This window comes from Microvirga sp. HBU67558, from assembly GCF_018069605.1.
GTDB lineage: Bacteria > Pseudomonadota > Alphaproteobacteria > Rhizobiales > Beijerinckiaceae > Microvirga > Microvirga terrae.
Window position 1 is genome coordinate 1 of the sequence record NZ_JAGPUP010000512.1, and the last position, 41,950, is coordinate 41,950.

Consider the following 41,950-nt stretch of genomic DNA (forward strand, 5'->3'; position numbering starts at 1 on the left):
TGCGTCAGGGCCGAGACGTTCATCTCGAAGCGCTTGGTGAGCTGGTCGAGCAGCTCGGCCCGGCGGGTTTTCGCATCTGCTTCAAGGGCCGTTGCCTCATCGGCAAGCTTCTTCGCGATGAGCGCGTCCTTGAACACCTGCACGGACCCGGCCATGACGCCGATCTCGTCCCGGCGGGACGTTCCCTCGATCGTCACCGAAAGGTCGCCGTCGGCGAGCGCACCCATATTCGCCACCAGCTTCTGAATCGGCCTGGAAATGCTGCGACCAAGGCCAAAAGCAATCAGCACGAGAAAAGCCGCCGCACCGGCCACGAGCGCCAGAAACAGGTTGCGATACGATGCGGCGGCGGCCGCGAGATCATCGATATAGACGCCGCTGCCGATCACCCAGCCCCATTTGTCGAAGTTGGCTGCATAGGTGAGCTTCGGGAGAGGCTCGGGCTGATTCGGTTTGGGAAAGAGATAGGCCACGAAGCCGCCGCCGGCCCGGCCGGCTTGCCCGATCTCCTTGAAGAAGGAAATGCCATTCGCATCCTTTACGGCTGAGTTGTCCTTGCCTTCCACCGCCTTATTGAAGGGATGCATCAGCATGACCGTCTGGTAGTCCTGGATGAAGAAGTATTCCGAGCCCCCATAGCGCAGGATGCGCAGCGTCTCGGAGGCGCGCCTCTTTGCGTCATCCTCTGACATCTCGCCTCGCTTCGCGCGGGCGTCAAAATCCGCCACAATGCTGACGGCGGATTCCACAAGATGTTTGAGCTCGGTCTTCTTCTGTTCGGTCAGAATGCTGGAGATCGTGGCGGAGCCAAAGATTGCGAGCGCAACCAGAGCGAGGATCCCGGCCGCGATGCCGGCATAGAACCGGCCGGTGACGCCGGTGAGAAAACGCGCAAATTTGTTTCGGATGGTAGAATTCTTGTCAGACATTTTTCTTTGTGAACCTGCCCGCATCACCACGGGGGGCGCGTGCCCCCACGACACGCTCTACCAGGCGCGCCAAGTCTGTGAGAGTTGTCGAGGCCGTCAATAAGTGGAAACACCTAGCGATTTCTGCCGACTTGTTATCCGTTCTTTAACTCGGCCGGCAGCGCCTCTTCGGGCAGCGGAATCTTTGCCTTCGATGGAAAGAAAAAGCCGCGGATCTCGTGGATCCGCGGCGGATTATACTTTCGACGATGTTGGAGTGCCGTCCCCCTATCGGCCCCAGCGCAGCACGACCGGATCGACACGGCGGGCGACCTCGATCAGACCCTTGCGGGTCTCCGGATGCAGGGACTGCAGTGGATGACGGACCGCGTCCGATCGGATGACGCCGCCCTCCTTCATGAGCACCTTGGCGGCCAGCAATCCGCACTGCCGGTTTTCGTAATTGATCAGCGGAAGCCAGCGTTCATAAGCAACCGCAGCCTCCTCCTTGTCGCCCGCCATATAGGGATCGATGATCTTGCGGATGCCGTCCGGATAGGCGCCGCCGGTCATCGCGCCCGTGGCGCCGGCATCGAGGTCGGCCATGAGGGTAATGGCTTCCTCGCCGTCCCAGGGACCTTCGATGGCGTCTCCTCCAAGAGCGATGAGATCCCGCAGCTTGGACGCGGTGCCGGGCACCTCGATCTTGAAATAGGAGACGTTGGCGATCTCCTTGGCCATGCGGGCAAGGAAGGGCGCTGACAGGGAAGTCCCAGCCATGGGCGCATCCTGAATCATGATCGGAATGCTGATGGCATCCGAGACCCTGCGGAAGAACTCGTAGATTCCAGCTTCCGACACCCTCAGGGTCGCACCGAAGAAGGGCGGCATGATCATCACCATGGCGGCGCCCGCGGCTTCTGCCCGCTTGCAGCGCTCGACGCAGATGTCGGTCGAGAAATGGCTGGTGGTGACGATGACCGGAACGCGGCCGGCGACATGGTCGAGCACCGTCGTCATCACGGTCTCGCGTTCGCTGTCGGTCAGAACGAACTGCTCGGAAAAGTTCGCCAGGATGCAGAGGCCGTCGGAGCCCGCGTCGATCATGAAGTCGATGGCACGTTTCTGGCCTTCGAGATCGAGCCTGCCGTCGTCATCGAAAATGGTGGGGGCCACCGGGAATACGCCGCGGTACGGGCGCGTGGAGGTCTTGCCGGTCGAGGACATGTTTTCTCCCTTCACTATCATCGGCGTCGTGTTCAATGGTTGTCGCGGGGAACGGGTGATCCTGTCCGTCCGACGAGAAAGTCCAGATCGACTCCTTTGTCGGCCTGCAGGACGTGGTCGATGTAGAGTTTGGCCCACCCGCGATCCGCATGCGGCGCCGGCGGAGCCCAGGCGGCGCGTCGACGCTCCAGCTCCTCGGCCTCGACGTGAAGATGCAGGCTGCGGGCGGTGACATCAAGCGTGATCAGGTCGCCGTTCTGCACCAGCGCCAGCGGACCGCCGGCGGCCGCCTCTGGTGCCACGTGCAGCACCACCGTGCCGTAGGCGGTGCCCGACATGCGCGCGTCCGAGATCCGGATCATGTCGCGGACGCCCTTCTTGAGCAGCTTCTGCGGCAACGGCATGTTGCCGACCTCGGCCATGCCCGGGTAGCCCTTCGGTCCGCAGTTCTTGAGCACCATGATGCAGGTCTCGTCGATGTCGAGATCCTCATCGTCGATGCGGTGATGCAGATCCTCAATGGTTTCGAATACGACGGCACGGCCCGTGTGCTGCATGAGTTCAGGCGAAGCCGCCGACGGTTTGATGACTGCGCCGTTCGGCGCAAGATTGCCCTTCAGGATGGCGATGCCGGCCTCCGGCTTGAATGGCTCCTCGAAGGTGGTGATCACCTCGCGGTTCCAGCACGGCGCGTCCTTCACATTCTCCCAGAGCGACTTGCCGTTAACGGTGAGCGTATCCTTGTGCAGAAGGCCGCGCTCGCCCAAGGTGCGCAGCACTACCGGCAGGCCGCCTGCATAGTAGAAGTCCTCCATGAGGAAGCGCCCTGACGGCATGAGATCGACGAGGCAGTGGATCTCGCGGCCGAGCCTGTCGAAATCGTCGAGGGTCAGGTCGATCCCAACCCGTCCCGCGATGGCGAGCAGGTGTACGACCGCGTTGGTCGAGCCGCCGATGGCCGCGAGCGTGCGGATCGCGTTCTCGAAGGCCTGCCTGGTCATTACCTTCGACAGCACGAGATCCTCGTTCACCATCTCGACGATGCGCCGCCCGGCCATGCGGGCGAGATGGTTGCGCCGGGCGTCGGCGGCCGGGATTGCGGCGTTCTCCGGCAGGCCGACTCCGAGAGCCTCGACCATGGAGGCCATGGTGGAGCCGGTGCCCATGGTCATGCAGTGGCCGGCCGAGCGGTTCATTCCACCTTCCGCCTCGTGGAATTCCTGCAGGGTCACCTCGCCCGCGCGCAATTGCTCGCTCATGGAGATGATGTTGGTACCCGAGCCGATATACTTGCCTCGATAGACGCCGCGCAGCTGGGGCCCGCCCGACACGCCGATCGTGGGCAGATCCGCCGAGGCGGCGCCCATCAGCAGGGCAGGGGTGGTCTTGTCGCAGCCCATGAGGAGAACCACGCCATCAAGCGGATGGGCGCGGATCGCCTCCTCCACGTCCATAGCCGCCAGATTGCGGAACAGCATGGCGGTCGGGCGCATGGTCACCTCGCCGAGCGAGGAGACGGGGAATTCGAGCGGGAAACCGCCAGCATCCAGCACGCCGTACTTCACGTGCTCGGCGATGGTGCGGAAATGCGCGTTGCAGGGCGTCAGCTCCGACCAGGTGTTACAGATTCCTATGACGGGCCGGCCCTCGAACTGGTCCTGCGGGAAGCCGCTGTTCTTCAGGAACGAGCGGTAATAGAATCCCATCTTGTCCTGACGTCCGAACCAGGCTTGGCTGCGCAGAGAGCGTTTCTTGTCTTCGGTCATTGTCCCGGTGCCTTCGCAACTGTGTAGCGCCCCGCCGAGCGGGGCTCAAAAGAACGCGACTTTGGTTGAATAGGCGCTCAATCTGATTCATATAATAGTACTAATGGTCAGCTGATAAGGCTGCTAAAGTCGAAGAGCAACGACAAATTTTAGGGAGAAAGCTCATGAAGGCCCGTCATCTTCTGACGACAATCGGCATGGCTGCGCTGATGCTGTCCTCAGGCGCCGCCTATGCCCAGAATAAAATGACCATCGGATTCTCGCAGGTTGGATCGGAATCCGGCTGGCGGGCCGCCGAGACGAAGGTCTCGAAGATCGAAGCCGAGAAGCGCGGCGTCGACCTGAAGATCTCCGACGCGCAGCAGAAGCAGGAGAATCAAATCCGCGCCGTTCGCTCGTTCATTGCGCAGGGCGTCGATGCCATCTTCATCGCTCCCGTCGTGTCGACGGGCTGGGACGCGGTTCTCAAGGAAGCCAAGGACGCCAAGATCCCGGTCGTCCTGCTTGATCGCTCGATCGACACGAAGGACGAGTCCCTCTACCTGACCGCCGTGACCTCCGACACCGTCTATGAGGGCAAGGTGGCCGGCGAGTGGCTGGCGAAGGAAACCGGCGGCAAGTGCAACGTGGTCGAGCTGCAGGGCACGGTGGGCTCGAGCCCGGCGATCAACCGCAAGAAGGGTTTCGATCAGGTCGTCGCCGCCAATCCCGGCATGAAGATCGTCCGCACCCAGTCCGGCGACTTTACCCGGACCAAGGGCAAGGAAGTGATGGAGAGCTTCATCAAGGCGGAGGGCGGCGGCAAGAACATCTGCGCCGTCTATGCGCATAACGACGATATGGCGATCGGCGCGATCCAGGCGATCAAGGAAGCCGGCCTGAAGCCCGGCAAGGACATCAAGATCGTCTCTATCGACGGCGTTCCGGACATCTTCAAGGCGATGTCCGATGGCGAAGCCAACGTCACGGTCGAATTGACGCCGAACATGGCCGGCCCTGCGCTCGACGCGCTCATGGCCTTCAAGAAGGACGGCACGGCGCCCAAAAAGTGGATCCAGACCGAGTCGAAGGTCTTCACGCCCGAGACGGCCAAGGCCGAATACGACAAGCGCAAGGATCTGTACTGAGATCCTAAGTGACGGGCAGCAGGCGAGCGCTCGCCTGCTGCCTGGCCCGTAGGCGGTGAGGACGGGATTCCACCATTGACAGAACAGTCTCATCTTCTCGAGATCCGAGGTCTCACGAAGGGCTTCCCGGGCGTTCAGGCGCTCGACCATGTGGATTTTACGCTGCAAGCCGGGGAGATCCACGGCCTTCTGGGTGAAAACGGCGCCGGCAAGTCGACCCTGATCAAGGTGCTGACTGGAGTCTTCAAGCGCGATGCCGGCACCATCCGGCTTGACGGCCAGGAGATCGAGGCGCGCGATCCCGCGGACGCGCTCTCGCTCGGCATCGGGACCGTCTATCAGGAGGTCAATCTTCTTCCGAACCTGTCGGTCGCGGAGAACCTCTTCATCGGCCGGCAGCCTCACCGATTCGGCCTCGTGCGCACGGGCGAGATGCGCCGTCGCTCAGAAGAGCTTCTGGCAGGCTATGGCCTCGACATCGATGTCGCCAATCCTTTGGGAACCTATTCGGTGGCGGTTCAGCAGATCGTTGCGATCGCCCGCGCGGTCGATCTCTCGGCCAAGGTGCTGATCCTCGACGAGCCGACGGCGAGCCTCGATACGCATGAGGTTGAAACCCTTTTCAAGATTTTGCGGGACCTCAAGAGCCGCGGCATCGGCATCGTGTTCGTCACGCACTTCCTCGATCAGGTCTACGCGGTCTGCGACCGGATCACTGTGCTTCGGAACGGTCGTCTCGTGGGTTCTCGTCCCATCGCCGCGCTGCCTCGCATCGAGCTCGTCTCGATGATGCTCGGCCGAGAGCTGGCCGCCGAGGCACTCCATCGCAACCAGCGCAGGGAGGTGACGGGAGAGCCGCTCGTGGCGTTCAAGGATTACGGCAAGCGCCGTCTCATGGAGCCTTTCGATCTGGCGGTTCGGCCCGGCGAAGTGGTGGGCCTTGCGGGCCTGCTCGGCTCCGGCCGGACGGAAACGGCCAAGCTGGTTTTCGGCATCGAGCGCGCCGACAGCGGTCAGGCCTTCGTCGGCGGCAAGCCTGTGCGCATCGCCACGCCGCGTGACGCCGCCCGGCTGCGGTTCGGCTTCACTCCAGAGGATCGAAAGACCGAGGGCATCGTGGCGGAACTGTCCGTTCGCGAGAATATCATCCTGGCGCTGCAGGCGCAGCGCGGCTGGCTGCGTCTGATCCCGAGACGCCGGCAGGAGGAGATCGCCGACCGCTTCATCAAGCTCCTCGACATCCGGACTCCGGATGCGGAGAAGCCCATCGGGCTTCTGTCGGGCGGCAATCAGCAGAAGGCGCTGCTCGCCCGATGGCTCGCCACCGAGCCGCGCTTCCTCATTCTCGACGAGCCGACCCGCGGCATCGATGTGGGCGCACATGCGGAGATCATCCGCCTGATCGAGCGCCTGTGCGAGGATGGGCTCGCCCTTCTCGTCATCTCGTCGGAACTGGAGGAGATCGCCTCCTACAGCGACCGGGTCGTCGTCCTGCGCGACCGGAGGCATGTGCGCGAACTCACCGGATCCGACGTCAGCGCCAATACCATCATGACAACCATCGCGGGCCATTGAATGAGCGGCATGATTCAGGCCAGTGCTCCTCGCACATTTCCCAAGGGACTTCCGCAGGTTGCGGCACTCCTCATCGTCTTTCTCGTCAACTGGCTCGTCTTCCGCGACTTCTTTGCTCTGCGCCTGCAGGACGGTCGGCTCTTCGGCAGCCTCGTCGACGTTCTGAACCGCGGCGCGCCGGTGGCCATTCTGGCCCTTGGCATGACCCTCGTCATCGCGACGCGAGGGATCGATCTCTCCGTCGGAGCCGTCATGGCCATCGCGGGTGCGACGGCCGCAACCTTGACCGCGCAGGGCTACCCGCTGCCCGTCGCTCTTGCTTCTGCCGCCGGAATCGGACTGGCTTGTGGCCTCTGGAACGGCTTCCTCGTTGCGGTGCTCGAAATTCAGCCCTTCGTCGCGACGCTGATCCTGATGGTGGCCGGGCGCGGTTTCGCGCAGCTGATCACGGAGGGGCAGATCATCACCTTCGTGAGCGAGGGCTTCGCGGCCATCGGTGGCGGCTCCTTCCTGATGCTGCCGATGCCTGTCGTGATCGCCATCGTGATGCTGATCATCACGCATGTGATGGTCCGCTATACGGCCCTCGGCCTCTTCATCGAGTCCATCGGCGCCAATGTCCGCTCGAGCGCCTATGCCGGGATCGGCACCAAGGTCGTGACCATCGCGGTGTACATGTGGTGCGGCCTATGCGCGGCCATTGCTGGGCTGATCGTGACGGCGGACATCCGCGGGGCGGATGCCAACAATGCCGGGCTCTGGCTCGAGCTCGACGCCATCCTGGCCGTGGTGATCGGCGGCACGTCCCTGTTCGGCGGGCGCTTCAGCCTCGGACTCTCCGTTATCGGCGCCCTGATCATCCAGGCCATGAACACGGGAATCCTGCTCAGCGGCTACCCGCCCGAATACAACCTTATCGTGAAAGCCATCGTGGTGCTCGCCGTGCTTCTCGCCCAGTCGCCGGTCCTGTCGGCCGTCCGTTCCGTTTGGAAGGCCAGGACATGATCAGGCGTCATCTTCCCGTCCTCGTCACACTCGCCGTGTTCATCGTCGGCTACCTGATCTGCCTCGCGCAGTTTCCGAGCTTCGCCTCGACCCGGGTGATCGGTAATCTTCTGACGGACAATGCCTTCCTGGGTATCGTGGCGGTCGGCATGACCTTCGTGATCCTGTCCGGCGGCATCGACCTCTCGGTCGGTTCGGTCATTGCCTTCACGGGCGTGTTCCTCGCCGTCACCATCGAGAAATACGGCCTCAATCCCTACTTGGCCTTCGTGCTCATTCTCGGGATCTCGGCTCTGTTCGGGGCCGGCATGGGGTTCCTGATCCATACCTTCCAGATTCCGGCCTTCATCGTCACGCTCGCCGGCATGTTCCTGGCGCGCGGCCTGTGCTTCGTCCTGACGACGGATTCGATCCCGATCAACGCGCCCGCTTATGGTCAGATCACGGATATCGCCTTCGGACTTCCGGGCGGGGGGAGGCTCACCTTCATCGCCATGATCATGCTGGTCACGTTCGGGACAGGCATCGTTCTGGCGCATTACACGCGCTTCGGCGCCAATGTCTACGCGCTCGGCGGCAACAGGACCTCCGCCCAGCTGATGGGTATACCCGTCGGAAGGACGACCATCCGCATCTACATGCTGTCGAGCTTCCTCGCGGCCTTGGCCGGGATCGTGTTTTCCTTTTATACCTCGGCCGGCTACTCCCTGGCGGCGACCGGGGTCGAACTCGACACGATCGCGGCGGTCGTCATCGGCGGTACCCTGCTCACGGGAGGCCACGGGACGATTATCGGCACACTCGTGGGCGTGCTGATCCAGGGATTGATCCAGACCTACATCACGTTCGAGGGGACCTTGAGTTCGTGGTGGACCAAGATCGCCATCGGGGCTCTGCTGTTCGCATTCATCGTGCTGCAGCGGGGGCTGTCGGCGGCGTCGCTTCGAACACGGTAGAGCAAAAGGAGACGGGTGTTGCTGAACGATGTCCAGAGGCCTTCGAGAGCGCGATCAGCCCATGATCTCGTTGCCCATGGGATCGGCCAGAACATCATGCAGGGCCGTTTCCCTGTCGGCAGCACCCTGCCGGGGGACGCGGAGCTGATGGAGCTCTACGGCGTCTCGCGAACGGCCCTTCGGGAGGCGATGAAGACCTTGGCGGCGAAAGGCTTGATCGAGTCGAAGACCAAGGTCGGCACGAAGGTTCTCGATCGCAACAACTGGAATATGTTCGATGCCGACATCATCGAATGGCATCTCGAGATGGGGGTCGATGCCCGCTTCCTCGGGTGGCTCTTCGAGATCCGGCAGATGCTCGAGCCCCTCGCCTGCGCCACCGCCGCCGTGCGGCGCACGCCCGAACAGCTCAAGGAGATGCATCGGGCCCTCCAGGCCATGTACCAGTGCGAGAGCAGCCGGCAGGGCTTCACCAAGGCGGACCTCGCCTTCCATCAGGCCATTCTGGAGGCTTCGGGAAATCCCTTCCTGCAGTCGATCGGATCGGTCATCGGCGCGGCGCTCGCGACCTCGTTCACGATCAGCTCCCCGGTATCCAGCGACGACCGCTTCCGGGAAGTGATGCGGCAGCATCAAGCCGTATACGATGGCATCGAACAAGCCGATCCCGCGGCGGCGAGCGAGGCGATGTCCGACCTGATCCTGCAGGCGGCGCAGAGGGTCCAGATCAAACATGAGGAAAGCTCGCTGGCGAATGTCCAGGTCCATGCTTTCTCCGGAGTGGAGTAAACCTCCCGGTGGGATCACTGCTCCAGACCAACAGAGGCTTGGGTCGGTTCCTTGCTGCGCTGATTAGTATTATAGTATGATTTATGGCTTGGCGGGAGAGGACTAACACTCCGCCGGCAAAGTGGAGGGGGAGGGCTGTTCCAAGGGATGGCTCTGACTTTATCATAGGTGAAACGGGCGGCCTGGATGCCTCACGTACGGGAGGCCGACAGGGAGCCCGGAACGAAGAATGCTGAATATGCGCCGGGCGAGAGAATGTCGTTCCGGGCATGGACGAGAGGGAGAACGACCTTGAAGACATTCACGACCACATTGGCGGCCGTGGCTCTTGGAGCCTTTGGACTGCTTGGCGCCGCTCAGGCGCAGGATAAGGGTACGGTCGGCGTGGCCATGCCGACGAAGTCGTCCGCGCGCTGGATCGACGACGGCAACAACATGGTCAAGGTGCTCAAAGAGAAGGGCTACAACGTCGACCTGCAATACGCCGAGGACGATATCCCGAACCAGCTCTCGCAGATCGAGAACATGATTACCAAGGGGGCCAAGGTTCTTGTGATCGCGGCGATCGATGGCACGACCCTCTCCGATGCGCTGCAGCAGGCTGCCGATAAGGGCATCAAGGTCATCGCCTATGACCGCCTGATCCGCAACTCGAAGAACGTCGACTACTACGCCACCTTCGACAACTTCCAGGTCGGCGTGCTCCAGGGCGGCTATATCGAGAAGGCCCTCGGCCTGAAAGAGGGCAAAGGCCCGTTCAACATCGAGCTGTTCGGCGGCTCGCCGGACGACAACAACGCCTACTTCTTCTATAACGGCGCCATGTCCGTTCTCGAGCCTTACATCAAGAGCGGCAAGCTCAAGGTGGTCAGCGGCCAGACCGGCATGGACAAGGTCTCGACCCTGCGCTGGGACGGCGCTGTCGCCCAGGCCCGCATGGATAACCTTCTGTCCGCCTTCTACACCGACAAGCGCGTCGATGCGGTTCTCTCTCCCTATGACGGTCTGAGCATCGGCATCATCTCCTCGCTCAAGGGTGTGGGCTACGGCACGCCGAAGCAGCCGATGCCGGTCATTACCGGGCAGGATGCCGAGGTGCCCTCGATCAAGTCGATCCTCGCCAAGGAGCAGACCTCGACGGTGTTCAAGGACACCCGCGAACTGGCTAAGGTCACTGTCAACATGGTCGATGCCGTGCTCTCCGGAAAGCAGCCGGAAGTCAACGACACCAAGACCTATGAGAACGGCGTGAAGGTGGTTCCGTCATACCTGCTGAAGCCGGTCAGCGTCGATGCCTCGAACTGGAAGGAAGTCCTGGTCGGCAGCGGCTACTACAAGGAAGACCAGTTCAAATAATTGGTGCGATGAAGAATGGACCCTGCGCGCTCGCGCAGGGTCCTTGCTCGTTTCTGGAAGGCTTTTTGCCTGAGGTCATGCAATGAATGCGATCCTTGAGATGCGGGGGATCACCAAGACGTTCCCGGGCGTGAAGGCGCTCGACAACGTCAACATCTCGGTCAAGGCCGGCGAGATTCATGCCCTGGTGGGCGAGAACGGCGCCGGAAAATCCACGCTGATGAAGGTCCTGAGCGGGGTCTATCCGCACGGCTCCTATTCCGGCGAGATCCGCTACGAGGGCGAGGAGCGACGTTTCTCGGGCATCGCCGACAGCGAGAAGCTCGGCATCATCATCATCCACCAGGAACTTGCCTTGGTGCCCCTCCTGTCGATCGCGGAGAACATCTTCCTCGGCAACGAGCAGGCCAAGTACGGGGTGATCGATTGGTCGATTGCATTTGCAAGAACCAAAGAGCTGCTGAAGCTCGTCGGCCTCAACGAATCTCCCGACGAACTGATCACCAACCTCGGTGTGGGCAAGCAGCAGCTGGTGGAAATTGCCAAGGCGCTTTCCAAGAAGGTGAAGCTCCTCATCCTGGACGAGCCGACCGCCAGTCTGAACGAGAAGGACAGCGATGCGCTCCTGACCCTGCTGCTCCGGTTCAAGGAGCAGGGCATCTCGTCGATCCTGATCTCGCACAAGCTCAACGAGATCTCGAAGGTCGCCGATTCCATCACGGTCCTGCGCGACGGCGGCACGGTCGAGACGCTCGACTGCCGGGCGGAGGAGGTGAGCGAGGACCGGATCATCCGGGGCATGGTGGGCCGCACCATGGAAGATCGCTACCCGACACGCGAGCCAAAGATCGGCGAACCGATCTTCCAGGTTGAAAACTGGTCGGCCTATCATCCGCTCCACAGCCACGTGCAGGTGGTCAAGAACGTCAACTTGACCATCCGGCGCGGGGAGATCGTCGGCATCGCCGGGCTGATGGGGGCAGGACGAACCGAGTTCGCCATGAGCCTGTTCGGCCGCAGCTACGGCCAGAACATCTCTGGCCGAGTGACCCTGCACGGCAAGGAGATCGACGTCGGCACCGTCGAGAAGGCCGTTTCCAACGGCATCGCCTATGCGACCGAGGACAGGAAGACCTATGGCCTGGTTCTGGCCGAGGACATCCGCAAGAACGTGACGCTCGCCAATCTCGAGGGCGTCTCAAAAAATCTCGTCATCGACGATATTCAGGAACTGGCGGTCGCCAACGACTACCGGGGCAAGATGCGGATCCGGTGCTCCAACGTCTTCCAGGAGACGGTGAACCTCTCCGGCGGTAACCAGCAGAAGGTGGTCCTGAGCAAGTGGCTCTTCTCGGATCCGGAAATTCTGATCCTGGACGAGCCGACCCGCGGCATCGACGTCGGGGCGAAGTACGAAATCTACACGATCATCAACCGACTGGCCGATGCCGGCAAGGGTGTACTCATGATATCCTCGGAAATGCCGGAACTGCTCGGCATGTGCGACCGGATCTATGTCATGAACGAAGGCTCCCTGATTGCCGAGCTCGACATCGCCGAGGCATCCCAGGAAAAGATCATGCACGCTATCGTTAAGTCGGGGAGACGCTGAGATGGACACGAGAACCGCTGACGAGCTTCACGTTCCCCAGCAGAAAACGTCGTGGATGGAGTTCGTCAAAACCCATTTCCGCGACTACGGCATGCTGCTGTCGCTTCTGGTCATCATGCTGTTCTTCCAGGTGGTGACCGACGGAACCCTGCTGCGACCGCTCAACCTCACCAACCTGGTGCTCCAGAACAGTTACATCGTCATCATGGCGTTGGGGATGCTCCTGGTCATCGTGGCCGGGCACATCGACCTCTCGGTCGGCTCTATCGTGGGCTTCGTCGGGGGCCTTGCCGCCATGATGATGGTGCGCTGGGGCTTCGATCCCGTGACGACCACCATCGCCTGCCTGATCGTGGGTGGGCTCATCGGTGCCGCTCAAGGCTACTGGGTCGCGTATTTCAAGGTCCCGTCCTTCATCGTCACGCTTGCCGGCATGCTGGTGTTCAAGGGCCTGACCCTGGCGCTCCTTGGCGGCATGTCGGTCGGCCCATTCCCGGTGGTGTTCCAACGCCTGAGCTCCGGCTTCATTCCGGACGTCTTTGGTGGCGAGGGCTTCAACTACACGGCGCTGTTTCTGGGTGCCGCCAGCGTGGCTGCGATCATCTATTTCAGCTTCCGCAGCCGGGCCAATCAGCTCAAGCATGCAGTCGAGACGGCACCCTTCGGGCTGTTCCTGTTCAAGAACGGCCTTCTGGCCGTTCTGGTGGTTGCGTTCTGCTACCTGATGGCGACCTATCGCGGCCTGCCGAACGTGCTTGTCATCATGGCGGTGCTGATCGCCCTTTACGCTTTCGTGACCAACCGTACCACGATCGGCCGGCGCATCTATGCGCTCGGAGGCAACGAGAAGGCGGCCAAGCTGTCGGGCATCAAGACGGAGCGCCTGACCTTCCTGACCTTTGTCAACATGGGTGTGCTGGCGGGACTCGCCGGCCTGATCTTCGCCGCCCGCCTCAACACCGCGACCCCGAAGGCCGGCCTCGGGTTCGAGCTCGACGTGATCGCGGCCGTGTTCATCGGCGGCGCCTCGGCGACAGGTGGCGTCGGCAAGGTGACGGGTGCGGTTATAGGCGCCTTCGTCATGGGCGTGATGAACAACGGCATGTCGATCCTCGGCATCGGCATCGACTATCAGCAGGTGATCAAAGGCCTCGTGCTGCTCGCGGCCGTCTCGCTCGACGTCTACAACCGGAAGAAGTAGGCGCGCTTCCACTGACACGACTCAGCAGAACGGCGAGCCTCGGCTCGCCGTTTCGATTTGGGATGAGGCTGAAAGCGTTAAGCTTAGCGGGCCTCCGCCGTCATGCCGGCGGCTTCAGGAACGGGACTTTTGGTCAAGGTCATCCTGTCATTGCGCCGGTCGCAGGACACTGTGACGAAGCCGTCCGAGGCATTGATGCGAACGGTCACGATGTCGCTCGTGCTCACCAGCTTGACCGGCTCCTCGTCAACATCCTGCGCGGCCTCGTTGATGATCGAAAGGCACTCGCCGAAAGGCATGGATGCAACGCGGGTATCGGCCGACTGAGCGGCAGACCCGACCGCCAGGGCACCCAGGGTGCCGAGCGTGATTGCAAACGAAGTGGAGCGCATTGACCGATTCTCCCAACACTCGGAGATCACCACGCCCGAGAGTTTTCCGCTGTGTCCTATCGCACAGGGAAGGAACGTGCCTCGTCATAGGCCGTTCCTCGGTATCAATGTCGCAGGGGGAGGGTGGCCGCCGGCAACAGGCATCGCATGGCCAGGGTTAGAGAAGGGTGAAGAACCTCAACCACTCGACTCCTTCCGTTGTGCGGACATCCGACGTCCTCTCTCCTCGGCGTCCTCGAGAGCTTCAGCCAGCAGGCGACGGCTCTGCAGCAGGGCTTCTGCATCGTGTGCCACTCGGCTCAACGAGCCTAGGATCTTTTCGGCCTCCCTCTCATGACGGGTCTCGGGCATGACAATCTCCAGTAAGCTGTGCTGATCCAACCGCCTGACCGTTCCCAGGTTCCTGCACGCCATACCGACCTTGAGAGGAGCCATATTTCTGACGTAATAGCGTATAATTTAAATCGTATTGCACAGCTGCTTCGGGGACTATGTTCCTGGTGTGGAATCGACTAGTGCTTGATCCCTCCTATTGCGCGTTCAGACATGATTCATCCCAAGATTGTCAGGGATGGTCCCATGCCGACTGGCGGACCAGACCCTTTGAAGGATGCTCTCGCTCTCCAGGCCCGGGTGAAAGGCCTGCAAGCCCTGCTCGAGTTGCAGCGTTGGCAGATCGAGGTGCTCAACAACAGACTTCATCCCACCGAACCGGGTGCCATCGCGGCGCGGCGTCTGCTCGCCATCAAGCGCAGCGAAACCGGACGGGATCAGTTCAGGGTACCAAAAAGCGTGAACGATCCTTGATGCTTCGAACAAATGAAAAGGCCCGATGGCGACATCGGGCCTTTCGCTTTTCGAGGGCAGGGCCTGATCAGTTGAACTTGTAATTCATGCCGGCGCGGAGCACGCCGAACTCGGCATCGCGGTTCACGTTGACCCGACCGCCGAGATTGTAGTTGTCCTTCGTGTCGAGATCGACATAGAGGCCTTCGACCTTGGCGGTGAAATTTTTGGTGATGGCATATTCCACCCCGCCGCCGAGGGTCCAGCCCCAGTTGATCTCGTCGCCGCTGTGATAGCCGAGCAGCGGGTCATAGCCCCGGTTGCCGCCGATATCGCCATAGGCGAAGCCGCCCGTGCCATAGACGAGGGCCCGGTCGAAGGCGACACCAGCGCGCGCGCGGATCGTGCCGAAGAAGCCATCCGAATCGCCGGGATAATAGGTCGTGCCGTAGGACGCGCCCTTGTTGCCGACGGCGGCGTATTGCAGGTCCGTTTCAGCGCCGGCCACGAACATGCCGAACTGATAGTTGTAGCCAGCCTGAGCACCACCGACGAAGCCGCCGCTCCGGCGCCCCTTGATGGTGCCGAAAGCCGGATCGTAGAAGCGGCTGTCGCCCGCGTTCCAGCCGTAGCCGGCATTCAGACCGGCGTAGAAGCCCGTCCAGGTGAAGACAGGAAGAGCATTGTAGGCGGGAGCAGGAGAATAACGGCCCGGCAGGTCAGCCGCGTGCGCCGGCGAAGCCGCAATGACAAGAGCCGCCGTGGCAGCGAGCAGTCCAAGAGCAGAGGTACGCATTACTGTATTCCGTGCTTTGCAACCAAGATCAGATAGGCATTTATTGCCCGTCCCGGGTGTAATAAAGGATAGCGAGAGAATGTTGCAATATCGGAAGCGGGAACCATTCGAAATATGATTGACGATTGATGAACGTTTACTGTTCATCAACCATTTCAGCCGCGCCCGACTTGAGGTCTTGCGCCTGTTGTGCGCAGATCCCAGCGTGAAGTTTGGCCGCGAGGCCTCCAAGTAAGAGACAAAACTTGGCCTCGCCTTTTTCGGGGCGAGGCCTTTTTGCATTGGGCGTGCGTCTCAGGAGTCACGAAGGTTCAAGGCCTTTGCGCGGCGGGCGACAACATCCACATCTGCACTCATCGGCAGGACGGTCGGATCGAGATCCTCGATAAGAAACCACTTTGCCTCAAGAGCATCGTCGCCGGCGATCGGCTCGCCTGAAATCCAACGGCATTGCACGGCGGTCAGAATATAGTGCTGCTGAACCTGCCCGCCTGAACCCCGCGTGATGACATCGAGCGTGGTGATGACATCCTGGGCTTCCGCATGAACGGCGGTTTCCTCCAGAAGCTCCCGCATCGTCGCTTCCTCGACCGTTTCGCCGAACTCGATCTTGCCGCCGGGAAAGCCCCATAGACCGGCATCGGGCGGGTTGGTGCGCCGCACGAGCAGAGTGTAGCCGTCCCGGATCACGACGGCAATGACGGCAGGAATCGGGGATGTGAACATGAAAAAGGCCCGGCCATGAACGGCCGAGCCTTAATACAATGCAGCGCCGATGTGGAGTGTGGTCAGCGACCCGAGCGGTGCAGTGCCGATTGCAAAGGCTCGAGGCTCTTGGTGAACCAGAGAGCCGTGGTCTCGGCGATATCTTTCCACTGCGAGGAAGCCGCCTCAAAGACCTGACGAGCCGCTTGGCTCTGGGCGTTGAAGGCCTCAGGAAGTGGGGACGGTTTGATGGCCGAGCGCCACAGGTCGAGCGCAGCATGGCGCTGCGTGATCATGGCGTCGATGATCTTGTCGTTCACCTCGAGGGCGCCCTTGGCCGATGCCGCCGCCGCTTCGCTCATGGCTTGGCGGAGGGCATCACCCTGCTTCCTGGCGGATGAGAAGAAGGTTCCGGCCTCAATGGGAGCTGTGGCAGTCGCAGAAAGGGGAACGGGCGTCGCCTCGGTGACGGCCTCGACCGTGTCGGCGGTCGGGATGGCAGCCATCTCGACCAGATCGCCGGCTTTCTGCATGCTCTTGGCTGTACTCTTGGCTTTGGGCTTCTTCACTTCCGCCATCGTGACGTCCTCGCAAGGTCTAAAGGAGCAGGGTGCTTACTTCTTGGATCCGGGCTGCTTCATGGCCGATTGAGCCAGAGAGCCGAACTCCTTCATCTGGGTCTGCATCGCCTCGAACTGGGTCCGGACGAACTCGGCCTGGATCTGCATGGCTTCCTGCATGTCCTTCGCGCGCACCATCCGCTGAGCGAGGTCGAAGGCAGCCGAGAGGTTCTGCTCGGTATAGGCGAAGGTCTTGCGCGCAGCATCCTTTGCGCTGGCCTGAACGGTGTTGGCTGAGCCTTCGAAAGTGTCGGCAGTCTTTTGAGCGGCGCTCATGAAGCCGTCGATGGCCTTGCGGGCCTGCTCGACGCTCTTCTCGGCGAAGTCGCGCATCTCCGGGGGAACTTCATAATTTTGGGTCGGGTTCGTGGCCATAGGATACTCCTGCTCGTTGAGGGATTTGTGCAGTGCAATATCACATTGTGCGCTGCAAAATCAACTCCCTTTTGCGTCGCCCTTATTAAGGTTACCTGAAAGTAAAAGGATTCAAGTGTCGGTGCTTTGCATGCTTGGCCGCTGATATTAGGCTAAAAGCTCTGCCAGAGGTGGATCGAAGGCAGTTCACAGCAAGGACCGTTAATGACGGGCGGACCCAACCCATTCGAGGCGCTGATGGCGCGGCTTGCCGCGGAGCCGGACTTGCGCCTTCTGGCCGAGCCTGACGCGGGCGTGCTTGTCTGGGACCAGACTGGCGACAGGCTGCTTTGGGCGTCTCCAGCGGCCCGGGGGGTGCAGGACGCATTCACCGACGGGACGGGGCAGGTGGTCCCGGGGTTCCGGGCTCATGACCGCATCAAGGCCCTGGCAGGTGGCCGCGCACCGCGGCAGGGAGTTCGCCAGGAGCGGCTCCGCCTTGATCCGAACCGCCCTTGGCTCCCAGTCGCGGCCCTCTGCCGTCTGGAGTCGCTGGAGAATGGCGAAAACGTCTTGGTGACAGTTTTCTCCGGCGGCGTGCCGAAGCCCTCGTCCCGTCCTCGCACAGTCCAGCCGGTCGAGGAAACGGCTCCCGAGCCCGTTGTGCCAACCGACGTCGAGAGCGCCTCTCCGCCCATCAAGCGAACCGGTCCGGTTCGCTTCATCTGGCACGCGGATGCACAGACCCGTTTCACCGATGTGTCGCCTGATCTTGCCCGGGCTGTGGGACCGATCGCTGGCAACATCCTCGGTCTGACATGGGAGGAGGTGGCCCAGACGGTCGTTGAGGATCCTGACGGGGCCGTGGCGGCCCTTTTCTCGCGCCGCGAAACCTGGAGCGGGCACACGGTTCTTTGGAGCGTCGACAATTCACGGCTGCAGGTGCCCGTCGACTGGGCCGGCATGCCGGTCTTCGGCTTGGGCCGGGAACTCGTCGGCTTCCGCGGCTTCGGGCTCCTGCGCATGGAGGATGTTCGCGAGCGCGAGGCACAGGATGAACCCTCGATTGTCCCGGCCGATCTGATTGCACAAAGCCTCGTCAACGACGAGACGCTGCCGTTCCGTCCCCCTGAGGAGATGCCGGATGAGGAGCCTTCCGCCGAACCCGAGCAGCCCGGAGAGGAAAGTTGGTTTTCGAGTCTTCGCCATCGAGTGACCGAGGCTCTGTCCACTCCCAGGCCGTCTGATCCGGAGCCGCGCGAGCAGAGCCGTCCTGCCGAAAAGACTGGTCAGACATCGGGACTTTCCACTGCGGAGCGCAACGCCTTTCGTGAGATCGCCCGCGCGCTGGGGGCGCGGCTGGAGCACAACGGGCCAGCCCAGGATGATAGGGTCCCTGAAGAGCCGGTGGGTGCTCCCGAGCCCGGTCCGTCCTCACTGGAGCCGCCGACTGCTTCAGATAAGGGTGACCGGGTGCTCGACCGCCTGCCCATCGGTGTGCTGGTCCATCGCGGCGAGACCGTCTTGTTCGGCAATCGCTTTCTTCTCGACCTGACCGGCTACGACGACATCGAACAGATCCGCTCGGACGGGGGGATCGTCCACCTGTTTCGCGGCTCCCCCGCTCTCGGCGGTGCAGGCGACGGTGACTCTACTCTCGCGCTCACCACAAGGGCCGGCGAGACGATCGCCGTTGCCGTGCGCTCCGCGTCTGCCGAGTGGGGGGGCGAGCCGGCCGATCTGATGGTCGTCCGGATTGCGGCCGGCGGCGACGCTCCGGCGTCTGTCCAGGACAGCCGGATCCATGAATTGGAGGCGATCCTCGATACGGCAACCGACGGCGTTATTGTGCTCAACGAAACGGGACGCATCCTCTCCCTCAACCGCTCGGCCGAGGCGCTCTTCGGCTATGACGAGCAGGCGGTGGCGGGCGATGCGATCACCGTTCTCCTGGCCCCGGAGAGCCATATGGTCGCTCTCGACTACCTGGAGAGCCTGCGTACCCCCGGTGTCCGGAGCCTGCTCAATGATGGGCGTGAGGTGCTCGGCCGGGAGCGTCAGGGCGGGTCGATTCCGCTCTTCATGACGATGGGCCGTCTCGGCGACGGGCCGGATCGCCGCTTCTGCGCGGTTCTTCGCGACATCACGGTTTTCAAGCGGGCGGAGGGCGAGTTGATCGGCGCCAAGCACGCGGCCGAGGAGGCGAGCGCTCAGAAATCCGATCTCCTGGCCAAGATCAGCCATGAAATCCGCACGCCGCTGAACGCCATCCTGGGCTTCGCCGAGGTCATGCTCGAAGAGCGGTTCGGCGCCATCGGCAATGAACGCTACAAGGAGTATCTCAAAGACGTTCATGCCTCCGGGTCCCATGTGATCAGCCTCGTGAACGATCTTTTGGATCTTGCGAAGATCGAGGCTGGCCGTCTGGAGCTGTCCTTCACGGGGGTGAGCCTCAACGAACTGGTCTCGTCCTGCGTGACCCTGCTTCAGCCCCAGGCTGCGCGCGACCGCATCGTCATGCGCATGAGCTTCGCGCCGAAGCTGCCGCCGGTGGTGGCCGATGAGCGGTCCATGCGCCAGATCGTCCTCAATCTCGTCTCCAATGCCATCAAGTTCACCGATGCGGGCGGGCAGGTCATCGTTTCCACGGCGATCACGGATCAGGGCGAGGTGGCTTTCCGCGTGCGCGATACCGGGATCGGAATGACGCCCGAGGAGGTCGAAGCGGCGCTCGAGCCGTTCCGCCAGCTCGCCACCTCGCGCAAGCGCGGCGGCACGGGCCTCGGATTGCCGCTGACCAAGGCGCTCGTCGAAGCGAACCGGGGCGCGCTGCAGATCGCGAGCAAGCCAAGCGAGGGAACCCTCGTCGAGGTGATCTTTCCTCCGACACGCGTCCTGGCTGAATAGTGCCTGGCTTCGCGCTCCGCCGCGCCGCTCTGGCGGACGTGCCGACAATCGCCGACCTGAACCGTCGCGTCCGCCAGACCTGCCTGCCTTACCTGCCGGATCTTCACACTCCAGATGAGGATCTCGCCTTCTTTCGGGGGACGGTTTTTCCGACATCCGAGGTCTGGCTGGCCGAGGCGGGCACCCAGCCTATCGGGTTTGCCGCTGCGCGGCAGGATTGGCTGGAACACCTTTACGTCGATCCGGCATGGCACGGAAGGGGCGTCGGATCGGCTCTCCTGTCCTCCGTCAGGGACAATCGTGCCGAGCTGAACCTCTGGACGTTTCAGGAGAACGCGCAGGCACGCCGCTTCTATGAACACCACGGGTTCGATTTGGTCACGGTAACCGATGGTTCGGGCAACGAGGAGCATTGTCCGGATGCCCATTACCGGTGGGCTCGCCCCGAAATCCGGCACGGTTCGTAACCGGATCTTTCCGCGTCATGCTTCCCATCCTCGGCGAATTGCGATCGATCAACGATGCCGATGCATATTGCAGATATGAGCGGCCGCGATACGTACTGGGTTCGGATGCTCCACGAGACGAAGGATCGCCATGTCTACCTATCGCCTCGATCGGCTGTTTTCCCCCCGTTCCATCGCGGTGGTCGGCGCGAGCCCTCGTCCCGGTTCTCTCGGCCTGATCTTCGTGCGCAATCTGATCGCAGGAGGCTTCGACGGAGAGCTTTTTCCCGTCAATCCGCATCATATCGAGGTCGAGGGCAGGCCCTGCTTCGCATCCGTGGAACAGCTTCCGGAGATCCCCGACCTCGTCGTGGTGGCGGTGCCGCCCGAGCGGGTGCTCGGCGTGATTGAGGAGGCTGGTCGAGCGGGCGTGAGCGCCGCCATCGTGGCGACCGCCGGGATGGGATACGGCGCAGGTTCCCTGGGCGATCAGGTCCGGCTCGCGGCGCGTGCTCACGGGCTGCGCATCGTCGGCCCCAACTGCATCGGCGTACTGGCACCGCGCGCCAGGATGAACGCCAGCTTCGCCGCTCATAATGTCAGGCCCGGGGACCTGGCTCTCGTGTCCCAGTCCGGTGCGCTCGCCGCCGGTCTCGTCGAATGGGCCGCCCAGCGGCAGGTGGGGTTCTCGGCCATCGTGTCCCTGGGCGACAAGGTCGATGTCGATTTCAGCGATTGCCTGGACTTCTTCTCCGCCGACAGCGGCACCCGGGCGATCCTCCTCTACATCGAGTCCATCGACAACGCGCAGAAATTCATGTCGGCGGCCCGGGCCGCCGCGCGCGTCAAGCCGGTGGTGGTCATCAAGGCCGGGCGGCACGCTCAGGGAGCCCGGGCTGCCGCGACCCATACCGGGGCCCTGGCCGGGTCCGACGCCGTCTATGACGCGGCCTTCCGACGGGCCGGCCTGCTTCGGGTACTCGACCTCGACCAGCTCTTCGCCGCAGCCGAGACCCTGGGACGGCAGAAGCCGTTTTCTGGAAGCCGTTTGGCAGTTCTTACCAATGGAGGTGGGATCGGGGTTCTCGCCGTCGACCGTTTGGTCGATCTCGGCGGAACGCTCGCGCCCCTGTCGGAGAAAACCCGTAATTCCCTCGACGCCATCCTGCCGCCGACCTGGTCCCACGCCAATCCCATCGACATCGTCGGCGATGCGGACCCGGCCCGGTACGCGGGGGCCCTCGAGGCCCTGCTGGCCGATTCCGAGAACGATGCGGTTCTGATCCTCAACGTGCCCACGGCCATCGCGGGGGCCTCCGACGTCGCCGCAGCCGTTGTCGACGTGGTCCGGCGGGACCGCTCCCGGGGCTACCGGCAGAAGCCGGTCTTCGCCGCCTGGATCGGCGAGGATCCGGACTCGGCCCGCCTCTTCGAGGAGGCGCGGATCCCGAATTTCGCCACTGAGGCCGACGCGGTCCGCGGCTTCATGCAGCTCGTGCGCTACCGGGAGGCGCAGGAGGAGCTGATGGAGACGCCGGACAACCTCCCGCATGACTTCGAGCCGGACACGGAGGCCGCGCGAGCCGTCGTCGCGCATGTGCTGGCGCAGGGCCGGCGCTGGCTCGACCCGCTCGAGGTCAATGCCCTGCTGCGGGCCTACGACATTCCGACGGTGCCGGTCACCCTCGCGACCACGCCGGACGAAGCCGGGGAGGCGGCCCGGCCGATCATCGCCGAGGGAGGCACGGTGGCCGTCAAGGTTCTCTCGCCGGACATCATGCACAAGTCCGACATCGGCGGCGTGAAGCTGGACCTGACCACCGAGGAGGGGGTCAGGAAGGCCGCCGCCGAGATCTTCGAGCGCGCGGCCCGCCTGAAGCCGCAGGCTCATGTGACGGGCGTCACCGTTCAGCCCATGGTGCGGCGGGCCAAGGCCCGCGAGCTCATCGTGGGTCTCGCGGACGATCCCTCCTTCGGCCCCGTCGTGCTGTTCGGGCGCGGCGGCACGGCGGTCGAGGTCATCAACGACAAGGCGCTGGCCCTGCCGCCCCTCGACCTGAAACTCGCGGGCGACCTGATCGCCCGCACCCGGGTGTCCCGGCGCCTGAAGGCCTACCGGGATGTCCCGGCGGCCGACGAGGGAGCGATCGCCCTCACGCTGGTGAAGCTGGCGCAGATGGCCGCCGACATCCCGGAGATCCGCGAGCTCGACATCAACCCCCTGCTGGCCGACCAGACCGGCGTGATCGCGGTCGATGCCCGCGTGGCGGTCGCGCCCGAAACCCGGAAGGGGAGCGGCCATCCGCGGTTCGCGGTCAGGCCGTACCCGAAGGAATGGGAGCGCACGATCAAGCTGCGCAATGGACGGACGGCGTTCGTGCGGCCCGTCCGGCCGGAGGACGAGGCGGAGTTCCGGCGCTTTTTCGAGCAGATCACGCCCGAGGACCTGCGCCTTCGGTTCTTCGCGCCGGTGCGCGACTTCAGCCACACCTTCCTGGCCCGTCTGACGCAGCTCGACTATGCCCGCGCCATCGCTTTCGTGGCCTTCGACGAGGCGACGGGCGAGATGATGGGCGCGGTCCGCCTCCATGCGGATGCCAACCATGAAACCGGCGAATACGGCATCCTGCTCCGCTCGGACCTCAAGGGGCTCGGCCTGGGCTGGGAGTTGATGCGCCTGATGATCGAATGGGCCAAGGTGGACGGCCTGCACGAGATCGAAGGCCAGGTCCTGCGCGAGAATTCCACCATGCTCGACATGTGCCGCAGCCTCGGCTTCTCGGTCCGGGTCGATCCGGATGATCCGGAACTGCGCCTGGTCACCCTGCCGATCGCGTCGATCCACGAGCCGGAAAAGCTCGCGCAGCAGCAGCCGCCGCCGGGGTGAAACGAAGACGGCCCGCCGGGAGGGCGGGCCGTGTCCTGCATCGGAATGATGGCGAATGCTTAATCGTGGTCGTCCTGGAGCCCGCCGATATGCTTCTGGGCGTAGAGCTCGATGCCGACCTGCTCGACGAGGTTGATCTGGGTCTCGAGGAAGTCGATATGGCCTTCCTCGTCGGCCATCAGCTCCTCGAAGAGGTTCTTGGACACCCGGTCGCCGATGCTGTCGCAATAGGCCGCCGCCTCGCCGTAGAGGTTGCGCGCGTCGTATTCCGCCGCCAGGTCGGATTCGAGGATTTCCTGGATGTTCTGGCCGATGCGCAGGGGATCGAGCACCTGCAGGTTGGCGAAGCCCTCAAGGAAGATGATGCGCTCGATGAAGCGGTCGGCGTGGTGCATCTCCTCGATGGATTCCTTGCGCCAGGTCTTCGCAAGTTCCTTGTATCCCCAATCGTCCAGGAGCCGGTAGTGCAGCCAGTACTGGTTGACCGCCGTCAGCTCGCTGCGCAGGCCGCGATTGAGATACTCGATTACCTTGGGATCACCCTTCATCCTACCCTCTCGTTCACTGGCGCATCGTGCGGAAAAGTGGATCCGGTTTTCAGCTCGAACGATGCGCCCATCCAGAAAAAGCATCGGATGGATCCCAAAAGTGCGGTCCACGTTTGGGTCCGATACTCAAGGCGCCGGATGCGCCGGAACAGTCTTTAGAGGATTTGTGAACTAGGGTGGAAGTTGTTTTCTTCAAAGGGTGGGTTCGGCGGCGGCTTTTTCCAAAGCGGTCGGGCAGCAGCCGCGGTTGCAGGCCGCGATGGGCTCGACTCCCGCATCGATCAGCGCCTGGTCCATGATCGCGCGGATCGTCCGCGCGCAGCGCCCGCAATTGGGGCTGCAGCCGAGACAGCGATAGACCTGCGCCGGGGTGCGGGGACATTCCGGTCCCGGCTTGAGGCACGCTTTGACATCACCGTCGGAGAGGATGTTGCAGGAGCAGACGATCATTTGTTGTTCTAGTTTAGAATGACTAAAAACTACGTGTGATATCAAAGACTTAATGGAAAAATCGGCGGGGCGCCAGCACTATTCCCTGTGCCCAGATGTCACGGTTGAGCCCGGGCGCGTCAGCCCAGGCGCTTGAACAGCCCGGGATAGTCCAGGACGAAGCCGTCCCCGTCCACGGGGAGATCGGCGGTAAAGCCGTTCTCCAGGCTCTCGAACCGGTAGAGGGAGCCCGCATCGATCGCCGTGTAGCGCTGGTCGGCTGGAGAGACGGTCAGATCGGGCACGCCGATGTAGCAGAGGCGGATGTCCATGCTCTCGCCGGTTTCCAGGTCGAGGCGCCGGATCGGGAGCGTGTTGGTCAGAGGCGTCGCCTGGATGTCGACATCGATGCAGCCCTGCAGGTCCGGCCGGTCCTTGCCGTTCTCGCGCCAGTGCCCGCGGCCGTCGCTCTCCAGATGCAGCACGTGCCCCGAGGTGGTCCTCACGTGGACCTCCTTCGTGTGCCACAGCGCATCCAGCCTGACCCGATAGGAGAGGCCGAACTCGTCCTCGCCCTCCCGGCCGACGACGACGCCCGAGATGGCGAGCCCGCCATCGGCCGGACGCACGTCCACATGCTCCAATCCTGCCTCGCAGCCGTCCCAGGCCGACCAGCGGAGGGCGCGGAAGATCAGGGTCGGGATGGACATGGGGGGCTCCGGGGCGCAGCTCTTGTGCCGGTCGATTATGGCTCAGCCAGGCGGCTTGTCGAATCGCCCGCCCCGTCATGGCCGGCCTCGTGCCGGCCATCCCGATCGGAAAGGCGCGGCGCCACACAGAAGCGGGATCACCGGCACAAGGCCGGTGATCACATGCAGGAGCGGCTTGTGCCTGAAATCGGGGCAACGGTCCGGCGCGAGGCCCTCAGTCCCGCACCACCACCACATGCAGGCGCCGCGGGCCGTGGGCGCCGAGCAGCAGGGTCTGCTCGATGTCGCCGGACCGGGACGGGCCGGTGATCCAGTTCACCGTGCGCGGCATCGTGCCCTTGCCGTAGGCGAAGCGGACCCGATTCCAGACGGATTCGTAATCGCCCGCGATGTCCTTGGCCGACACCACGATGATGTGGTTGTCGGGCAGGAAGTTGAGGGTGGACGGGTTCTCGTGCCCCGACACCATGGCGAGGGTGCCGGATTCGGCCACGCCCCCGAAGGCGTGGCTCACCGCGTTGAGGTCGCGGCCCTCGCTCGGCCCATGGGCGATCTCGAGGGCGGTCTCGGACCAGGGCATCGCCTGCAGGCGCGGATCGTCGCCCATGCGCAGGGTCGCAGGCAGGTTGTGGTTGCGCAGGAAGAGCGCGATGGATTGCGGCACCTCCGCCGGGGAGGCGACCTCTGTCACCGTGGCGAGCGCCGTTTCGACCATGGTCTTGAAGAGCGCGATGCGCTCCTCGCCGGACACCTGCCCGCGCTGGGGGATCACGCCCTTGGGGGCGCGTTCCAGGCGGTCGGCCACGATCTGCCGCCGGATGGTCTCGCTGCCCTTGACGCCGAGGGAGCGGCGAATGTTGGCGAAAATGTCGTCGCGGGCGCTCATGCGCGGGCCCCCTTGCGCTCGCGCTTCCAGCGCTGCTGGAAGGTCTCGCCCTGCGGGGCCGGGAAGTCGCGGTACTTGGTCCAGCCCTTGGCCATGGGCAGCCATGCGAAGCGGCCGCGCTGGCGTCCGGCGAGGGCGAGCGCCCCCATGGCGGCGCGGGTCGCCAGCCGGTAGAGGGCGGGGCGCCTGGCGAAGAAGCCCCAGAGCTGGAGGCCGGACCGGACGGTGGCGGGGGTCAGGTGCCGTTCGAATTCCCGTTCGCGCCAGTGGCGCATGAGTTTCGGCAGCGGGATCCTGACCGGGCACACGCTCTCGCAGCGCCCACAGAACGTGGACGCGTTGGGCAGGTGGCCGGCCTTGTCGACGCCGATCAGCGAGGGCGTGAGCACCGCCCCCATGGGGCCGGGATAGACCCAGCCATAGGCGTGCCCGCCGACCGCGTGATAGACCGGGCAATGATTCATGCAGGCGCCGCACCGGATGCAGCGCAGCATCTCCTCGAAGCTCGTGCCGAGCATGGAGGAGCGGCCGTTGTCGAGGATGACGACGTGGTAGTTCTCCGGCCCGTCCGCATCGGGGCTGCGGCGGGGGCCGGTGGAGAAGGTGGTGTAGACCGACATCTCCTGGCCCGTGGCCGAACGGGCGAGCACGCGCAGGAGCTGGCTGACGTCCTCGAGCGTCGGGACGAGCTTCTCGATGGACGCGAGCACGATATGGGTCTTCGGCAGGATCTGGGTCAGATCGCCGTTGCCCTCGTTGGTCACGATGATCGAGGTGCCGGTCTCCGCCACCAGGAAGTTGGCGCCCGTGATGCCGACGTCCGCCGCCAGGAACCGCTCGCGCAGGACGGCCCGGGCCTCGGTGAGAAGCTGCACCGGCTCGGAAAGGTCGCGCTTGGCGTCGAGATGGGTGTGGACGCGCCGGAAATCCTCCTCGACCTGGGTGGCGTTGAGGTGAACGGCCGGCGCGATGATGTGGCTCGGCAGCTCGCCGCGCAGCTGGATGATGTATTCGCCGAGATCGGTCTCGACCGGCCGGATGCCGTTCGCCTCCAGGTGATGGTTGATCCCGATCTCCTCCGAGATCATGGACTTGCCCTTCGTGACCGTCTTGGCCCCCGCGTCGCGGCAGATGCCGAGAATGATGTCGCGGGCCTCGTCGGCGTTGCGGGCGAAATGCACGTGCCCGCCCGACGCTCTCACCTTCTCCTCATAGGCCTCGAGGTAGAGGTCGAGATGCTCGAGCGTGTGGTTCTTGATGTCGCGCGCCGCATCCCGCAGCGCCTCGAATTCCGGCAGCTTGGCGGCCGCCATCTGGCGCTTGTCGATGAAGCCCTGCTTCACGTTGCCGAGCGCCTTCTGGAGCTGATCGTCGTTCAGCGCCCGCGCGGCATTCTGCTTGAACTGGGGGGAGGTGGAATGAACGGTCATGATCGACTTTTACTTGACGGCAGGGGCTTTGGCGACACCGATCGGCGGTTCGTCGGTCATGCCGGCCAGAACCTCCGCCACATGACGCACTTGAATCGGACGGCCGTCGCGGGTGAGTTTTCCCGCCATGTTCATGAGGCAGCCGAGATCGCCGGCGAGCAGGGTGGGGGCATGGGCCTCCTCGACGTTCCTGGCCTTGGCGTCGACGATGGCGCCCGAGATGTCGCTGTACTTGACGGCGAACGTGCCGCCGAAGCCGCAGCAGACGTCGCTGTCCTTCATCTCGACGAGGCTCAGGCCCTCCACGCTCCCGAGAAGCCGGCGCGGCTGGGTCTTCACGCCGAGCTCCCTGAGGCCCGAGCAGGAATCGTGATAGGTGACGGCGCCGTCGAACGTCGCATCGACCCTGGTGACGCCGAGCACGTCGACCAGGAAGCTCGTCAGCTCGTAGGTCCTGGCGGCGAGCGCATCGGCCTTGGCGCGCCAGTTCGGGTCCTCCTCGAAGAGTTCCGGGTAGTGGACCTTGATCGTGCCCGCGCAGGAGCCCGAGGGCGCCACCACGTAATCGTAGCCGTGGAAGGCTTCGATCACCTGCATGGCGAGGTCGCGCGTGGTGCCGCGGTCGCCCGAATTGTAGGCCGGCTGCCCGCAGCAGGTCTGGACGGGAACGTCGACGATGCAGCCGGCATCTTCCAGAAGCTTGACGGCGGCAAAGCCCACGGAGGGGCGCATCAGATCGACGAGGCAGGTGACGAAGAGGCCGACGCGGGTCTGTCTCGGGGCCATGTTCACGGTTCTAGGATCTCGCGTTGTTTTTGAGATCGTACCATGAACGTAAATCAGGCTGGGTCAAGAGGACCGCCGGCAGACCTGTCATGAAGCACGGGAGCGGCCGGACCCATAAGGCCCGGCCGCTTCGCAAGGACCGTCTCTCAGGCGATCAGCAGGAAGTCGGACGCGTGAAGCTCCACACGTCCGGCGACGGATGCAAACTGCACCGCCTTGGCCGTGCCGCTGCCATCCACGTCGTAGAAGAGCGCACCGGCAGCCTGATCGTAGAGAATGTGCTGGCCGGCACTCGTCGCCTTCGTGCCGAGGGCGAATTCGCTTTCGCTCAGGGTGTTGCCCGCGCCGTCGCCCAAGGCCGCGAAGGCGCCGAGGTTCAACTCGAAACGATCGCCCTGGTCGAGGCCTTCTCCGACGTCGGGAACGAAGTTGAAGTCCGATACGACGTCGACGCTGCCGTCGAGCTGCGTGAACCGGAAGGCGTCCGCACCGAAGCCGCCCACGAGCTCGTCGGTGCCCGCACCGCCGATGACGGTGTCCTGGCCGAATCCGCCGCTGACCTTGTCGACCCCGGCCCCGCCCTCCAGGACGTCGTCGCCGCTGTCGCCGTTGAGCTTGTCGCCGCCTGCGCCGCCATAGGCATGATCGTTGCCGCTGCCGCCGTGGAGCAGGTTGCCGGCATCGCCGCCGCGAAGCTCGTCGTTTCCTTCATCGCCGTAGAGACGGTCGAAGCCGTCGCCGGACGTGACGATCACGTCGTCGCCGGCTTTGCCGGACACCGTATCGCTCCCGCCCAGGGCGTCGATCACATCGTCGGACGACGTTCCGTCCAGGGTCTCGCCCGCGTTGGTCCCGAGGATGGTGTTCGGGGGAGGCGCAGGGTTCTGCTCGAGAACCGGCAGGCGGGACAGCAGATCGGATCCGAACGGAAGGCCCGAGATCCTGGACAGATCGGGCCGATCGAGCTCGGCCATTCGGTCATGGATGCTGGCAAGAAGACTCACCATGAATCTCTCTCCTATGATCGTGATGCGGTGCCTCGCGGCACCCGACATAGGGGGCTAATTTTCGATTCATTATATAGTTTCAATGATGATCGACGACGCTGTGGCGCGTCGCTGCGAAACATCCAGCGTAACCGGGCAGAAAACCCGGCTCACGCTGGCCTTTTTATGCTGAAACGGAGCTGTTCGATACCTGCATTGCATTCAGCGCAATGCGAGCTTGGCCGCAATAGTCACTGGGCTTTCTTGCCCGAGGCGTCGAATTGCTTGAGGTAAGCGACGAGGTCGTTGACCCTCTGCTCGTCCTTCAGGCCGGCATAGATCATCTTGGTGCCCGGGATCTTGGCTTTCGGGTCCTTGATGTACTCGCGGAACGTGGCTTCGTCCCAGGTGATGCCGGAGTTCTTGTTGGCCGCGGAGTAGTTGTAGCCCTCGACCGATCCCGAGTGGCGGCCGAAGAGGCCGTTCAGCACCGGGCCCACGGCGTTTTTCGCATTCTCGCCCACCTGGTGGCAGGCCCGGCACTGGGCGAAGACCTTCTCGCCGGCAGCCGCATCCTGGGCCTGGGCGGACCCGAGCCCGGCGAGAAGCAGGGCGGCGGAAAGAACGAAGGAACGCATCAAAAACTCCTTTGCTGGACCCCTGTCCCATCCTAGAGCATCGGACCCGAAAGTGGACACCACTTTTGGGATCCATCCGATGCTGAATTTTTTGAGCGACGCATCGTTCTTTGCGGAAAACCGGGTCCACTTTTCCCCACGATGCGTTAGAGACATTCTAGATTATGTGAAAACGCCGTCGGGAAAAGCCGCCTTGTTGTAAAGGTAGCCATTCCTGGGACGCACCGGTGATTCCTCGGGAGGATGCCATGACCATTGCATTTCCACAGCCGGACAAAGCGGTTCTGGCGCGACGGAAGGAGATCGTCGACGGTCTGGGACGCCTTGTCGCGTCGGAGGCGCTGATCGTGTCCGAGGACGAGCGCCGCGCCTTCGAGACCGACGGCCTGACCGCCTATCGCCGGATGCCCCTCGCGGTAGTGCTGCCCTCGACCACGGAGGAGGTCTCGGCGATCCTGCGCTTCTGCCACGAGAACCGCGTCAAGGTGGTGCCGCGCGGGGCGGGAACCTCGTTGTGCGGCGGCGCGATCCCGCAGGAGGACGCCATCGTGCTCGGCGTCGCCAAGATGAACCGGGTGCTCAACGTCGATTTCGAGGCACGCACGGCGCGCGTCCAGTCGGGCATTACCAATCTCGGCATCAGCCAGGCGGTGTCGCACGAGGGCTTCTTCTACGCGCCCGACCCGTCGAGCCAGCTCGCCTGCACGATCGCCGGCAACATCGCGATGAACTCGGGCGGGGCCCATTGCCTGAAATACGGCGTGACCACCAACAACCTGCTCGGCGTCACCCTGGTGATGCTCGACGGCACGGTGGTGGAGATCGGCGGCGAGCATCTCGACGCTGCGGGCTACGACCTCCTCGGCCTGATCTGCGGATCGGAGGGGCAGCTCGGCGTCGTCACCGAGGCCGTGGTGCGGATCCTGCGCGCGGCGGAAGGAGCGCGGCCGGCGCTCTTCGGATTCTCGTCGGTAGAGGATGCGGGCGCCTGCGTGGCGGCGATCATCGGGGCCGGCATCATCCCGGTGGCGCTCGAATACATGGACAAGCCCGCGATCCAGATCTGCGAGGCCTTCGCCCATGCGGGCTATCCACTCGACGTGGAGGCCATGCTGATCTGCGAGGTGGAGGGCTCGGACCAGGAGATCGACGACATGCTCCGCCGCATCGTGGCGATCGCCGAGCCGTTCCGGCCGAAGACCATGAAGGTCTCGCAATCGGAGGCCGAGAGCGCGGCGATCTGGAAGGGCCGCAAATCCGCCTTCGGGGCCACGGGGCGCGTCGCCGATTACATCTGCATGGACGGCACCATCCCGACCGGCCAGCTGCCCTACGTGCTCAACCGGATCGACGAGATCGTGAAGTCCTACGGGCTCGGCGTCGCCAACGTGTTCCATGCGGGCGACGGCAACCTGCATCCGCTCGTCATGTTCAACACCAACGTGCCGGGCGAGATGGAGAAGGCCGAAAAGGCCGGCGAAGACATCCTCCGGCTCTGCGTCGAGGTCGGCGGCTGCCTCACGGGCGAGCATGGCGTCGGGATCGAGAAGCGCGACTTGATGACCTGCCAGTTCAACGCCACGGATCTCGAGCAGCAGATGCGCGTGCGCGGCGTGTTCGACCCCGGCTGGCTCCTCAACCCGGCGAAGGTGTTCCCCCTCGAAGGAAGGTTCGCCGCGTGATCGTCGATCCCCCTCGCCATACCCCCCGCGACGAGCAGGACGCGTCGATCATCATCCGCGAGGCCGCCGACAAGGGCACGCTCCTCAACGTCGGAGGCAACGGCACCAAGGCTTCGATGGGACGGCCGAACCAGACCGACGCGTCGCTCTCGTCGTCGGGCCTGACCGGGATCACGCTCTACGAGCCGGCCGAACTCGTGATCTCCGCGCGCAGCGGCACGCCGGTGCTCGAGGTCATGCGGGTGCTGGCCGCGAAGGGGCAGGAACTGCCCTTCGAGCCCATGGATTACCGCTCACTGCTCGGCATCAAGGGTGAGCCGACCATCGGGGCGGTGGCGGCCATGAACATCTCCGGCCCGCGCCGCATCATGGCGGGCGCCGCCCGCGACAGCCTGATCGGCGTGCGCTTCGTCAACGGGCGCGGCGAGGTGGTGAAATCCGGTGGACGCGTGATGAAGAACGTCACCGGGCTCGACCTCGTGAAGCTGATGGGCGGCTCCTGGGGCACGCTGGGCTTCCTGACCGAGGTGACGTTCAAGGTGCTGCCCAAGCAGGAGCGCATGGCGACCCTCGTGATCCGCGGCCTCGACGACCGGCAGGCCATCGAGGCCCTGTCCATGGCGCTCGGCTCGCCCTTCGACGTGACCGGCGCCGCCCATGTTCCAGACCGCGACCGCCGGGGCGGCAACACGCTGATCCGGCTCGAAGGCTTCAGGATCTCGGTCGATTACCGGATGAACGAGCTCAAGCGCCTGCTGAGGCGCTTCCGCTTCATGGACATCCTCGAAGGGGTCGGGGCCGAGGCCCTCTGGCAGTCGGTGCGCGACGTGACGCTCCTGACCGATCAGGGCAACCGGGCCGTCTGGCGCGTCTCCACGGTGCCGACCAAGGGGCCCGACCTGGTCGCGCAGGTGGCGCAGTCCCTCGACGCGCAATGGTTCTACGACTGGGGCGGGGGGCTCGTCTGGATCTCGACACCTGTCGACGGCGATGCGGGCGCTTCCGTCCTGCGCGAGGCGACCGGAGCGTTCGGCGGCCATGCCACCCTGGTGCGCGCCCCGGCCGAGATCCGCTCCGCCGTCGACGTGTTCGAACCGCAATCGGACGCCCTGATGACGCTCTCGCGCGGCGTCAAGGCGTCCTTCGATCCCGCCGGAATCCTCAATCCCGGCCGGATGTACGCGGGGATCTGAGATGGCCGGCACGGCATCATTCGCGGAGGCACGGCCGTCGAACAGCGGGCGGACGGCGCTCGTCGCGGGCCTCGCCCTCGGGCTCATCGCATGCACGGCCGCGATCCTCCTGCTGATGGGCCGCACGCCGATCTGCACCTGCGGGACGATCGAGCTTTGGCACGGCACCGTGAAGGATTCGGGCAACTCGCAACATCTGACCGACTGGTACACGCCCTCCCACGTCATCCACGGCTTCCTGTTCTATGCGGGAGCCTGGGCGATCGGGCTTCTGCGCGGAAAGGCGCTGCCCTTCGGCGTCGCGCTTCTTTGTGCCATCGGGCTCGAAGCCGCGTGGGAAATCGCCGAGAACACCGACGCGGTCATCGAGCGCTATCGTGCGACCACCATCGCGCTCGACTATTACGGCGACAGCGTCGTCAACTCGGTGTCGGACATCCTCGCCATGGTGGCCGGCTTCGTCTTGGCGCGGATCTGGCCGGTCTGGCTGACGGCGCTCGTCGCCGCAATCATGGAAGCTTTCGTCGGGTTCTGGATCCGCGACAACCTCATTTTGAACGTCATCATGCTGATCCATCCCATGGATGCCATCAACCGCTGGCAAGGGGCGATGTGAGACAAAACCATGCAGACCAATTTCACGCCCGATCAGCTCAGAGATCCCGCCATGGCCAGTTCGGAGAAGATCCTCCGGACCTGCGTCCATTGCGGCTTCTGCACGGCGACCTGCCCGACCTATCTCCTGCTCGGCGACGAGCTCGATTCCCCGCGCGGGCGCATCTACCTGATGAAGGACATGCTGGAGAGCGGCAAGCCCGCGTCTCCGGAAGTGGTCAAGCACATCGACCGCTGCCTCTCGTGCCTGTCCTGCATGACCACCTGTCCGTCCGGCGTGCATTACATGCATCTGGTCGACCATGCCCGCGCCTATATCGAGGCGACCTATACGCGTCCCTGGCATGACCGGCTCCTGCGCTGGGTGTTGGCCAGCGTGCTGCCTTATCCGGGCCGCTTCCGGTTCGCGCTCGGCGCCGCGGTGCTGGCCAAGCCCCTGAAGGGCGTGATCGGCGGGCTGCCGCTCCTCGGCAACCGCCTGCAGGCGATGATCGAACTGGCGCCCGCAAAAGCGCCCGCCCGCTCGCCCTTCGAGCAGCCCGGCACCTTCAAGGCCCATGGCGAGCGCCGGGGCCGGGTGGCGATTCTGTCCGGGTGCGCCCAGCCGGTGCTCAAGCCCGGCTTCAACGAGGCCGCCGTCCGCCTCCTCAACCGCCATGGCGTCGACGTGGTCCAGCCCAAGGGGGAGGGGTGCTGCGGCGCCCTCGTCCACCACATGGGCCGCGACGAGGAGGCCCATGGCTTCGCCAAGCGCAACATCGACGCCTGGATCGCCGAGATGGACGGGGAGGGGCTCGACGCCATCATCATCACGGCGTCCGGCTGCGGCACGACGATCAAGGATTACGGCTTCATGTTCCGGGAGGACCCGGACTATGCCGAGAAGGCCGCCCGCGTCTCGGCCATCGCCAAGGACGTCACCGAATACGTCACGTCCCTCAAGCTCGTGGAGCCGGTCCGCGAGACCGACCTGGTGGTGGCCTATCACTCCGCCTGCTCCATGCAGCACGGGCAGGCGATCCGCACCGAACCGAAGACCCTGCTGAAGCAGGCGGGCTTCACCGTGAAGGACGTGCCGGAAGGGCATATCTGCTGCGGGTCTGCCGGCACGTACAACCTGCTGCAGCCCGAGATCGCCGCCCAGCTCAGGGCCCGCAAGGTCGCCAATATCGAGCGCACCAAGCCCGATCTCATCGCGACCGGCAACATCGGCTGCATGACGCAGATCGGGAAGGGAACCGGGATCCCCATCGTCCACACGGTCGAGCTTCTCGACTGGGCGACCGGCGGGCCCATGCCGGAAGCCCTGGAGGCGGCCGGCTTCCAGAAGCGCATCTCGGGATCGTTGACCATCGCGGCCGAGTGAGGCTGCTACATTCTTACGCAACGAAATTTCATTTCCAAACCGCTCCCATCTGGGCTAAAGGTCGGGAAAGGGTGAATTTCAGAGGCGTAAGGGCCGGCATATGTCTTCGGGTTGGACGTCGTTCAGGAACCGTTTTGGCAGGAAGCAGGATGAGGCTTTGGCCGGCTCCCTGCATGAGGAGGGCGAGAGCGCCCAGGTAGTCGCGGCCGCCGCTGCACCTGTCGAGGCGCCCGCCCACAAGGGCGAGACGATCGTGGTACGTCCCAACGGGGCGCTCGATTCCGTCGGCCAGAAGAACGAGCTGATTCGCGTCCGCTTCGCCAACATGATCGACCGGCTGGAGGAGATCCGCAGCCTGAAGGAGGATTTCGCCCTTCTCAGCGAGCCCGTGAACGACCTCATCCGCAGCTACCCGCAGCTCCAGTCGCGGCTTCTCGAAACCGAGGCGGTGCTCAGGCAGGAAAGCGACATGACCGTGGCCCTGCGCCGGGAGCTCGGCGACATCAACGGCCTCCATGCCCGGACGGTGGACGATCTGACCGCCGCGGTCTCGCAGCTGCGCAAGGCGGAGTCCCGGGTTCGCGAGCAGGATTCCTTCATCGAGGACCTGCGCCTCAACGTGAAGGACAAGGAGGCGATCGTCGGCGACCTGGAGAACCAGCTCGCCATCGAAACGGAGCGCGCCCGCAACATCACCGAGGAGAACCAGGCTCTGCGCCTCGAAGCCCAGGAGGCCGACCAGACGGTGGCCCGGGCCGAAAGGGAGCTCATCGAGACCCGAGAGCGCAACGGCCTGCTCGATCATGAGGTGAAACGCCTGCAGAAGGTGGCCGAGGAGCAGAATTATCGCCTCTCCAGCCTGACCAACCGCTACGGCGAACTGGAGACCCAGCTCGAGGCGACGCGCCAGCGCGCCTCCGAGCTCGAGACCAAGCTCATGGCCGAGCAGGTGCTGCGCCAGCGCCTCGAGACCCAGATCGATTCCGAGCGCTCGGCCCATCAGACCGATCTTTCGGCGCTCGACATGAAGATCGAGGGCCTCAACTCGCGTCTGGCCGCGACCGACAAGATCCTGGCCCATACCCGCGACCAGCTGCGCGACAAGAACGAGGCCCTGCGCGGCGTCGAGCGCAACCTGAAAGAGACGACCATCGAGAAGAACACCCTCGACCGCCGCCTCGAGGCGACCCAGCAGGAGGTCGAGCGCCAGGTCGCCATGGTCAACGAACTCCAGCGCTCGCGCATCGAGCTGCAGGAGCGCGTCGAGATGCTCAACAAGGCCATCGCGGCCAAGGACTTCCAGATCGAGAGCTCCGACAACAAGCTGGCGAGCCTCACCGAGCGCATCGATCAGCTCACCAAGCGCTTCGATCAGGAGCGCGGGACCCTGGAGGCGGCCAACCGCCGCCTCACCGAGGAGCTGCAGAACGAGAAGGCCGAGCGCTCCCTGGTCCAGGGCGCCCTCGAAATCGCCCGCGAGAGCCGCACCAAGATCCAGAAGAAATACGTGGCCCTGCGCAAGAAGACCCGCCTCGACACGCCGGAAGAGGATCCGACGCTGTTCGACGAGGACGAGACCGAAACCAATGTCCGGCCCCTGAAATCGCCGGACGCGGAATAGATCGTTCACCTCCACGGCCCCGCAGAGATGCGGGGCTTTTTCTTCGGTGGATGGCGTTTGCGCCGCTCAAACCGTCATCACCGGCCCTGTGCCGGCGATCCCGATGGATCGAGGCGCAGCGCTCCTCAGTGTCGGAATGACCGGGACAAGCCCGGCCATGACGCGGAGAGGGCACCACGACAAGGAAGGTTCAGGCCGGGACCGAGATCGGCTCGCGCACCGCGCCGGACACATGGCGCCCATCGCTCCGCCGGCCTTGGCGAACGAGCCCCGGCGCGCCACTTTGGGCCGATCGTCCAATCGCATCCGTCTCGGAAACAAGAACGAAGGATCCAAGCAATGGCCCAGCACCCTGCAATCGCCCCCGGCCGCGTCGCGGTCGTCACCGGAGCCGCGAGCGGCATCGGGCTTGCCGCCGCCAGGCGGTTCGCGGAGCTCGGCATGAAGGTCTGCCTGGCGGATCTCGAAGGCGAGGCGCTCCGGCGCGCCGCCGAGGAGGTGGCCGGGGTCGCCGGCAGCCCGGACCACGTGCTGGCGGTCGCGACCGATGTCAGCCGGCTGGAGGAGGTCGAGAGACTGAAGGAAAGCGTTCATTCCGCCTTCGGCGAGGTGGCGCTTCTGATGAACAATGCCGGGACCGAGGCCGGCGGCGAGATGTTCGGCGATCCGCAGCGCTGGCGCGCCATCCTCGAGACCAATCTCTGGGGCGTCATCAACGGCGTTCAGGTCTTCGCCCCCGCCATGATCGACCAGAACACCCCGGCCGCCATCATCAATACGGGATCGAAGCAGGGCATCACTACGCCGCCCGGCAACACCGCCTACAACATCTCCAAGGCCGGCGTGAAGGTTTTCACCGAGGCGCTCGCCCACGACCTGCGCACCCGGCCTGGCTGCCAGGTCACGGCGCATCTGCTCATTCCGGGCTTCGTCTATACGGGCTTCACCCGGGCCAGGGGCATCAGCGAGAAGCCGGCCGGCGCCTGGGCGCCGGAGCAGGTCGTCGACTTCCTGCTGCCGGCCCTTGAGCGGAAGGACTTCTACGTGCTCTGCCCGGACAACGAGACCACGCGCGAGATGGACGAGAAGCGCATCCGCTGGGCCGCCGAGGACCTCATCGAGAACCGTCCGCCGCTGTCGCGCTGGCACCCCGACTACAAGGAGGCCTTCGCCAAGGTGATGGAAGGCTGACCACACTTGGGTTCCTCGACCGTGCCCTTCGAGCCGGCAGCCTTTCGGGAGCAGATCGGGACGATCCTGAACGCGCACGCCGGGGCGTTCGGCGTGCCGCAGGAACGGCATGCGCTTCTGCGCCGTCAGATCGCCGATGGGGACGCCCTCCACGCGCGGGGGACGTGGCCCGGGCATGTCACCACATCGGCGTTCATCCTCGATCCGGCGGGGCGGCGGATCCTGCTGATCCATCACCGCTCCCTCGGGCGCTGGCTCCAGCCCGGCGGCCATTACGAGCCGCCGGACGAGCCGGCGATGTCGGCTCTTCGCGAGGCCGTGGAGGAAACCGGAATGGGCGGCCTCGTGATCGACCCGTGGCATGCGCGGACGGGCCTGCCCATCGACATCGACAGCCACCGCATCCCGGCCCGTCCCGAGCGGAACGAACCCAAGCATTGGCATCACGACATCCGCTATGTGGTGAGGGCAAAGGAGCGCGACGCCGTCCGTCCCGATCTGCGGGAGGTGCATGGTGCGGCTTGGCGCGACGTCGCGGACCTGGAGACGATCGCCCCGCAGGCCCTGCGGAATATGCGCCTGCTCGGACTGGCCCACCCCTGACAAAGGCCGGGGCCATGCTTACATCCTCCACCAGCACGCCCTGAAGGAGCCATGCCATGAATGATCAGGAACGCCAGGTCATCAGCGACATCTTTCGACGCCTCGAGCAGGTAGCGGACCAGCCTCGCGATCCGGAGGCCGAGCGCTTCATCGCCGAGAAGCTGCGCCAGCAGCCCTATGCGCCCTACGCCCTGGCCCAGGCCGTCTTCGTCCAGGAGCAGGCTTTGGGCAATCTCCAGGCCGAGAACGAGCAGTTGCGGGCCGAGCTCGACCGGGCGAGCCGCCAGCCTCAGCAAGGTGGCTTCCTGTCCAGCATCTTCGGCGGCGGCGCGTCGCGTCCGCCGGGACCGGCCTACAACACCCCGCCGGCCCGCCAGGCCTCGCCCTGGGGCCAGCCCCAGCAATTCCCGCAGCAGCCTTACGGGGCTCCCCAAGGCGGCATGGCGGGCGGTGCGTCCGGCCCCTGGGGCGGCGGCATGCAGCGCGGCGGCGGCTTTCTTGGAACCGCCCTCACGACGGCGGCGGGCGTCGCCGGCGGCATGATGATCGCCAACGCCCTGACCCACGCCTTCAGCGGCGACAACAATCCGCTGAACGACGCGTCCTCCCTGGCCGGCCTGGGCGGGGCCGATCAGGCGGCGGACAATGCCAATCTCGGCGGCATCACGGACTCGCTCTACAACGAGCCCCAGGGCGACCAGGGCGGCCAGGACGATTTCTCCGACTTCGGCGGCGATGGCGGCGACGAAGGGGATTGGACCTGAGATCCCGCTGTCGGCCGCGTCAGATGCGCCCGCCCTCCGGCGGGCGTTTTCGTGTCAGTGGCCGGCGGTTTTCGAGAAGACGTTGATGATCAGCACGCCTGTCAGGATGAGTGCCATGCCGGCGAGGGCGGGCAGGTCGAGCGGTTGCCGGTAGATCAGCCATCCCGCGAGGGCGATCAGCACGATGCCGACGCCGGACCAGATCGCATAGGCGATCCCGATCGGAATCGTGCGCATGGTCAGGGACAGGCAGTAGAAGGCGAGCCCGTAGCCGACGACCACGATGACCGATGGCCAGACGCGCGTGAAGCCCTCCGATGCCTTGAGGGCCGATGTCGCGACGACCTCGCTGACGATGGCCGCAAAGAGATAGGCGTAGTTCATGGCATCCCCCGTTGACCCGGTCATGCCGCCTTACAACGGACCGCGGGCGATTCCCAAAAGCCGATGGCCGGGACGAGCCCGGCCATCGCATAAGGCATGGAATGCCGCGTGCGGGGCGGTCAGATCACGATCACGGTCGTTCCGACCTTCACGCGGTTGTAGAGATCGACCACGTCGTCGTTGAGCATGCGGATGCAGCCGGACGAGACGGCCTGGCCGATGGTGTGCGGCTCGTTGGTGCCGTGGATCCGGTAGAGCGACGAGCCCAGGTACAGGGCGCGGGCGCCGAGCGGGTTGTCCGGTCCGCCTTCCATGAAGCGCGGAAGATCGGGGCGGCGGCGCAGCATCTCGGCCGGCGGGCGCCAGGACGGCCATTCGCGCTTCATGGACACGGTCTTGCGCCCGCTCCACTCAAAGCCTTCACGGCCGACGCCGATTCCGTAGCGGAGGGCGCGGCCGCCTTCCTGCACCAAATAGAGGAACTTGTTGTTGGTATCGACGATGATCGTGCCCGGGCGCTCGGCGCCGCGATACGACACGAGCTGGCGCTGGAATTCCGGCGCGATCGCGTAGTCGATGCTGTTGTCGTAGCCCGTGCCGTTGCCGTAGTCCTGCGGCAGGGACCCGACGACGCTGCCGGTGGTGCGCACGTCGTAAGGATAGCTCGCGACCCGTTCGGCCTGATAGGCCCGTGCGGCCGGGCGCGCCGCGCGGGGATAGCTCTCGGCATAGCCATCCTCCGTGTGGGCATAGGGATAGTCGTAGCCCGGGGAGACATAGGTGTTGCCGTAGAAATTGCCGCTCCGGTAGGCGGGCTGCGCGGAGGCAGCAGCCGGGAGGAGGGCGGCCAGAAGCAGTGCAGAGCAAGAGGTCCAAGCGCGCATCGAAGTATCCTGTCTAGCTGTTTTGCAGAATAAACCGGAAGCGCGGCTTTTGTTTCCGCCAAGCTGTCTGAATTTAAGCTGAGGCCGGAGGATCGCTTTCCTGTCGATGCTTTGAAAAGAGGGGTGAAGGCGCGCGGAAAGTGCTGTAAGAGCCGTGCTTCTCGAGGGCGCTCATTCCGGACGCCGTCTCCACATCGTCGTGACATCATGATATTCGGTCCCGCCCTGCGGGCGGCCGCGGGCATCGCGGTTCTGTCCATCATGGATGCGGTCATCAAGGGGATGTCCGCCCATTACCCGACCTTCCAGGTCGCCTTCCTGCGCTTCATGTGCGGCAGCCTCGTGGTCGCCGGGGTCGTGGCGGTTCTGAAGCCGGGCTGGCCCAACGGCGAGACCGTCGCGGCCAACGCGATCCGCTCCGTGATTGCGGTCGTCACGGCCTTGAGCTTCTTCTATGCCCTGGGACAGCTGCCGCTCGCCGAGACCCTCGTCCTGTCTTTCCTGTCGCCGATGTTCATCGCCCTGTTCGGCATGCTGATGCTGCGCGAGAGGGTCGACAGCCGGATCGTGGGAGCGATCGCCATCGGGTTCCTGGGGACCCTCGTGGTGGTCTTCGGCCAGACCGGGGAGACCGGGGCGGCCCGGTCCTGGACGGGCGTGGCGGCGGCCCTCGTCTCGGCCATCACCTATGCCCTGAGCCTGGTGCTGCTGCGCCAGCGCGCCCAAAGGGACAAGTTCCTGCACATCGTCATCTTCCAGAATATCGGGCCGTTCATCCTGGTGGCGCCGTTCGGTCTCTGGGCCTGGCAGCCCCTGAACACCGCGCATCTGCCCTGGTTCCTGCTCATGGGCGTGCTCGGCGTGATCGGCCACGTGCTGATGGCGACCGCCTATGCCAAGGCTGAGGCGGCCAGGCTCGCCCCGCTCGAATACACGGCCCTGATCTGGGCCGTGCTGATCGGCTACGGGGTTTTCAGCGAAATCCCCACCTGGGCGACCCTGGGCGGCGGCATCCTCATCGTGGCGGCCGCGATGCTGACCTCCCGGCGCTGAGGCAGCCGGCGTCCGGTCGGTCATGAAAGCATCACATCAGGCCTTTAGGAGGAGCCAAGGGTCATTTTCTGCCATGGTCCCTCGGGCAGGTCTCTTGACTCCCTCCGCCCATATGACTATCTCGCCGCCAGCGTTGGCACTCCTCCAAGGACAGTGCTAACAGCGAAGAGACCAAGGTGCGGCCAGAGGGGCCGTGCCCATCGTCAAAGGGGAAGTTCCATGAAGTTCCGTCCGCTGCACGACCGCGTCGTCGTCCGCCGCATCGAAGCCGAGGAAAAGACGGCCGGCGGCATCATCATCCCGGACACCGCCAAGGAAAAGCCGCAAGAGGGCGAAGTCATCGCCGTCGGCCCCGGCGCCCGTGACGAGAGCGGCAAGGTTGCTGCCCTCGACGTGAAGGCCGGCGACCGCGTCCTGTTCGGCAAGTGGTCCGGCACCGAAGTGCGCATCGACGGTCAGGACCTCCTGATCATGAAGGAATCCGACATCATGGGCATCGTCGGCTAATCGGCCGCCATCGCCCCGATCGCAAGAATTTTCCAATTTAACTGGAGGCAAAGCCCATGGCTGCCAAAGACGTTAAGTTCTCCTCCGACGCTCGCGACAAGATGCTCCGTGGCGTCGACATCCTCGCCGATGCGGTAAAGGTCACGCTGGGCCCCAAGGGCCGCAACGTGGTGATCGAGAAGTCCTTCGGGGCCCCGCGCATCACCAAGGACGGCGTCACCGTCGCCAAGGAGATCGAGCTCTCCGACAAGTTCGAGAA

41 protein-coding genes are annotated in these 41,950 nt (G+C 64.3%); 23 read left to right on the top strand and 18 right to left on the bottom strand.

From position 1 onward, the window contains the following. The 3 genes from KBI52_RS13760 to KBI52_RS13770 form a co-directional block, all read right to left on the bottom strand. A partial coding sequence (locus tag KBI52_RS13760; protein WP_210808169.1) for a cache domain-containing protein occupies nucleotides 1-929 on the bottom strand: 929 nt, incomplete at its 3' end. Nucleotides 930-1,196: 267 nt separating this feature from the next. Next, complete coding sequence (locus KBI52_RS13765; RefSeq protein WP_173946474.1) at nucleotides 1,197-2,135, bottom strand: dihydrodipicolinate synthase family protein; 939 nt, start codon at nucleotides 2,133-2,135, stop codon at nucleotides 1,197-1,199. A 32-nt stretch (nucleotides 2,136-2,167) separates the two neighbouring features. After that, on the bottom strand, nucleotides 2,168-3,901 hold the full coding sequence (locus tag KBI52_RS13770) for an IlvD/Edd family dehydratase (RefSeq protein WP_173946473.1): 1,734 nt from the start codon (nucleotides 3,899-3,901) through the stop codon (nucleotides 2,168-2,170). 164 nt (nucleotides 3,902-4,065) lie between these two features. Here KBI52_RS13770 and ytfQ point away from each other — a divergent pair, with 164 nt between their 5' ends. The 8 genes from ytfQ (at nucleotide 4,066) to mmsB (ending at nucleotide 13,522) form a co-directional block, all read left to right on the top strand. After that, the gene (gene ytfQ / locus KBI52_RS13775; RefSeq protein ID WP_173946472.1) at nucleotides 4,066-5,028 is read left to right on the top strand and encodes a galactofuranose ABC transporter, galactofuranose-binding protein YtfQ; all 963 of its coding nucleotides are present in this window, start codon (nucleotides 4,066-4,068) and stop codon (nucleotides 5,026-5,028) included. Nucleotides 5,029-5,094: 66 nt separating this feature from the next. Continuing rightward, nucleotides 5,095-6,603 carry a galactofuranose ABC transporter, ATP-binding protein YtfR gene (gene ytfR / locus KBI52_RS13780; protein WP_173946480.1) on the top strand — a complete coding sequence of 503 codons (1,509 nt, stop codon included), beginning with the start codon at nucleotides 5,095-5,097 and terminating at the stop codon, nucleotides 6,601-6,603. Further along, nucleotides 6,604-7,608, top strand: a complete 1,005-nt coding sequence (gene ytfT, locus KBI52_RS13785; protein ID WP_173946471.1) for a galactofuranose ABC transporter, ATP-binding protein YtfT — start codon at nucleotides 6,604-6,606, stop codon at nucleotides 7,606-7,608. Next, nucleotides 7,605-8,564 (top strand): galactofuranose ABC transporter, permease protein YjfF, encoded by a 960-nt coding sequence (yjfF, locus tag KBI52_RS13790; RefSeq protein ID WP_173946470.1) that lies wholly within the window; start codon nucleotides 7,605-7,607, stop codon nucleotides 8,562-8,564. Before ytfT ends, yjfF begins: the two co-directional genes overlap by 4 nt. Nucleotides 8,565-8,582: 18 nt before the next feature. After that, nucleotides 8,583-9,353: a FadR/GntR family transcriptional regulator gene (locus KBI52_RS13795; RefSeq protein WP_247654383.1), complete on the top strand. Its 771-nt coding sequence runs from the start codon at nucleotides 8,583-8,585 to the stop codon at nucleotides 9,351-9,353. A gap of 255 nt (nucleotides 9,354-9,608) precedes the next feature. Next, entirely contained in the window at nucleotides 9,609-10,709 is a 1,101-nt protein-coding gene (gene chvE, locus KBI52_RS13800; RefSeq protein ID WP_173946478.1) for a multiple monosaccharide ABC transporter substrate-binding protein, read from the top strand. A gap of 82 nt (nucleotides 10,710-10,791) precedes the next feature. Continuing rightward, on the top strand, nucleotides 10,792-12,321 hold the full coding sequence (gene mmsA, locus KBI52_RS13805; RefSeq protein WP_173946469.1) for a multiple monosaccharide ABC transporter ATP-binding protein: 1,530 nt from the start codon (nucleotides 10,792-10,794) through the stop codon (nucleotides 12,319-12,321). 55 nt (nucleotides 12,322-12,376) lie between these two features. Next, on the top strand, nucleotides 12,377-13,522 hold the full coding sequence (gene mmsB / locus KBI52_RS13810) for a multiple monosaccharide ABC transporter permease (protein ID WP_210272002.1): 1,146 nt from the start codon (nucleotides 12,377-12,379) through the stop codon (nucleotides 13,520-13,522). Between the two features lie 83 nt (nucleotides 13,523-13,605). Here mmsB and KBI52_RS13815 read toward each other — a convergent pair whose 3' ends face one another. Then, nucleotides 13,606-13,914: a hypothetical protein gene (locus tag KBI52_RS13815; protein ID WP_173946467.1), complete on the bottom strand. Its 309-nt coding sequence runs from the start codon at nucleotides 13,912-13,914 to the stop codon at nucleotides 13,606-13,608. 579 nt (nucleotides 13,915-14,493) lie between these two features. On the opposite strand from KBI52_RS13815, the gene KBI52_RS13820 reads away from it, so the two are divergent. Next, nucleotides 14,494-14,721: a hypothetical protein gene (locus KBI52_RS13820; protein WP_173946466.1), complete on the top strand. Its 228-nt coding sequence runs from the start codon at nucleotides 14,494-14,496 to the stop codon at nucleotides 14,719-14,721. Between the two features lie 67 nt (nucleotides 14,722-14,788). On the opposite strand, the gene KBI52_RS13825 is transcribed toward KBI52_RS13820, so the two are convergent. The 4 genes from KBI52_RS13825 to KBI52_RS13840 form a co-directional block, all read right to left on the bottom strand. Further along, nucleotides 14,789-15,496 (bottom strand): outer membrane protein, encoded by a 708-nt coding sequence (locus KBI52_RS13825; RefSeq protein WP_210808173.1) that lies wholly within the window; start codon nucleotides 15,494-15,496, stop codon nucleotides 14,789-14,791. Between the two features lie 294 nt (nucleotides 15,497-15,790). Then, on the bottom strand, nucleotides 15,791-16,222 hold the full coding sequence (locus tag KBI52_RS13830) for an NUDIX hydrolase (RefSeq protein WP_210808175.1): 432 nt from the start codon (nucleotides 16,220-16,222) through the stop codon (nucleotides 15,791-15,793). Between the two features lie 62 nt (nucleotides 16,223-16,284). Then, a complete protein-coding gene (locus KBI52_RS13835) occupies nucleotides 16,285-16,779 on the bottom strand; it encodes a phasin family protein (RefSeq protein WP_210808177.1) in 495 nt (164 codons plus the stop codon). A 36-nt stretch (nucleotides 16,780-16,815) separates the two neighbouring features. Beyond that, nucleotides 16,816-17,196 (bottom strand): phasin, encoded by a 381-nt coding sequence (locus KBI52_RS13840; protein WP_009763815.1) that lies wholly within the window; start codon nucleotides 17,194-17,196, stop codon nucleotides 16,816-16,818. A 204-nt stretch (nucleotides 17,197-17,400) separates the two neighbouring features. Between KBI52_RS13840 and KBI52_RS13845 the strand changes: the two genes are divergently transcribed. The 3 genes from KBI52_RS13845 (at nucleotide 17,401) to KBI52_RS13855 (ending at nucleotide 23,415) form a co-directional block, all read left to right on the top strand. After that, nucleotides 17,401-20,082, top strand: a complete 2,682-nt coding sequence (locus KBI52_RS13845) for a HAMP domain-containing sensor histidine kinase (RefSeq protein ID WP_210808179.1) — start codon at nucleotides 17,401-17,403, stop codon at nucleotides 20,080-20,082. Next, a complete protein-coding gene (locus tag KBI52_RS13850; RefSeq protein WP_262265539.1) occupies nucleotides 20,082-20,549 on the top strand; it encodes a GNAT family N-acetyltransferase in 468 nt (155 codons plus the stop codon). The genes KBI52_RS13845 and KBI52_RS13850 overlap by 1 nt, the downstream gene beginning before the upstream one ends. 130 nt (nucleotides 20,550-20,679) lie before the next feature. Next, the gene (locus tag KBI52_RS13855) at nucleotides 20,680-23,415 is read left to right on the top strand and encodes a bifunctional acetate--CoA ligase family protein/GNAT family N-acetyltransferase (protein ID WP_210808181.1); all 2,736 of its coding nucleotides are present in this window, start codon (nucleotides 20,680-20,682) and stop codon (nucleotides 23,413-23,415) included. Between the two features lie 59 nt (nucleotides 23,416-23,474). Here KBI52_RS13855 and bfr read toward each other — a convergent pair whose 3' ends face one another. From bfr to KBI52_RS13895, 8 genes are all read right to left on the bottom strand, one after another. Further along, nucleotides 23,475-23,963 carry a bacterioferritin gene (bfr, locus tag KBI52_RS13860; RefSeq protein WP_173946459.1) on the bottom strand — a complete coding sequence of 163 codons (489 nt, stop codon included), beginning with the start codon at nucleotides 23,961-23,963 and terminating at the stop codon, nucleotides 23,475-23,477. Nucleotides 23,964-24,155: 192 nt separating this feature from the next. Further along, entirely contained in the window at nucleotides 24,156-24,413 is a 258-nt protein-coding gene (locus KBI52_RS13865) for a bacterioferritin-associated ferredoxin (RefSeq protein WP_173946458.1), read from the bottom strand. 119 nt (nucleotides 24,414-24,532) lie between these two features. Then, nucleotides 24,533-25,102 carry a putative glycolipid-binding domain-containing protein gene (locus KBI52_RS13870; RefSeq protein WP_210808183.1) on the bottom strand — a complete coding sequence of 190 codons (570 nt, stop codon included), beginning with the start codon at nucleotides 25,100-25,102 and terminating at the stop codon, nucleotides 24,533-24,535. 214 nt (nucleotides 25,103-25,316) lie between these two features. Beyond that, complete coding sequence (locus tag KBI52_RS13875) at nucleotides 25,317-25,988, bottom strand: lactate utilization protein (protein ID WP_210808185.1); 672 nt, start codon at nucleotides 25,986-25,988, stop codon at nucleotides 25,317-25,319. Next, nucleotides 25,985-27,418 carry a LutB/LldF family L-lactate oxidation iron-sulfur protein gene (locus tag KBI52_RS13880; protein WP_210808187.1) on the bottom strand — a complete coding sequence of 478 codons (1,434 nt, stop codon included), beginning with the start codon at nucleotides 27,416-27,418 and terminating at the stop codon, nucleotides 25,985-25,987. The genes KBI52_RS13875 and KBI52_RS13880 overlap by 4 nt, the downstream gene beginning before the upstream one ends. A 9-nt stretch (nucleotides 27,419-27,427) precedes the next feature. Further along, nucleotides 27,428-28,204: a (Fe-S)-binding protein gene (locus tag KBI52_RS13885; RefSeq protein WP_173946454.1), complete on the bottom strand. Its 777-nt coding sequence runs from the start codon at nucleotides 28,202-28,204 to the stop codon at nucleotides 27,428-27,430. A 146-nt stretch (nucleotides 28,205-28,350) separates the two neighbouring features. Next, on the bottom strand, nucleotides 28,351-29,211 hold the full coding sequence (locus KBI52_RS13890) for a calcium-binding protein (protein ID WP_210808189.1): 861 nt from the start codon (nucleotides 29,209-29,211) through the stop codon (nucleotides 28,351-28,353). A gap of 230 nt (nucleotides 29,212-29,441) precedes the next feature. Then, complete coding sequence (locus KBI52_RS13895) at nucleotides 29,442-29,828, bottom strand: cytochrome c family protein (protein WP_210808191.1); 387 nt, start codon at nucleotides 29,826-29,828, stop codon at nucleotides 29,442-29,444. Between the two features lie 248 nt (nucleotides 29,829-30,076). Here KBI52_RS13895 and KBI52_RS13900 point away from each other — a divergent pair, with 248 nt between their 5' ends. The 8 genes from KBI52_RS13900 (at nucleotide 30,077) to KBI52_RS13935 (ending at nucleotide 38,863) form a co-directional block, all read left to right on the top strand. Then, nucleotides 30,077-31,510 carry an FAD-linked oxidase C-terminal domain-containing protein gene (locus tag KBI52_RS13900; protein WP_173946451.1) on the top strand — a complete coding sequence of 478 codons (1,434 nt, stop codon included), beginning with the start codon at nucleotides 30,077-30,079 and terminating at the stop codon, nucleotides 31,508-31,510. Further along, entirely contained in the window at nucleotides 31,507-32,703 is a 1,197-nt protein-coding gene (locus KBI52_RS13905; RefSeq protein ID WP_259060209.1) for an FAD-binding protein, read from the top strand. Before KBI52_RS13900 ends, KBI52_RS13905 begins: the two co-directional genes overlap by 4 nt. 1 nt (nucleotide 32,704) lies before the next feature. Further along, a complete protein-coding gene (locus KBI52_RS13910) occupies nucleotides 32,705-33,319 on the top strand; it encodes a DUF2585 domain-containing protein (RefSeq protein ID WP_210808193.1) in 615 nt (204 codons plus the stop codon). Between the two features lie 9 nt (nucleotides 33,320-33,328). After that, nucleotides 33,329-34,684 (top strand): glycolate oxidase subunit GlcF, encoded by a 1,356-nt coding sequence (glcF, locus tag KBI52_RS13915; RefSeq protein WP_210808195.1) that lies wholly within the window; start codon nucleotides 33,329-33,331, stop codon nucleotides 34,682-34,684. A gap of 157 nt (nucleotides 34,685-34,841) precedes the next feature. Next, complete coding sequence (locus KBI52_RS13920; protein ID WP_210808197.1) at nucleotides 34,842-36,305, top strand: chromosome partitioning protein ParA; 1,464 nt, start codon at nucleotides 34,842-34,844, stop codon at nucleotides 36,303-36,305. A 339-nt stretch (nucleotides 36,306-36,644) separates the two neighbouring features. Continuing rightward, entirely contained in the window at nucleotides 36,645-37,496 is an 852-nt protein-coding gene (locus KBI52_RS13925) for an SDR family NAD(P)-dependent oxidoreductase (RefSeq protein WP_210808199.1), read from the top strand. A gap of 6 nt (nucleotides 37,497-37,502) precedes the next feature. Next, complete coding sequence (locus KBI52_RS13930) at nucleotides 37,503-38,099, top strand: NUDIX hydrolase (protein ID WP_210808201.1); 597 nt, start codon at nucleotides 37,503-37,505, stop codon at nucleotides 38,097-38,099. 56 nt (nucleotides 38,100-38,155) lie between these two features. Next, nucleotides 38,156-38,863 carry a DUF2076 domain-containing protein gene (locus KBI52_RS13935; protein WP_210808203.1) on the top strand — a complete coding sequence of 236 codons (708 nt, stop codon included), beginning with the start codon at nucleotides 38,156-38,158 and terminating at the stop codon, nucleotides 38,861-38,863. A 54-nt stretch (nucleotides 38,864-38,917) separates the two neighbouring features. On the opposite strand, the gene KBI52_RS13940 is transcribed toward KBI52_RS13935, so the two are convergent. Together KBI52_RS13940 and KBI52_RS13945 are read right to left on the bottom strand one after the other, a co-directional pair. Next, complete coding sequence (locus tag KBI52_RS13940; protein ID WP_210808205.1) at nucleotides 38,918-39,247, bottom strand: multidrug efflux SMR transporter; 330 nt, start codon at nucleotides 39,245-39,247, stop codon at nucleotides 38,918-38,920. Nucleotides 39,248-39,366: 119 nt separating this feature from the next. Next, complete coding sequence (locus tag KBI52_RS13945; protein WP_173946444.1) at nucleotides 39,367-40,131, bottom strand: L,D-transpeptidase; 765 nt, start codon at nucleotides 40,129-40,131, stop codon at nucleotides 39,367-39,369. 207 nt (nucleotides 40,132-40,338) lie between these two features. On the opposite strand from KBI52_RS13945, the gene KBI52_RS13950 reads away from it, so the two are divergent. The 3 genes from KBI52_RS13950 to KBI52_RS13960 all read left to right on the top strand — a co-directional run. Beyond that, on the top strand, nucleotides 40,339-41,184 hold the full coding sequence (locus KBI52_RS13950; protein ID WP_210808207.1) for a DMT family transporter: 846 nt from the start codon (nucleotides 40,339-40,341) through the stop codon (nucleotides 41,182-41,184). A gap of 219 nt (nucleotides 41,185-41,403) precedes the next feature. Continuing rightward, nucleotides 41,404-41,691 (top strand): co-chaperone GroES, encoded by a 288-nt coding sequence (gene groES, locus KBI52_RS13955; protein ID WP_173946442.1) that lies wholly within the window; start codon nucleotides 41,404-41,406, stop codon nucleotides 41,689-41,691. Nucleotides 41,692-41,747: 56 nt separating this feature from the next. Continuing rightward, nucleotides 41,748-41,950, top strand: a 203-nt coding sequence (locus KBI52_RS13960; protein WP_305797891.1) for a TCP-1/cpn60 chaperonin family protein, incomplete at its 3' end; no start/stop codon positions are given.

Coding starts and splice junctions, on each gene's coding strand:
- KBI52_RS13765 (WP_173946474.1), bottom strand. CDS start 2,135: ATGTCCTCGACCGGCAAGACCTCCACGCGCCCGTACCGCGGCGTATTC.
- KBI52_RS13770 (WP_173946473.1), bottom strand. CDS start 3,901: ATGACCGAAGACAAGAAACGCTCTCTGCGCAGCCAAGCCTGGTTCGGA.
- ytfQ (WP_173946472.1), top strand. CDS start 4,066: ATGAAGGCCCGTCATCTTCTGACGACAATCGGCATGGCTGCGCTGATG.
- ytfT (WP_173946471.1), top strand. CDS start 6,604: ATGAGCGGCATGATTCAGGCCAGTGCTCCTCGCACATTTCCCAAGGGA.
- yjfF (WP_173946470.1), top strand. CDS start 7,605: ATGATCAGGCGTCATCTTCCCGTCCTCGTCACACTCGCCGTGTTCATC.
- chvE (WP_173946478.1), top strand. CDS start 9,609: ATGTCGTTCCGGGCATGGACGAGAGGGAGAACGACCTTGAAGACATTC.
- mmsA (WP_173946469.1), top strand. CDS start 10,792: ATGAATGCGATCCTTGAGATGCGGGGGATCACCAAGACGTTCCCGGGC.
- mmsB (WP_210272002.1), top strand. CDS start 12,377: ATGGAGTTCGTCAAAACCCATTTCCGCGACTACGGCATGCTGCTGTCG.
- KBI52_RS13815 (WP_173946467.1), bottom strand. CDS start 13,914: ATGCGCTCCACTTCGTTTGCAATCACGCTCGGCACCCTGGGTGCCCTG.
- KBI52_RS13820 (WP_173946466.1), top strand. CDS start 14,494: ATGCCGACTGGCGGACCAGACCCTTTGAAGGATGCTCTCGCTCTCCAG.
- KBI52_RS13825 (WP_210808173.1), bottom strand. CDS start 15,496: ATGCGTACCTCTGCTCTTGGACTGCTCGCTGCCACGGCGGCTCTTGTC.
- KBI52_RS13830 (WP_210808175.1), bottom strand. CDS start 16,222: ATGTTCACATCCCCGATTCCTGCCGTCATTGCCGTCGTGATCCGGGAC.
- KBI52_RS13835 (WP_210808177.1), bottom strand. CDS start 16,779: ATGGCGGAAGTGAAGAAGCCCAAAGCCAAGAGTACAGCCAAGAGCATG.
- KBI52_RS13840 (WP_009763815.1), bottom strand. CDS start 17,196: ATGGCCACGAACCCGACCCAAAATTATGAAGTTCCCCCGGAGATGCGC.
- KBI52_RS13845 (WP_210808179.1), top strand. CDS start 17,401: ATGACGGGCGGACCCAACCCATTCGAGGCGCTGATGGCGCGGCTTGCC.
- KBI52_RS13855 (WP_210808181.1), top strand. CDS start 20,680: ATGTCTACCTATCGCCTCGATCGGCTGTTTTCCCCCCGTTCCATCGCG.
- bfr (WP_173946459.1), bottom strand. CDS start 23,963: ATGAAGGGTGATCCCAAGGTAATCGAGTATCTCAATCGCGGCCTGCGC.
- KBI52_RS13865 (WP_173946458.1), bottom strand. CDS start 24,413: ATGATCGTCTGCTCCTGCAACATCCTCTCCGACGGTGATGTCAAAGCG.
- KBI52_RS13870 (WP_210808183.1), bottom strand. CDS start 25,102: ATGTCCATCCCGACCCTGATCTTCCGCGCCCTCCGCTGGTCGGCCTGG.
- KBI52_RS13875 (WP_210808185.1), bottom strand. CDS start 25,988: ATGAGCGCCCGCGACGACATTTTCGCCAACATTCGCCGCTCCCTCGGC.
- KBI52_RS13880 (WP_210808187.1), bottom strand. CDS start 27,418: ATGACCGTTCATTCCACCTCCCCCCAGTTCAAGCAGAATGCCGCGCGG.
- KBI52_RS13885 (WP_173946454.1), bottom strand. CDS start 28,204: ATGGCCCCGAGACAGACCCGCGTCGGCCTCTTCGTCACCTGCCTCGTC.
- KBI52_RS13890 (WP_210808189.1), bottom strand. CDS start 29,211: ATGGTGAGTCTTCTTGCCAGCATCCATGACCGAATGGCCGAGCTCGAT.
- KBI52_RS13895 (WP_210808191.1), bottom strand. CDS start 29,828: ATGCGTTCCTTCGTTCTTTCCGCCGCCCTGCTTCTCGCCGGGCTCGGG.
- KBI52_RS13900 (WP_173946451.1), top strand. CDS start 30,077: ATGACCATTGCATTTCCACAGCCGGACAAAGCGGTTCTGGCGCGACGG.
- KBI52_RS13910 (WP_210808193.1), top strand. CDS start 32,705: ATGGCCGGCACGGCATCATTCGCGGAGGCACGGCCGTCGAACAGCGGG.
- glcF (WP_210808195.1), top strand. CDS start 33,329: ATGCAGACCAATTTCACGCCCGATCAGCTCAGAGATCCCGCCATGGCC.
- KBI52_RS13925 (WP_210808199.1), top strand. CDS start 36,645: ATGGCCCAGCACCCTGCAATCGCCCCCGGCCGCGTCGCGGTCGTCACC.
- KBI52_RS13935 (WP_210808203.1), top strand. CDS start 38,156: ATGAATGATCAGGAACGCCAGGTCATCAGCGACATCTTTCGACGCCTC.
- KBI52_RS13940 (WP_210808205.1), bottom strand. CDS start 39,247: ATGAACTACGCCTATCTCTTTGCGGCCATCGTCAGCGAGGTCGTCGCG.
- KBI52_RS13945 (WP_173946444.1), bottom strand. CDS start 40,131: ATGCGCGCTTGGACCTCTTGCTCTGCACTGCTTCTGGCCGCCCTCCTC.
- KBI52_RS13950 (WP_210808207.1), top strand. CDS start 40,339: ATGATATTCGGTCCCGCCCTGCGGGCGGCCGCGGGCATCGCGGTTCTG.
- groES (WP_173946442.1), top strand. CDS start 41,404: ATGAAGTTCCGTCCGCTGCACGACCGCGTCGTCGTCCGCCGCATCGAA.